Genomic DNA, 55,370 nt, shown 5'->3' with positions numbered 1-55,370 from the left:
TAAAAAGTCTTATGATTACACGTAAAAGATACAAAAAAAGGAGCAGAAAACTTTTAGCTTCTACTCCTTTTAATTAATAATTATTCTTGAAAAAGAATTTTGAAAAGACTTTTTCAGTGCCCTCGAAATTTCAAAAGAGTTTTTTGTTTTTACTATAATTTTGCCGTTGCTTTTTCTTCCGGATTCGCATCAGCATCGTCCTTTAATAAAACGGCTAATTCTTCCTTACCGATTATTTTTTGAGCTATAATTGTATTATTTCGTGCCAAAAAATAAACATCAAACGTTACTCCTTCTTCTATTAAAGATTTAGAAATCTGATTGTTTTTAATCATTTGCACCAGCAAGTTAGGGAATGAATTGCTATAGGTTAATTTGTTTGATTCGTTTTCTTCTAAACTTGTTTCGATTCTTATCTCGATTTTGTTGCTATTCAAAAATCCTTTGGCGGCTGTAGCAGTAATATTATCTCCTTTTATAAGTGATGCCGAGTTGTTGTAGGTACTTACATGCTCCTGAATTTTTTGCTTTGTATTTTTACAGCTTACAAGCAATAATACAATACAAAAAGCAAATGCGATTTGAGTAATTTTTTTGGTCATAATTTTTTGGTTTTTAGTTAAATAATCTACTCAAACATAATAAAATTCTACTTTAAAACCAATATCAATTTCAAAAATAAAAATTGTAATTATTTGATTACAAGTTGTTTATGTAAGAAGCAATTATAAAAAAGTGTAAGAACACCTAATTACTTTTTTAGAAAAAAGCACCAATACAGCACAAAAAATGCCTCTTTCCAAAATTAAAAAGAGGCATTTTTTATTATGCTTATATCAAAAGGAGCTTTTGATTCTACTTTAGTAAAGCATTCAATTCTTCCTTATTTATTATTTTCTTGGCTAAAACAGTATTATCATTGGCTAAAAAGTAAACATCAAATCGAACTCCTTCTGTAATTAATTCTTTAGAAATCTGATCGTTTTTAATCATTTTCATAAGCAACTTAGGAAATACAACATTAGAGGTCTCTTTATTCACTTCATTTTGCTCTAAGTCTGTTTCAAACCTTAACTCGATTTTATCATCATTTATATACCCTCTTGCCGTAGTAAGTTTTACATTTTCTTCTTTAAAATTGCCTGCCTGACTATTGTAGGTTGTAACATATTCCTGTAGTTTTTGCTTGGTGTTTTTGCAACTTGTCAACAGTAACAACAAAGCAATTGCAAATACTATTCGGCTTAATTTCTTCATCATAATTACTTACTTTTTAATTTTTTTTCTTCGAATAAAATTCTAAAAATTGTCTAAACTTCGACTTTAATAACGACTTTATTCAAGATTCCGTCGGTTATCATCGGCGCATGAACATCTTCGGGAAAGAGGATCACAAACTGATTGCGATGCAACGTAAAAAACATATCTGGTGCATCCTTAAAAAATCGCACATCTTTTTCATCATTATAATCTCCGTTTGGCGTAACACAATTTTTTCTAGGTTTCCAGCCAAAAGTTTCTTTCTCGGTAATACAAAACTGAATGTCTATATTTTTATCATGGCATTCAAAAGTTTCAAGACTTTCTGCTGTCGTTTTTCCCTTTCCATAATAGCCAAAAGCTTTTACACCCTCGGTTTCGTACAAAAGTCCTTCGTCAACAATTTCAAATTTAGTAGTTCGTAAATAATCAAAAGCTTTTTTAAATGAAGGATGTAAAGCTTCATATTTAGCGGCATTTTCCAGTGAGTCGATTATCATAATTGCGATCGTATTTTAATGAGGCGATTGAATTTTTATAATGTGAAATTAATATTTAAATTTTAAATGACTGATATTGGTTGGGGTAATTTAGCAAAATAGGCGTTATTCTGTTCTAAATATGGCTTTAATTTACGTCCCTATTTATAACTTTGGACTTTAAAATATAAAATTAAAGAAATAGAAAATTCTACATGTGAAAAAAACTAAAATCTATTATTTCTTTCTGACCATAGCAGTAATTTTTCTTGGAATTCTTTCGAGAAAAATTGAAATTATACCCTTGTGTTTTGGAGATCTGCTCTATGCCGCGATGATCTATTGTATTGTTCGAATTGTATTTACGCATTCAAAAGCCATTTACGTCATCTTGCTTTCGTTACTGATTTGTTATGGTATCGAGTTTTTGCAATTGTATCAGGCAGAATGGATTGTGAAACTTAGAGAAACACTTTTTGGAAAGTATGTTCTTGGTCAGGGATTTTTATGGAGTGATATTTTTGCTTACACTTTTGGTGGTGCAATTGCTTTTTTTATTGAAAAATTTGTTTTAAAATATAATACTAATCTAAGGATAAGAATTCTAAATTTGTGTTTTATAAAATACACTCCATAACGTCTAAAAATATATAGTATGCAACTTGTTTTTGCTTCAAATAATCATAATAAAATCAAGGAAATTCAAAGTATCCTTAACGGAAGTATCCAAATATTAAGCCTCGAAGACATTGGCTTTCACGAGGAAATTCTTGAAACGGCAGCTACTATCGAAGGAAATGCGATCCTAAAAGCCAATCACGTAACCGAAAAATATGGCTATGATTGTTTTGCAGATGATACTGGGCTCGAAGTTAAAGCATTGAACGGAGAACCTGGTGTTTACTCGGCTCGATATGCTGGCGAGCAACGCAATGCAGATGATAATATGAATAAACTTTTGGATGCATTAACGGATAAAGAAGATAGAAATGCAGAATTTAAAACCGTAATTGCTCTGAATTTAAAAGGTGAGCAGCATCTTTTTACCGGAATTGCAAAAGGAGCCATTACATTTGAAAAAACCGGAAATCATGGTTTTGGTTACGATCCAATTTTTCAGCCTGAAAATTATACGGAAACTTTTGCCGAAATATCATCGGAAATAAAAAATAAAATCAGTCACCGTGCAAAAGCTACACAGCAACTAATTGATTATCTGAACTCCATCAAATAATTGTTTTAAATACAACATTTTAGAAGAAAGAATTTACATTTGAAGACGAAATTTTTTGTCCTTTTATTTCTTTTCTAATCAAAATGATTTCATAAAAAACATAACTTTTTGATAATCAAATCATAACAAATCAATAATTCTTAAAATAGCATTAGTTTATCTGAATAATTAAAAGTAATTTTGCACCCTATTTTAAAATTACATATGAATAAATTTGAACAATTAGGATTGAATGAATCGTTACTGAAGGCGATTTTAGATCTAGGATTTGAGAATCCGTCAGAAGTACAGGAGAAAGCGATTCCCCTATTATTGGAAAAAGACACAGATATGGTTGCGTTGGCTCAGACAGGGACAGGGAAAACGGCAGCTTTCGGTTTTCCGCTAATTCAAAAAATTGATGCTAACAACAAGAATACACAAGCATTAGTTTTATCGCCAACACGAGAACTTTGTTTACAGATTACCAACGAACTTAAAAACTACTCAAAATACGAGAAAGGTATTAATGTAGTAGCAGTTTACGGCGGGGCTAGTATTACAGAGCAAGCTAGAGACATTAAGAGAGGAGCACAAATTATTGTAGCTACTCCGGGAAGAATGCAAGACATGATCAATAGAGGTTTAGTAAACATTAAAAATATAGATTACTGTATTTTGGATGAGGCTGATGAGATGTTGAACATGGGATTCTATGAAGACATCGTATCTATTTTATCCGATACTCCAGATCAAAAAAGTACATGGTTGTTCTCTGCAACTATGCCAGCAGAGGTTGCAAGAATTGCAAAACAATTTATGAGTGACCCTGTAGAAATTACTGTAGGAGCTAAAAACTCTGGTTCTGCGACCGTTTCTCACGAGTTTTATTTGGTAAATGCACGTGATCGTTACGAAGCTTTAAAACGTTTAGCCGATGCAAATCCGGATATTTTTTCTGTGGTTTTCTGTCGTACTAAAAGAGACACACAAGCTGTAGCTGAAAAATTAATTGAAGATGGATACAGCGCTGCTGCATTGCACGGAGATTTATCTCAGGCACAACGTGATGGTGTAATGAAATCTTTCCGTGGAAGACAAATTCAGATGCTTGTTGCTACTGACGTAGCTGCACGTGGTATTGACGTTGATAATATTACTCACGTAGTAAATTACCAACTTCCTGACGAAATCGAAACGTACAATCACCGTTCTGGACGTACTGGTAGAGCCGGGAAATTAGGAACTTCTATTGTAATTGTTACAAAAAGTGAGTTGCGTAAAATCTCTTCTATCGAAAGAATCATCAAACAAAAGTTTGAAGAAAAAACGATTCCGTCTGGTATCGAAATTTGCGAAATTCAGTTATTGCACTTAGCAACTAAAATTAAAGATACAGAAGTAGATCACGAAATTGATAACTACCTTCCGGCAATCAACAATGTTCTTGAAGATTTATCTAAAGAAGAACTGATTAAGAAAATGGTATCTGTAGAATTTAACCGCTTTATTGCTTATTACAAGAAAAACAGAGATATTTCTTCTCAGGCTTCTGGTGAAAGACGTGAAAGAGGTGATTCTGAGCCAAGAGAATCAAACAATGGCGGAGCAGTTCGTTATTTTGTAAATATTGGTTCAAGAGACAACTTCGACTGGATGTCGCTTAAAGATTATTTGAAAGAAACATTAGATTTAGGTCGTGATGATGTTTTCAAGGTAGATGTAAAAGAAGGTTTCTCTTTCTTTAACACTGATCCTGAGCACACAGATAAAGTGATGGAAGTATTAAACAACGTACAACTTGAAGGACGTCGTATTAATGTAGAAATCTCTAAAAATGATGGTGGCGGAAGACGTGACCATAACGGACGCAGCGGCGGAGGTCGTACTTCTGGCGGTCCAAGACGTGAAGGAAGCTTTGCTCCAAGACGTGAAGGTTCTGGCGGTGGATTTAGAAGCGATAGAAATTCTGCTCCTAGAGAAGGTGGTTTTAGAAGCGACAGAAACTCATCTGCTCCAAAAAGAGAAGGTGGTTCTGACCGAGCTCCACGTCGTTCAGACAGCTTTGGTGATGCACCAAGACCAAGAAGACCAAGAAGAGATTAATTCTCTTTGTTAATTTTCTGATAATTATATTAGAAGACTGCAAAATATTTAATCACGATTTATTACTTTTAGAGCTTTAAATCAGGATATGAAATATTTTGCAGTTTTCTTTTTTTTAGTACTATCAACTATCGGTTTTTCGCAAGAAATTGACTCTAACATTCCTCATAGAGTTTCTGGTTATATTATCAACGATAATACGAAGCAGCCACTTTCGAGCGTAAATGTCATCAATACCAATAAAGTTCGTGGCGCAACTTCGGATGCAAAAGGGTACTTTGAAATTGATGTGCAAGCCAATGACACACTGCATTTTTCTATCTTAGGATTTCAATCTTTACGAATTCGTGTTACCAATGACTGGATAAAAAATAAAGTTACCCGAATTCAGCTTACAGAAAAAGCAATTGCACTTGAAGAAGTCGTTATTGCACCTTTTAACCTTACTGGTTACCTCGAAATTGATTCAAAATTAATACCAACCAAAGAAAATTACCGTTACAGCATTTCCGGCCTTACTCAGGGTTATGAAGCAGGAGAATACGCTCCAAATGCTTTTGGAAAAGTATTAGGTTCTATTTTTAATCCCGCAGACAAATTATATAGTTTCTTTGGAAAAAATGGTCGGGAACTCAAGAAATTAAAAGAAATGAAAAAAGACGATACGGTTCGTAATCTATTAGAAACCAAATACGACCGCGAAACTGTAGCAGTTCTTTTAGGTATTACCAAAGAAGAAATACCCGAAATAATGCAACGTTGTAACTACTCTGATTCATTTATACAAACAGCAAACGATTTGCAGATTATGGATGCGATAAGCGCCTGTTATGAGCAATATAAAGTACTGAAAAGAAATTAATCGTCATTAAAAAAACACAAATTACATCCTCAATTTTATAATTGGGGATTTTTTATGCATTTTTAAGAAGTAAAAATCACTACATTTACTTGTAAATAAATACAATATCAAAATTTAAATTATATGGCAAAGAGTCAGGATGCTAAGAAAACGGTTAAAAAAGAACCTTTAAAAACGGCAAAAGAAAAAAAAGAAGAGAAAAGAGAAAAGAAAAACAGTCCTAAAAGAGACTAATAATTAGTGATCAGTTTTGCTGTGTACGCTGAAAAAAGTGGCCAGTAATCAGTTTTTCAGTAATTAGTTTTTAAATTGCAATCAAAAAAAGTCTTCAGTGTTCAGATTTTTAGGTATCAGATTTACTGAATACTAAAAAACGGAACACTGAACACTATAACTACTTAACTGGAATATTTGAAAGAATTTCTAATACAAATTTCCAATATTTTTGAGCAGATGAGATACTTGCTCTTTCGTCAGGCGAATGCGCTCCGTGAATAGTTGGACCGAAAGAAATCATATCCATATCCGGATAATTGGTTCCTAAAATCCCACATTCTAAACCAGCATGACAAGCTACTACTTTTGCTTTTTCACCATTTTGTTTTTCATAAATCCCGGTTAAAACATCCAGAATTTCAGAATTTACGTTTGGAGTCCAACCTGGATAAGAACCTGAAAGTTCTACCTCACAACCCACTAATTCAAAGGCAGAACGCAGTGAATTTGCCAAATCAAATTTGGAGGTTTCTACCGAAGAACGTGTCAAACAGCCAATTAAAATTTCGCCATCTTTTACAATTACTCTGGCAATATTATTTGAAGTTTCTACTAAGTTGTCCATATCGGCACTCATTCTATAAACACCATTCTGAGCAGCGTAAATTGCTCTAATAATACCTTCCTGAACTCCTAAGTCCATTACTTTTTCAGGAGTCTCACATTTTACGATTTCAATAGATAAATTAGGCTCCGTTGTTTTATATTCCAACTTAATATCGTTGATGATTTCCTGCATATCAAAAATATATGCTTCATCAAACATTTCCGAAATGACCACTTTTGCAACACTTTCTCTCGGAATAGCATTGCGCAAACTTCCTCCGTTTATTTCTGCTACCTGCAAACCAAAATTTTCAAAAGCATCAAACAATAGACGGTTCATTATTTTATTGGCATTCCCTAATCCTTTATGAATATCCATTCCAGAATGACCACCATTTAAACCTTTTACCGTTATAATATGCCCCACAGAACCTTCGGGAGTTTCTTCTTCGTGATACGTTCTTGTGGCGGTCACATCAATTCCTCCTGCACATCCTATATCAATTTCGTCATCTTCTTCGGTATCCAAATTCAATAAAATCTGACCTTGTAAAATTCCGCCTTTTAGATTCAAAGCACCCGTCATTCCTGTCTCTTCATCAATCGTAAATAAGGCTTCTATAGCAGGATGCGGAATATCTTTACTTTCTAAAATAGCCATAATTGTCGCCACTCCCAGCCCATTATCAGCTCCTAAAGTTGTACCACGAGCACGAACCCAGTCACCATCAACATACATATCAATTCCCTGAGTGTCAAAATCAAAAACAGTATCTGCATTTTTTTGATGTACCATATCAAGATGCCCCTGCAACACAATTGCTTTACGGTTTTCCATTCCCGGAGTTGCTGGTTTTCGTATGATTACATTTCGAATTTCATCTTCAAAAGTTTCTAAACCTAAGCTACTTCCAAAGTTTTTCATAAATTCGATCACGCGCTCCTCTTTTTTCGACGGACGCGGAACAGCATTCAAATCTGCAAATTTATTCCACAGGGCTTTAGGCTCCAGATTTCTTATTTCTTGGCTCATTATTTTTTGTTTGTAGTTTAACAATTATGAGTTTCAAAGTTACAAAGTTTAAATTCTATTTCGATACTATTTAAGATTGATTTATATTTACGTATCCAAAATTTATACTGTGAAATCAAAATACATTCTGCCTGTTTTTTTCGTTGTACAGATTATCATTTTAAAGATACTTCCTTTCTTTCCAGAATTCATAGAACGCTTTTACAGTAACGGATTGTATTTAAAAATTTCACACTTTTCCAGAATTGTTTTAGGGGGAATTCCGTTTTCTGTCGGGGATTGTATCTATTTTATTGTAATTATCCTTTTGATCAGATGGTTTTGGAAAAATCGAAAAACATGGAAACTAAATTGGAAAGACAATCTATTAAAAGCATTAAGCTTTCTTTCGGTACTTTACTTTCTCTTCCATTTTCTTTGGGCATACAATTATTACAGAGAGCCTTTATTCAAAAAAATGAAAATTGAAAAAGAATATTCAGATGCTGAATTACTTCTTTTTACCAAAAAATTAATCGCTAAAACGAATGAAATTCAATCGAAAATCACCAAAAATGATAGCTCTAAAGTAGTTTTTCCATACTCACAAGAACAAGCCTTTAAAATTAATTTAAATGGCTATGAGCATCTTGCCAAAGAACATCCTTCTTTTGAATACCAAAAATTAAGCATCAAAAAATCGCTTTTTAGTTTACCGTTGACTTACATGGGATTTGGCGGTTATCTGAATCCTTTTACCAATGAAGCTCAGGTGAATGATTTGCTGCCTATGTATAATTTCCCTACTACCAGCTCTCATGAAATGGCTCATCAAATGGGTTATGCAAGCGAAAGTGAATGCAATTTTATTGGCGTTTTAGCCTCTGTAAAAAATGATAATTTGTACTATCAATATTCAGGATATAGTTTTGCTTTGCGTTATTGCCTTGGAATTTGGCAGTTTAAAAATGAAAAGATTTTTAAACAGTTAAAAAAACAAACAAATATCGGAATTTTAAAAAATTATCAGGAAAGCAAGGATTTCTGGAAAAAATATGAAACGCTAATCGAAACCGGTTTTGCCGTGTTTTATGATAATTTCCTTAAAACAAACAATCAAAAAGACGGAATGGACAGTTATAGTAAATTTGTAGATTTAATGGTGAATTACTACAAAACACGAAAGTTATAAAAAACTACACTTAGCTCATTTTATATTTATAATTTGAGAATTTTGTTAAATTTAGAGTAAAAAACAAAACCTACTGTAACAAAATTGATTTCAGTACTACTAATACATTATGAGCGATAATCTAGAACAGTCATTTGTTGCGCAATTGCAGGCAAATCAGAATATAATCCACAAGATTTGTAGGTTATATACTGCCGGTGAAGATGCTCACAAAGACCTATTTCAGGAGATCACGATTCAGTTATGGAAAGCGTATCCTAAATTTAGAGGTGACAGTAAATTTTCGACCTGGACCTATCGTGTTGCTTTAAATACTGCCATCACCTTATACCGAAAAACCAAACGTACCGTTTCTACGGTAGAATACGAAAGTCACCAGCACTTTGTAAAAGATGTTGACTACAATTATGAAGAAGAAGAACAAATAAAACTAATGTACAAAGCTGTTTATCAACTAAATGATATCGAAAAAGCATTGGTTTTTATGTATTTAGAAGACAAAGATTATCAAGAAATAGCTGAAACCCTTGGAATTAGTGAAGTGAATGCACGTGTGAAAATGAACAGAATAAAAGGGAAACTAAAAAAAATATTAAATCCTTAAAAATTATTATGAAAGAACTGGATTTACTAAAAAAAGACTGGAAAAAGAACTCGGATTCTTTTGCGCAAATTTCTGAAAAAGAAATCTATAGCATGATTCATAAAAAATCATCATCAACTGTAAAATGGATTTTAATTATCAGTATTCTGGAGATTTTATTTTGGACAGCGTCCAACTTCTTCTTGAGTACAGATGATTTGCTTATTAAAATTAAGCATGCAGAAATGATCTTCTATCTCGATATTTTAACCTACTTCAATTTTGCTGTGGTTCTAATATTTGTTTATTTTTTCTATAAAAATTACACCACCATTTCTGCCATAAAATCGACTCAACTATTGATGAGCAGTATTTTAAGAACACGAAAAACAGTACAATATTATGTTTGGTACAATTTAGGAATGGCTGTTCTAAGCGCAATCATAAGCTTTTTTATTGCCTTTGTTTACAATCCTGACATGCTGTCTTTAAGAGAAAAACTGGCTGCCGACGGAAAAGCTATGATGCTTACAGGAATTATTTTAATCCTTGTAATACTTGCTTTTTTAGGTATCTTTTGGTGTTTTTACAGATTGCTTTACGGAACGCTTTTACGCAAGTTATACGTCAATTATAAGGAATTGAAGAAAATTGATTTTTAATAAAAACACCAAGCAATAGCAAGGTTAAAAGTTTTTTTAGGCTGAAGTTGAAGTTTAATTCGCAAAAAAACTACTAAACAAAAAACGTGAACCTGAAACTTTTTCAAGTCTAAAATCTAAACTCAAAAATCTAAAATACCTAGTATTCCCAGCGTCTCAGTTTGTTTAACTCTTCTTGTATTTTGATTTCTTCAGCTGGAATAACCTTCAAAAAAGATGGATGCTGCTCAATAGCAAACTCTACTTTTTCGACAATTTCGTCAATAGTATCATTATCATAATCAATATCAAGAGGCTCTTTTATGATGAACGATTGCAGAATACCTTTCTTTTTCATTCGCAATCCCTTTTTATCAAACGAGCGACGAAAACCGTCAATCACAATCGGAATCACGATGGGTCTGTGTTGCTTAATGATATGAGCCGTTCCTTTACGAACCGGCTTAAATGATTTTGTAGTGCCTTGCGGAAAAGTAATGACCCAACCATCTTCCAAAGCAATTTTAATATTTTCGGTATCGTTAGGATTTACATCACGTTTTTCTGTAACATCTACACCTTTTGCACGCCACGTTCTCTCGACTGTTATTGCGCCCACGTACGCCAAAATTCTGGGCAATAAACCAGCCTGCATGGTTTCTTTAGCGGCTACATAATACAAATTCATTTTGGGTTGCCACAAATAACCAATGTTTTTTATGTTGTCTTCACGCCCGCTTAAACTTGCATTAAAAACATGAAACATCGATACAACATCGGCAAAATAAGTCTGATGATTAGAGATAAACAAAACATTGGTATCAGGCAAAGACTTGATAATTTCAGATCCTTCGATTTGCAACTCGTTAAAACCTCTATATCTTTTATGCGTAATGGCGCCCAAAATACGGATCAACCATTTTTTGATGAATAATATATGTCCAAAAGGATTTCGTTTAATCAATCCCATAGTTATTGTATTTTTTGTCGTATCGCAAACATACAAAAATTATTCTTTTAGCCATAGCTTTAAACAATTTCGAGGTATTTTTGTTAATCTAATGAATACCAAATTGTTAAATTTATGGTTTCACCACTTTTCTTCAAAAGTTACTTTTAAAACCTCCCGCAATTCGCTCAACATCATGGCGGTAGCTCCCCAAACAATATGATTTTGAATATTAAATGCCGGAACCAAAGCATTATTTGCATAAGAAGTTGACAATGTGGCATCGATGATAATTTCATCATTCAAAAAAACTTCCAAAGGCAATTCGATTATATCTGCCACCTCTTTTATATCAGGATAAAACAAAAGTTCTTCTTTTGAAATTCCTAAAAAAGGATACACCAAAAAATTACTTGGCGGAATATACATGGGAGTAAAATGCTTAATTACCTCAATTTTTTCGGGAGAAACACCAACTTCTTCGTGTGTTTCTCTCAATGCTGTTTCTTCGTAATTGGCATCAAAAGTCTCGTATTTACCGCCCGGAAAAGCGATTTGCGAAGAATGTACGCCGTTATAAGCGTTACGGACAATTAAAACCAAATGTGTTTTTTCGTTTTTTGGATAAAGTAGCATCATTACAGCTGCAATCCTCGGATCTTTTTCTTTTAAATTGATGTTCTTCAAGGCATCCATTCTTTCTGAAGGAGCCATTTTTAAGTGTGCTAACTCCGCTGGCAGTTCAACTGGAATTAAATTAGGAACAAATTGCAAAAAGTCTTGAAAATCCATAATCAAAGTTTATTTTTGTACTTTCAAATAAAATATAAATATAGTCCAGAAAACGCGGTTCTACAAGTTTTCTAAAACTAAAGCCATAAAAATGTACAGCAAAGAAGAATCACAAAAATTAAAAAGAGAATTTTGGGTGGCTTTCGCCGAAAAATATCCACGAAAATGGGTGCTTTATGATACTAAAATTAAAGATTTCTCTTTCAAATTTTTTATTGACAACAAAAAAGCACAAGTTTTTATTGATATCGAACCTCGTAACGACGAAAAACGATTTGCTTACTACGAAAAAATAGAAGCCTTAAAAAATATCCTCGAAGAAGAATTTATAAAAGATTTGGTTTTCGAAAAAAATTACACACTCGAAAGTGGCAAAACCATTAGCCGTATCTGGATTGAAAAACAAGGTGTTGGTTTTAGCAATCGCAATAATTGGGACATTATTTTTGATTTCTTTTTTGAAAAAATGAATGCTTTAGAACTGTTTTATCTGGAGTACGATGAGTTTATTAAAGATATTTGATAGCGAAGCTTATGAAATATAAAAAAACCTAACAAATTTTGAAAACTTGTTAGGTTTTTACAATGAATTATAAAACAATAAAACATTCTATCTATCGCCTTATACACCTAATCTCTCACACAATAACATTAGAATAAAGACAGTAGAAATTATATAATAACCATTCCAACCTTCCTTTTTTCTTTGATCAACTGATGTTTTTTTATAATATTTATACCAAGAACAACTATTAAGTATAAATAAAATTAGATACAAACTGATAGTAACATAATCATTCCATTTCATAAAAACACTTCAAAAAAATTAAATACATACTACTTCATAATCAAAATTTTCGAAGTAATAGCGTTAAGATAAAAATAGAAGAAATCATGTAGTAGTTACTCCATCCTTCTTTTTTTCTCTGGTCTTCAGAAGTATTGTTACGGTATTTATACCAAGAATAACCATTGAATAGTAATGCTATTACATAAAGCCCGATGGTAATATTATTCCAAATCATATATTTTGATTTTGATTAATCATTAAAATAAAAAAAAAATTATAAAAATAAATTCAATTAAAAATCACATCTACACCGTAGAAATATTATAAACAATGATACGTTCGTCGTAATTGATGTAAAGTTGTTTGCGATAGTCTTGTTTTTTTCGGGTGATGATTGAAAGCTTACATTCGTTGCCCTCATTGTCTTTGCAAAGAAACGAATAAACAACATCGGTATCATTTTCTTCGCGTTCTACATATTCTACAATATTATACAGCTGGATTTCTTGAGAGTAAATCACAATTCTGTGTTTATTGGTGTCTAAAATAACAGCAAGATTGGTAAGGTCCAACGAAGACCAGTCGCCCCATTTTCCTCTTTCATTTTTTTCTAAAACACTAAAACCAGAAGTCCTAAACTGATACGATTGGCTATAGGACTTTTGAAATCCTACAACGAGAAAAAACAATATAATGATGGTGCGAATACTCTTCATAGCTTATCAAATGGGCGATTAGAACTCAAATTTAGCCTTTTCCTGGCAAGCAGCTTCAAAATCGTCCATCATTTCTCGAATTATTTTTTCGACAGGTAAAATCTCATGAATCAATCCGGCAATTTGACCTATTTCGAGTTCGCCTTCCTCCAAATCTCCTTCAAACATTCCTTTTTTGGCTCGCGCTCTTCCTAAAAGCTCTATTAACTCTTCTTTTGAAGATTTTTTTTCATATAAAGCCTGCACATCCTGATAAAATTTATTTTTAATCAGTCGCACTGGCGCTAATTCCTTCAGCGTAAGCTGTGTATCACCTTCCTGTACGCCAATAATCGCTTGCTTAAAATTCTCATGAGCCGAAGATTCTACCGAAGCCGCAAAGCGACTCCCAACCTGCACGCCATCGGCTCCCAAAATCATCGTGGCCAACATACCTCTGCCTGTAGCAATTCCACCAGCTGCAATTATAGGAATATGAATTTTCTCTTTCACCATCGGAATCAATGTTAAAGTTGTTGTTTCGTCGCGTCCGTTATGACCACCGGCTTCAAAACCTTCTGCAACAATAGCATCGACGCCAGCTTCCTGAGCTTTTAAGGCAAAAACGCTGCTACTCACCACATGCACTACTATAATTCCTTTTTCTTTTAAAAATGAAGTCCACGTTTTAGGATTTCCTGCCGAAGTAAAAACGATTTTCACACCTTCTTCGATCACGATATTCATGATTTCTTCGATGTTTGGATAGAGCATCGGAATGTTAACACCAAAAGGCCGATCTGTTGCCTGTTTGCATTTCTGAATGTGTTCCCGCAATACTTCTGGGTACATAGAACCAGCGCCTATAAGCCCTAGACCACCAGCATTACTAACTGCAGAAGCCAATTTGTAACCGCTGTTCCAGATCATTCCACCCTGAATAATTGGGTATTTTATATTAAAAAGTTGTGTGATTTTATTCATTTAAAAAAACTATTATTGTTTGATTATCTTGCCTGTTTTATGCAATCCATTGGTATCAAAAGTATAAAAATACAACCCGCTATTTAAGGTTTCTAAGGAAAGAATTGGGTTTTGACTGGTAATTTGTTTTTCGATCATTTTTTGCCCTAAAATAGAGTAAATTACAACTGAAGCAGTATTATTTTTGTTCGAAAAAGAAAAAGAAACCTCCGTTTTTGCAGGATTTGGAGAGACTAAAAAAGTTTCATTTTTTACATCAGTATAATTTTCTACTCCTAGAGATGCTCCAAAATTTGGAATTCCGTAGCCAAAATTAATATTTGGAGTCGCATATTTATCAGAAGACTGGAAAACCATTTGCCTGATTTCCTGATTGGTTTTAGTTGGAAAAGCTTGCCATAAACAAGCAATCATTCCGGCCATAATAGGGCACGAAAATGATGTCCCGTTGGCTGTTCCGATATTTCCAGCAGCATCCGAAACTGTGGCGGCAGTACCCTGCGCCATGACATCGGGTTTTATGCGACCATCAAAACTAGGGCCAACTGAGCTGAAACCTGATTTTGCCTTTGTTGCCGTAACCGACCCCACCGCAATAACCGACACAGCATCAGCCGGCGCGCCAATATGAGGCTCCGTCATTAAACCTTCGTTCCCTGCAGAAGCCACCACTATAATTCCTTTACTAAAAGCAAGTTCGGCTCCAAGCGAAATAAAATTGGTCGTACCATTCATATCGCTGTACGTATGATTATGATTTGGATTTGTAAATTGAAGAAAATATCCTAATGAAGTAGTTATAATATCTACGCCGAGGCTATCTGCTTTTTCGGCCGCCTCTACCCAAAGGGACTCTTCTATTGGACTTTCAATAGCATCATTTTCTGTTCTAAACAAGTAATAAGAAGCATCGGGAGCAGTACCTATTAACGCATTTTCTTTGTAGCCACCCATCGTCGAAAGTACTAAAGTTCCGTGGCTGCCACCGCTATAAAAATTAGTATTTCTAGCAACATAATCATAACCGCCCAAAATCAGGTTATTATCTCGTAAGCGCTGAAAAGGCTGAGCAGTATTGACACCCGGAAAACCAGCATCTAAAACAGCAATCACCTTTCCTGAACCTGTATAATTTTGCTGATGCAATACTTGTCCGTTAAGCATCTGGATTTGATTGGCAGCATTTCCATAAGCATAATCAACTTTGGTTTCCAGATTATTTTTGATTGTTGTAATATTATTGGTAAATGCTTTTTTTGAAGTAGGATTTAATGTTCGATCTGCAAAAACTACTTTATCCACAAAAGTGAAATTTTTTAATGCTAAAATAGCAGCTTGAGTTCCTCTGATATGAAGGGCATTCAACCATTTTGACTGTGCTAAAATAGTTATTCCCGCACTCGATTTTATTTGAGTAATATATGATTTTTCAACAGGAACATCTGTTAGATTTAAAGCTATATTTTGATTTATCCTTCTGGTTAAAGAACGCTGAGACAGCATTTGTGAAGGATTTGACAAATACGTCTGAGAGCTAGGTTTGGCATTAAAATATACCCAAGCATCTTCCTGCGAAAACGCCGTAGCCGTAATTAGAAAAAGAAAAAAAACGTAAAAACACTTCATGATTTACTTTTTTTAAAGGTTGAACCTCCGTAAAAAAGTATAAAGCTAAGAAATTACTCCCGAACCAACTAATTCAGTATCAAAATACCAAGCTACAAATTGTCCTTCAGTAATGGCAGACTGTGGTTCATCAAAATGTACATACATTCCGTCCTCAAACTGGTGTAAAGTAGCTTTTTGCAAAGGCTGACGGTAACGAATTCTGGCCATTACCTGCATTGTTTCACCTACTTTTAATGCCAAATCGGTACGAATCCAGTGTATTTCAGATTTTTCAATAAATAAAGCTTTTTTAAACAATCCGGGGTGCTCACTTGTCAAACCTGTGTAAATAGTATTGGTTTCGACACTGGTAGCAATAATAAAGAGCGGATCTGTTGTTCCACCTACATTTAAGCCCTTGCGTTGTCCTATCGTAAAATAATGAGCACCTTGATGTTTCCCCACTACTTTACCCATTGTAAGAAGATAATTTCGCTTTTTCGCTTCCCATTTCAGATCTTCTTCTACTGATAAATTAGCAGGTTTTTCGATGGTATAAATAGGGTCGTTTTTATCGATCTGAACAATTTTGCCCTCTTTAGGCTGTAATTTTTGTTGCAAAAATTCTGGTAAACGCACTTTTCCGATAAAGCACAAACCTTGTGAGTCTTTCTTTTCGGCCGTTACCAAGTCCATTGCAGCAGCAATTTCCCGAACTTCTGGTTTTGTCAAAGCTCCGATTGGAAATAATGATTTTGCCAATTGTTCCTGCGATAATTGGCATAAAAAATACGATTGATCTTTGTTATTATCAGCTCCGGCTATTAATTGATACACAGGTTTTCCGTCTACTTCAATTTCGTTTTTTTGACAATAATGTCCCGTAGCAACATAATCGGCACCAAGACTTAGAGCGATTTTCATAAAAACATCAAATTTGATTTCGCGATTACAAAGAACATCAGGATTTGGAGTTCTCCCCTTTTCATATTCACTGAACATGTAATCAACGATTTTTTCTTTGTATTCTTCACTCAAATCGACAGTTTGAAACGGAATTCCGAGTTTTTCGGCCACCAACAATGCATCATTACTGTCTTCTAGCCAAGGACATTCATTAGAAATAGTAACAGAGTCATCGTGCCAATTTTTCATAAATAGGCCAATAACTTCATATCCCTGCTGCTGCAACAAATAAGCCGCAACACTAGAATCTACACCACCAGAAAGTCCAACAACTACACGTTTCATTTTAAATCCTTTATATTTTTACAAGGGTGCAAAGGTACGCCATATTTTAGAAATTTGTAATGGTTTCAATTAGTTTATACAATTCCAGAGTAGATAAAACTTATAATCAGATGTGCCTATTTTACATTGAATGTCAAGATTATTCCATCTTTGGTTTCGAATCGGCTTTGTAGCTGCTTTTTGGATCACTCATATTCACTTCTTTAACGAGTTTTCCCTTTTCGAAAAATTGCCACATCCCTGCCTTCTTTCCATTCAAAAATTTTCCTTTAGAAGCTGCTACTCCATCTGAATCATAAAAAGTAGCGTCGCCATTGTATTCATTATTTTTATAAGTACTTTGCTCCAGTAATATTCCGTTTTGCCCGTATTTTTTATAAATTCCTTCTTTCAAGCCCTTTATGTAAGGCATTTCTTCGGCAATTTTTGAATTGGGATAAAAAACGGTTCTCACACCTTCTAATTTTCCGCTTTTGTATTTTTCTAGCGTCATTAAAACTTTTGAGCCTTTATGGTAATATTTCCATTCGCCCTCACGAGCTTTGCCTATTTCTTTGCCTTCACTGACTTTGTTTTTATTCTGATCGAAAAAAGTAGTGTAAGAACTACCGTCATTGGCAGAAAAGTCTCGTGTTGCGACAATATCACCTTTTTTGGTATCATCAAAAAATTTAAAAACCCCCGTTTCCTTACCATGACTAAAAGTTCCTTCGTAACGAGGTCGCTGTGATAACTCGTATTTCCCTTTCCACAAGCCGTCTTTTTTCCCGTCAGCGTCTAACTTATTAAACTCTTGTGAAAAACCTAGTGAACTAATTAAAAGCAAAATCAAAAAACTTCTCATACTCTTTTTCTTTATATAACAACAAATAAACTGTTTTAGTATTACAAAAATAACATCTAATTTGAATGATTATTAAAATTTTAATACAAACAATAGTTTTATTATTTTTTGTTTAATAAAATTAATAAAAATCAAAACACTTAAAATCAAAAAAGTAGTAATATTCATCAGTAAAATAACGTATTTATATAAAATTTAACACATTAAACAAAAATAAATAAAATATTAAAATTTAATGTCGTTTAACGAAAACGTAAAAATATTAAACATAAAATTCTACATTAGCGGAACAAACAAAAAAAATATATTATGAAAACAATCAAAATTAAATTATTTGCTTTATTAGCTTTATGTACATTTTTAACGATTTCATGCAATAATGATGACGATAACGCATCACAAGAACCACAAACTATTGCTGCGATTGCAAAATCTAACCCCAATTTGAGCTCTTTAGTAGCGGCTTTAAAAAAAGCAGAGCTAGAAACTACTTTAAACAGTTCTGGAACTTACACGGTTTTTGCCCCAACAAATGCCGCTTTTTCAGCTTTTTTAACAGCAAATGGTTATGCCAATCTTGATGCAGTTCCTACTGCCGCATTAAAAGAGGTTTTATTGAACCATGTACTTGTTACAAAAGTCAAATCGGCTGATATTGCTACTGGCTACGTAAAAACTCTTGCCAAAGGAAGCGCTTCAACATCTAACACTATAAGTATGTACATCGAAAAAGGAGCTGCAGTAACTATAAATGGGGGGAAAACTAATGGCGGTGCAGTAGTGACAACAGCAGACATTGAAGCTTCAAACGGTGTAATACATGTGGTTGATGGCGTAATTGGACTTCCTACAATTGTAAATCATGCTATTGCTAATAAAAATTTTACAACGCTTGTGGCTGCCCTAACCTACAATCCTGCGTCGGGATTTGCAGGAGTTTTATCAGGAACTGTAAGCTCACCATTTACTGTTTTCGCACCAACAAATACAGCGTTTACAAGCTTTTTGACCGAAACTGGATATTCTGGTTTAGCTGCAATTCCTGCTAATATTTTAGAGACTACACTAAAATACCATGTCGTGACGGGTGCCAATGTTCAATCGACGGCATTGACAAACGGACAAGTTGTGACTACTTTTGCAAGTCAAAACTTTACGATAGGATTAACTGGCGGAGCAAAAATTACAGATGCCAGCGACAGGGTTAGTAATATTGTGGTAGTCGATGTACAATGTTCAAATGGAATTATCCACGCAATTGATAAAGTTTTATTACCAGAATTTTAATGACACAAAAAAACCGCTGTTAGTTCAACAGCGGTTTTCTTTTTTTATTCACAAAAGATAATTATTTCTTTTTCTTAGCAACTTCTTGTTGCTCCATTACTTCCTGAAGACGTTGTTGAAACTTACTTTGTTTTTTTGGCTCTTTTAATTTGTTTTCCTGAATTTGAGCGTGAATTTTATCTGTATCAACAATATAATTCTTAATGACAAACATAATTCCGATTGTAATTAAGTTCGAAATAAAGTTATACAAACTCAAACCTGCACCATAACTATTGAAGAAAATTAACATCATTAATGGTGAAACATAAATCATGATTTTCATCATTTTTGCCATATCCGGCATCCCTTCTTGCTGAGGCGCCGCCATTTGTTGGTCACCAGAAGTCATTTTCATATAAAAGAAAATTGCAACTGCTGCCAAAATCGGAAACAAACTGATATGATCTCCATATAACGGAATATTGAATGGTAATTTTACAACTGAATCAAAAGAAGATAAATCTTCTGCCCAAAGAAAGCCTTTTTGTCTTAACTCAAAAGCCGATGGAAAGAACTGGAACGATGCATACATAAAAGGAAGCTGAATAAGAGCCGGAATACATCCTGCCATTGGGTTTACCCCTGCTTTATTGTACAATTTCATTGTTTCTTGCTGCTTCTTCATTGGGTCTTTTTTGAATTTTTCGCCCAATTCTGTGATTTCGGGACGCAAAACTTTCATTTTAGCCTGAGACAAGAACGATTTATATGTAATTGGCGACATTGCCAATTTGATAATAATAGTAAAAATGATAATCGCAATTCCGTAAGCAATAAAAGAACTTAAAAATCCAAATAACGGAATAAAAATCAATCGGTTAATCCATCCGAAAATTCCCCAACCTAATGGAATAATTTTTTCAAAGTTTTTATCGTAAGATTTTAATACTTTGTAATCAGCTGGTCCAAAATACCAGTTCATTTTATAATCGATTTCTCCGTTAGAAAAAGCTAAAGGAACATTACTTCTGAATTGTTTTGTAAAAGTAGTATCGATTTTCTCATCATTAACCAAATCAATAGATTCTAATTTAGAATTTGAAAAAGGTTTGTCTGTCAATAAAATAGAAGTAAAAAAGTGCTGTTTATATGCAATAAAACTAACTTTTTCGATAGTTTCTTCTTCATGTTTACCTAATCCAGCATAGTTAATTTTTCCATCTTCATGCTCATAATAAATCTCAGCAAAACGCTTTTCGATAGAAATACTTTTTTCGTTTCTATAAGTTTTCAAATCCCACTGTAAATCTAATGGTTTGGAAGCATTTAAAACTTTATTCAAACCTTGAGAACGGATATCAAAACCAACTAAGTACTCATTTGGTTTTAAAACGTATTTGTATTCAAGGAACTCGTTTGGTCCTGCTTTTAAACGCATGGTCAAAATTTGATCTGCTCCGTTTTTAATCAAAGTAGGCTCAAAAAACAAATTTTTTGAATTTAACGTTCTGTTGTCCGTAGTCAGTAACTGAATATTTAAATTCGAATTATTATCTTTTATTAATTCTACTAATTGTCCGGAATTTTTCTCAAACCTTTTGAATTCTTTTAAGGTAGCTTCGACTATATAACCGCCTTTGTTTGCGATTTTAAGTTTTATCTTTTCATTTTCGATAATTGTAAAAGCTTCTTTTGCAGAAGGAAGTGTAGCAGAATAAGCAAAACCACCCAAAGTTTTTTGCAACTGTGCCAATTGAAGCGTATCTCCAGGAGCTACAGCAGCAACAGGTAAAACATCGCTTTTTGTTGTTGTTATTTTTGCTTGCGCTTCTTTTGCAACTAATTCTTTCTTGGCTTTTTCAGCAGCAATTTCTTTATCAGAAGGCTGATTTTGGTACATAATCCAAATTAAAAGTCCAAATATCAATACAAAACCAATGATTGAATTAAAGTCAAATTTTTTTTCTTCCATTATATTTAAAAAAGGTTACTCGTTTAAGGATATTGGTCTTGAGTTTTGCTCAAAAGTTACATCCTTTTAGAATATTAATTATTATTTTTTATGAGCAATTACAGCAGCAGCTACAAAGTTTACAAAAATAGGATGCGGATTTGCAACCGTACTTTTGTATTCAGGATGGTATTGTACCCCTATAAAAAACGGATGATTTTCCAGCTCTACAATCTCTACCAAACCTGTATCAGGATTTACTCCCGAAGATTTTAGACCTGCTTTTTCTAATTCATTAGCATACTTATTATTGTACTCATAACGATGACGGTGACGTTCTGAAATTGTCGTTTGTCCGTAAATTTTATGTGCAAGTGTGTTGGGTTTTATATCACATTTCCACGCACCAAGACGCATCGTTCCGCCTTTATCGGTAATTGTTTTTTGTTCTTCCATCAAATCCACCACCGGATAAGGAGTGTTTTCGTTCATTTCTGTAGAATTCGCTTCAGCGTGACCTAAAATATTTCTGGAATATTCGATAACCGACATTTGCATTCCCAAACAAATTCCGAAAAACGGAATATTATTTTCACGTGCATAACGTACCGCTTCAATTTTTCCTTCTATACCTCTTTCTCCAAAACCTGGCGCTACCAAAACACCGTCTAAAACACTTAATTTCTCCTCAACATTATCACTATTGATATGTTCTGAATGAATCGAAATTACATTTACTTTAGTTTCATTTGCCGCACCAGCATGAATAAATGCTTCTAAAATAGATTTGTAACAATCCTGCATTTCTACATATTTCCCAATCAAACCAATATTAACAGTTTGTTTTGGATTTTTTAGTCTGCGTAAAAAAGTATTCCAGTTTTTTAAGTCTGGAGCTGCTTTTTTAGGCAAATCTAATTTCTTTAGTGCCACCACATCTAATCCTTCTTCAAGCATTAAATTTGGAACTTCATATATAGTCGAAGCATCGATAGACTGAATCACGGCTTCTCTTTTTACGTTGCAAAATAACGCTAATTTATTACGTAATTCAGGGGACAATTCATGTTCTGTTCTGCACACCAAAATATCTGCTTTGATACCGCTTTCCATCAGGGTTTTTACCGAGTGTTGCGTAGGTTTTGTTTTCAACTCACCCGCAGCAGCCAAATAAGGCACTAAAGTCAGGTGAATAACGATTCCGTTGTTCTCTCCCAACTCCCAAACCAACTGACGAACAGACTCAATATAAGGCAATGACTCAATATCACCAACAGTTCCGCCAATTTCTGTAATTACAATATCATAATCGCCAGATTTTCCCAGCAACTGCATTCTATCCTTGATTTCGTTTGTAATATGAGGCACAACCTGAACCGTTTTTCCAAGGAATTCCCCTCTTCTCTCTTTCTCAATAACCGATAAATATACTCTTCCTGTGGTAACGTTATTCGCCTGAGAAGTAGGAACATTAAGAAAACGCTCATAATGACCTAAATCTAAATCTGTTTCTGCACCATCATCGGTAACGTAACATTCTCCGTGCTCATATGGATTAAGAGTTCCCGGATCTACATTTATGTACGGATCAAATTTCTGAATAGTTGTACGATATCCTCTTCCTTGTAACAATTTTGCCAAAGATGCTGCGATAATTCCTTTTCCTAAAGAAGAAGTCACACCGCCTGTAACAAAAATATATTTTGTTTGATTCATTCTGTTGTTGTTTGTATTGTAGTTGTGTAAAAAACTTGGCAAAAGTACAAATTTAATTAGATAATTTATCAATTAGAGAATGAGATAATTTGCAAATTTTTAAATAGAACGATTACATGTTTCCGTAATCAATAATTTTAACTTTTAATTCGACTTTTTTTTGAAAAATCTATAGATTAAATTAACTTTTCGAAGTTGAAAGATCAACCTTTAACGGTATCTTTTACCATCTTCAGAGAAACACTTTTCCTTTTTTCCGCCTCTATTGACTTTATTTTTTCAATCATATCATCTTTACGATGTACATGTTCTACAGCCATAAAACCAATCAAAACCAACAACCTTACTAATATGAATGCCGTTACAGAAATACACACCATCAATCCGGCTTTTGGTGTTGAAGTAGAAACATTTAGTTTTTTTGCCTGTGAGAAGCCAATTGTTCCAAAAATTATGGATAGAAATCCGAGCGGTATAGCAACTATAGAACAATAAGGAATGAAAAAGAAACAAATTGCGGATATTCCTAACGCCAAAGACACAATGCCTTTTCTTTCAGCTTTATTAGAAGATTGTAAATTATTTTTTATAAAAATTTTACAAGAAGTATTTTACAAAAATATATAAAAGTCATGGTAATCTCATTAACAATAAAAACTTTTCTTTACTTTATCGGCTTTGGATATTGCTTTTTTATATTTCGAATTAATTCTTCTAATCCGTTTAGTTTTAGCTCGTAGATGAGCTGCAATTGTTGTCCTAATTCGCCTTTTGGAAAACCTTTATTGTGATACCAAACTATATAATATTCGGGCAAATCGATTAAAAATCGTCCTTCATATTTCCCGAAGGGCATTTTGGTATGGGCTAATTTTATGAGAAGTTTTTTGTCTTGTTCCATTTTTTGAATAAAAAAAGAAGCAAGAACAAAGAATATAGACTCATTCTTTGTTCTTGCTTCTAACGGTACAAAGCTATTATTATTTTTATTCTTTTGCCAGAGATTTAAAAGATTTTCACAGATAAAAAACTTTGAACTTTTAAAAAAACTTAGGACCTCAGTATCTCAGAACCTTAGCTCCTTTTTAGTAATGCCATCTCACAAAAGCTTCCATTGCGGCATACGTTGCTAGACCTAATTGTTGATACAAAGCTGCTGTTTCTGCATTTCTGTCTTCGGCTCTTTGCCAAAATTCTCTTGCATCAGTTCCCTGAAAAACAACGCCATCTTTTTGAGATTGGTGTTTGAAAATTCCGTGACGTTTTGCCAAAACCTGATCTGGGCTCATTGGTACCGCCATTTCTACTTCGTCTATACCCCATTCCTGCCAAGCGCCTCGGTACAACCATAACCAACAATCATTCATAAATGATTTTGGTTTTAAAGCTTTTACAGCTTCAAAAATAGCATCCAGACACACTTTATGCGTTCCGTGTGGATCTGCCAAATCACCTGCTGCGTAGATTTGATGCGGTTTTATTTTTTCGATTAAATCCATCGTCAGCTGAATATCCTCTTGCCCGATTGGTTTTTTTTCTATTGTACCTGTTTCATAAAAAGGCAATTCCATAAAATGAATCTGATCATCTGTAAGACCCACAAAATGACTTGTAGCTCTCGCCTCTCCTTTTCTAATCAATCCTTTAATGTAGCGCACTTCAGGAATATCAATTTCGCTATTCTTTTTATTGGTTAAAAAAGTTACCGCTTTTTGATAAATATTCTCAGCAGCCTCACTTTTGATTCCGAATTTTTCGTTGTAATCAATTACAAACCTCGCAAAACGCAACGCTTCATCATCCGCAACAGCAATATTTCCTGAAGTTTGATAAGCAACATGCACTTCATGTCCTTGTTCCTGCAAACGCATAAAAGTCCCCCCCATACTGATAATGTCATCATCAGGATGCGGGCTAAAAATCAGCACTCTTTTTCTGGCTGGTTCTGCTCTTTCGGGACGATTTGAATCGTCTGCATTTGGTTTTCCGCCCGGCCAGCCCGTGATGGTATTTTGTAATTTATTGAATATTTTAATATTGATATCATACGCCGGCCCCGAATCTGCTAGCAAATCGCTCATTCCGTTTTCGATGTAATCGGCATCGGTAAGCATTAAAATTGGTTTTTTAAGATCTAGTGCCAATCCTAAAACTGCTTTTCGAATTAATTTATCTGTCCAGATAACTTTTTCTACCAACCAAGGTCTATTGATTCTTGTAAGTTTTGAAGACGCTTCTTTATCCAAAACAAAAATTGCATTGTTGTGCTCTTGCAAAAACGACGCAGGAATTTGGTTGGTTACTTCATCTTCTACCGATTTTTTGATGATATTGGCTTTTCCCTCTCCCCAAGCCATCAAAATAACCTGTTTGGCCTCCATGATTTTCTTTACTCCAAGTGTAATGGCAGTTCTTGGCGTGTTGCTCAAACCAGAAAAATCTTTACTCGCCGCAACTCTCGTAATGTGATCCAGGGCAACTAAACGTGTTTTGGAGTTTTGCAACGACCCCGATTCATTAAAACCAATGTGTCCATTGCCTCCAATTCCTAAAATTTGCAAATCGATTCCGCCCAGCGCTTCAATTTTGGCTTCATAATCATGGCAGTAATCTGCAATTTGTTCTTTGGTCAAAAGTCCGTCGGGAACATGATAATTTTCAGGTAAAATATCGACGTGATCAAACAAAAGTTCCTTCATAAAACGAACATAACTGTTGATAGAATTGGGTTCCATCGGATAATATTCATCCAAATTAAAACTGATTACGTTTTTAAAACTCAAGCCTTCTTCCTTATGCAAGCGCACCAACTCTGCGTACAATCCTTTTGGAGAAGAACCCGTTGCAAGACCTAAAATGCAAGGACTGTTTACTTTTTGTTTCGCTTGAATGAGAGTTGCAATTTCCTGAGCAACTGCTTTTGACGCCTCATTTGAATTTTCAAAAACAACCGTATTGATGTTTTCGAATCGTTTTTCGAATCCTGTTGCTTTGTCGATTTTACTTTTTAACATGATATTTTTTTTTTTAAATTCCTTTTATTATCTACTCCATAGCCTGTATTTATGCCCCTTAACTGCATAAAAAAGTATCATTATATAAGATGGCAATAACATTAAATACCCTATTTGATTGCCGCTTTTTGCAGTTTTTTGCATATTATTTGCAAGATTAGCGGCATTTATATTTTCTGTTATCATTCCGTACAGCAAAGGAAAAATAGCACCGCCAATAATTCCCATGATCAAAATGGCACTTGCAATTTTAGTATATCCGCCCAAATCCTGAAGTGCCATTGGCCAAATTGCAGGCCAGCACAATGCATTTGCCAAACCAAGAAAGGCAACAAAAAGAATAACAACAGGCAAGTTTGGAATTCCCGGTAACTGAATCGTTATTGTTGGAGAAATCAAAACAATTGCCACTACTAAAATTATTCCCAAAAACCCTGATGCTTTTAAAGCAGCTACCTGCGAAAGGTGTTTTGGAATTAATGTTATACCTATTACATATCCAACCACCATTGCCGACATGGTAAAAGAGGTTAATTTTAAATAAAAATTACCATCCTCTCCATACACTCCAAGCTGTTTTCCGAAACCTCCAATAGAATCCCCCGCCAGTACCTCGGCAGCCAAATACAGCATTAAAGTTATGACACCTAATACGAGTTGCGGGTATTTAAATGCATTGCTGATTTGCTTAAAAATACTCAAATGTGTTACCTTATTCTCTTCATCCAGATCAATTTCAGGAAGTGGTGACAGCTTCACAAAAAGAGCTAAAACAATAATAATCAATCCCATATAAAGATAGGGTCTTTGCAATTGTAAAGCAAGAGAATTTAAGGCATTTGATTTTGAAACCGAATCTAACATCGCTATTTTGTCTGCGGTAAACTCCTGCATATTAGACAAAACCAATGCCGTTAGTACAATTGGAGCGACAAATCCTGCCAATTTATTGGCAATGCCCAAAACACTAATTCTTGCTGCAGCACTTTCTCTCCGACCAATAACAACGACATAAGGATTTGCAGCTGTTTGCAAAATTGCCAAACCTGTTCCCATTACAAACAAAGCAATTAAAAACAATAAAAAGGTTCTGCTTTCGGCGGCTGGATAAAATGTAAAAGCACCGGCAGCAATGATTAATAATCCTAAAGAGATTCCATTTTTGTATCCTACTTTTTCTATGACCCAAGAAGATGGAATCGCCATAACAAAATATGCAATATAAAAAGCAAAAGTTACAAAGTAAGCCTGAGAAGCCGTTAACTCGCAAGCCATTTCGAAAAAAGGAATCAGAGGCCCGTTAAGCCAAGTAACAAATCCGAGGATAAAAAATAATACCGTCAGGATTATCATAGGCATAATCGTATTGCTTTTTTCTACCACTAAAGAGCTTTGAGTGTTTGAAATCATATCGTTTGAGATTAGTAATACATTAGTTGTTTTTTGAATCTAAAATAGTACCATCATTTTTAATTTTGCAAATATTTTTCAAATATATGCGTTTTTTTTGCAAAACAAAAACAATGTGTCAATTATTTTTCTTTTCTAAATTAGAAATCAAGATTTTGAATGTTTTTAAATTTGCCAATCTAAGACCGGATAATGTTTTTTGAGATATTCTTTTACATCAGCAATATCTTCTTTGGCAGTCAAATCCGGGACATGCTCTGAAAAAGGAATTCCTACGATACTATTTGGAAATTCTTTCAGAGCATTTAAAAGTACCGTTGGCAATTCTTTTTCATCTCTTTCAGGATGTACGGGGCAATTTTTTAAGAAAGAATATACCATAGCACCATTAAATTTAAAAGCATTCATACTTACTCTTATCTTACCTTCTACATCTTTATAATGTTCCAAATCATCTACCAAAGGCTTTTCTAAAATATCTAATAAACGGTTGCTTTCATCTAATTTAGCAATGGCAAAACGCGAAATTCTTTCAGATGAAAAATGTAAAGCATCACGATCATAACTTATAAATGCATTTGGGCTTTCGGTACGACGAAGCGCATATAACGCTTCGGCAGAATACAGATTATCACTATTGCAAACTGTGTATTCATCGGCGTTAAGCTCCGGAAACTGTTTAACCGCATGCCACAAAGCATCTGCTGTGCCAAATGGTTTTACTCGACCCTCTGGAATATATTGTGTTGCAAAAGAAATATTTAGCCCATTAAAATTATTATTGGTATTTTGGTTTCCGTAAAATTCTTTAAACAAATCACCTTGTTCGCCAATGATGATATAAATTTTTTCGTAACCCGCTTTTTTAGCATTCAATAAAAGATAATCTAATAAAGGTCTTCCTTGCGCACCAACGCCAATTAAGCCTTTACTTCTTTCGTTTGCCTGTACAATTTCTTCTGCTGTCAAATTTTTGGCAACTGATTCTTTCTTCATTCGCGACGATGCCCCACCCGCCAGAATAACTAATTTTTTATGCATTTTGTTTATTTTTTTTTAAAATTATACTATTTTAACTATTCTTGACAATTCTTACTCCCGGATCTACACACACTGGATAGGCGGCTGCCGCACCAGCTTCTAAAATGGCTTGAATAACCAAGTTTTCTTTATCGGGATCAGCAATTACAACGATACTGCCGCCGCCGCCGGAACCAACAATTTTTGCACCGTAAGCTCCTGCTCTTAGAGCTGCATCGATCATAGCATCGATTCTTGGAACTGTGATTTTTAACAAATCGCGTAAAACTTCATGATGTCGATTCATTAATTCACCAATTTTTCGGAGATTTAAAACGGGTTTTTCAAACTCTTTCAGCGCTTTTTTGGTGTAATCATAATTCATAATTGCTGCTTCGAAATACGGAATTAAGCGATCTGGCAAAGAATTTCGATACAAATCCAAGTCTTCGATGTTAGCCGTATTCAAATCAAAATTGGGGAACTCTTGTTTGATACAATCAATAGCTATAAGCGCATTTCCTTTTAGCTCTCCAATTAACCCGATGGTTTCTTTAGGAATCCCGGAAACTCCTGTAATCAAACCTTTTAATTCGGTACCGATGATTTTATACGAAAAAGGATTTTGGGTATTTATATAGACAATATTTCCGACTCCTATGCTAAAATGATCCATCATTCCACCTGGTTCTCCGTGTTCTAAAACCTCAGAAGCATAACCTATTTGCGCAATAAATTCGGGCGTAACGGGGTCATCTACTCCAAAAGCAGTGATAAGAAATTTTATCCACGCCATTAATAATGCTGATGAACTTGAAGTGCCCGAATTTATTGGGATATCTCCTGAAACAGTAATTGTGTAACCAACCGTAGGAATGCAGCCATGCCTGCGTAAAACACGCAAAGCCGATGCAAAATAATCTCGTGGTTCTAATTCTGTAAAAGTTTCGTTGATATTAATTTCCCTAATTTCATTAATATCCACCATATTAAGAACAAAAGTATTACTCTCGTTTTCTTCCGCAATCAATTGTATATTTCGATTTATAGCACAGGCTATAACAGGCAATCCCAAGTAATCTTGATGATCTCCAAAGAGACAGGTTCGACCGGGAGCTAATGATATTATTTTCTTCATTAAAAAAGCAGATTAAACCAATGTAATTGAATGAATTAGATTGATTTTAGATTAAAAATTGATTTTGGATTTTGGTTTTAATTCTACGAAACTAGCTAATAATTTTTGATAAAACAAACAAAATAAACAAAATGTGCTCGAACACACTTTACAAATGTTCTCGAGCACACTTTAACTGTACGAAAAAATATAAGGATACTAAATTCGATCAAAGTTGTTATATTTGCGTATATGGATAAAAAGTACACAATAAAGGATATTGCCAAACTTGCAGGAGTTTCAAAAGGAACTGTAGATCGTGTTTTGCACAATAGAGGAAAAGTTTCCCCTACGGCACTTGATAAAATAAATGAAGTACTTAAAGTAATTGATTACCAACCCAATCTTATTGCACGAAACCTCAAAAACAATAAAGTTTACCACATTTGTGTTTTATTGCCAGATCCTGAATTTGACCCCTATTGGCTTCCGTGTATCAATGGAATTGATGATGCCAAAAAAGAATTTAAAGCTTATAATGTGAATATTGAAACACATTTTTTTAATCCCGAAAGCAAAAAATCTTTTGTAAATACCAACCAAACTGTTATTGCGCAAGCTCCAGACGCCGTTTTGCTGGCTCCTCTATTTCATAAAGAAACATTGGAAGTCATGAAACAATATGAGGAATTGAATATTATTGTCAATACTTTTAATAATCAAGTCGAATCGGATGTCATAAAAAGTTTTGTGGGTCAGGATTTGCACAAAAGTGGCCGAGTTGCTGCAAGTTTAATGAGTTTAATTGTTTCCGAAGGGCAAATTGCTATTATTCATATCGATGAAAGTGTGAAAAACGCTGTTCACATGCAGGAAAAAGAAAAAGGTTTTAGGAATTATTTTGAAGAAAAAAACAATCCTAATTTTACTATCAACACGTTAAAATTAAAATTCTCTAATATTGAGGCAAAACTGGAAGCTTTCCTTATTGAAAACACCAATTTAAAAGGAATTTTTATCACTACCTCAAAAGCATATCAAATTGCCTCGCTGCTTCCTGAAGAAAAGTGCAAAAAAATTGCATTGATTGGTTATGATTTGATACACAAAAATATTACCCATCTCAATAAGGGTTCAATTCATTTTTTAATTCATCAAAATCAGAAAAGACAAGTTTATTTAGGAGTTGCAACTTTAGTCGAACACTTTTTGTACGGCAAAGAAATCCCTCAAACGATAGTATTGCCAATTGATATTATTAATGCTGAAAATGCCTCTTTTTACATTTCATAATTTTATTTCATCAAAATAAATCTGCCAAAAGAAGAGGCAATATGAAAATTAGGATCAGCCGTCTGCGGATCGACCCAAGTAATCCATGTTGGTTTATATTGCAAATCAGTTATTGTATTGAATTTCGCTCTAAAAACACCAACTTCGAGAGTATCATTTTTGATGAGATCCAAGGCTTTCAGCGACTTTAGACTTATCTCGCCTTCTACGCTAAAAGAAGTAGTATCGTTTGAAGATCGTACTTGTAAATCTGTTTTAGGCCATTTCCATACTACATCAAAATTTCTATTAGGAAAAGCCTTAAAATCCATTATTCTTGCAGCGGAATCCATTTCTAAACAATAATAGGGATTGATATCCTGGTTTGTCCTAAAAAATAATTCTACCCGATCTGATTTGCTAATACTTTTAAAACTTTCGTCTGTCGTGTCAATGTAAACATCGGTATCAAAAACAGTAAATTTAAAAAAAAGGGTTTCTAAATTCCAAAGTGCTCTAAATTCAATTTTAGAAATCTCAGCTTTCTCCCACGGTGAACAAAAATCTGTCAAAAAATTTGCTTTTTTCCAAAACGCTTCATCAAAATAAGGTATTTTTTTTTCTATAAAATTCACCTGATATTCTTTTAAAATTTGACTCATTAATTTTTAATTTTCATTAGAATTAAAACACAAAAAAACTGTTTCTTCCTTTTCAAATCTGAAACAAAACGACTCTTAGTTTCTACCTTTTTTTGCTTTGCTAAGATACTACAAAACTGTAAAGAAAAAACACCTGCTTTTTGAGAAACATTTTACAAGAAAAAGGGCAAGTATTTTTCACAATTGAGCTTTAAAATTCATCTCTAAAAAATTAAGTTATTGTTAAAATTAAAGATTAGTAATTACATAATTATCAAAATAACACCATAGTAACTATTATAATTCAATAAAAAATATTTTTACTGAAAAAAATGCTTTCTGAACGATTATTCATTAATCATTTTATTTTAGAAAAAAAGTATCAATTTAGGTTTAAAAAAACGTTTTACTTAATTTTATGTGCTCGAGAACATAAATTTAGTGTGTTCGAGCACATTTTTCCTGTTTTTTCTTGTTTAATAAAAATATAATCGATAGTTTCGTCCAATAATAAATTTTAGGAGCTAAAAAAACACCTCTTTTTTAATCATTTTACCATCAAACATTTTTATTTAAAAAGACACAATTTCATCCTTTTTTTTATTGAAAAACACAACGACAAAACCAATTTATTAACCTAAACCATCTCAACTACATGAAACTATTATCCAAAAAAAAACCAAGAAATTTGCGGCTAATTAAAGGTCCTGGAAAAGCAATCAAATTGATCACTTTATCGGTATTATCGATGGCTTTTCAAGTAGCAAATGCAACAAGTCTCAAAGAAATAAGAACGCATGAAACGACCTCCTTTGTACAAAAAATAGTAAAAGGAAAAGTAATTGACGAAAAAGGAGTACCGATTCCCGGTGTCAATGTTACTGTAAAAGGCACGGCAACTGGAGTACAAACAGATATGGATGGCAGTTTTGCCCTAGAAGTTCCCAATACAGGTTCTATATTAATTTTTTCGTTCTTAGGAATGCAAGAACAAGAAGTGACTGCTGGAAATAGTACCTTGATTATTACCATGAAGGAGGAAGGAAAACTTATGGACGAAGTAATTGTGGTAGGTTACAGCAAAGTAAAAAAAGAAAGCTTGACCGGTTCTTTGCAAACTTTAAACAATAAAAAACTACTGGATGTAACGACTCCAACCGTCGAAAATTTATTGGCAGGAAAAGCAACTGGTGTATTTGTAAGCACAAGTGGTGGGCAGCCTGGCGGTGCTTCTAAAGTAGTAATTAGAGGCCGAAGCACCGTAAATGGCAGCACCGATCCTCTTTGGGTAGTAGATGGTGTGATCGTGGGAAACAGTTCTCCGAGCATGAATCCTGCAGATATCGAAAATTTAACGGTACTGAAAGATGCGGCTTCGACAGCTGTTTATGGTTCTCAGGGTGCCAACGGTGTTATTGTGGTTACGACAAAAAGCGGGAAACAAGGCAAAGCCGTGATCAATTTTTCGGCAAAAACGGCTATGGCAACCCTAAACTCAGGGAATTTTAAAATTATGAACGGAGAAGAATTATATGATTTATATGACTCATTTTCGAACAAGCAAGATTTTGAAAATGTTTGGTGGTGGAATCCAGATTTACGCAATAAAAACTACAATTGGTGGGACAATGCTACACAAACCGGCATTGCCAAAGATTATAACTTATCTATTAGCGGCGGTGGAGAAAACTTTAAAAGTTATGTTTCGGTGGGAGTTTATGACGAAACAGGTGCTATAAAAGGCTATGATTATAAAAAATATAACGGTCTCATGAAATTTGAGTACAAGCCCAACAGCTGGCTAACAATAAGACCTCAGGTAAATTTAACAAAAGAAAAAGTATATGACCAACAACATTCTGTAGGCGCTTTGTACGGAAATATGCCTTGGGATAGCCCTTACTTACCCGACGGAACTTTAGTAGGAAACGCACCAAACCCAACTTGGGTAAATACGACCGGATCTAACTACTTGTATGACTTGCAATGGAATTTTTATGAATCTGAAGATTACAACGTGCGCTCAAATCTTGATTTTGATGTCAAACTTACGAAATGGCTGACTTTTGCATCTGTGAACAATTATATTTTTGGCAATGCCAATTCTACCTCCTATTCTGATCCGAGATCTTCTTCTGGTTTGGCTGTAAAAGGTAGAATTGAAGATAATTTTAGCACATTTAACCGATTTTATACCAATCAATTATTAAAATTCAATACCTCATTTGGTAAACATGAAATAAATGCGATTGCAGGTTATGAGTGGAATGAATACAGCTCTAAATCAAGTCGTGCGGTTGCCACTGGTATTCCACCAGGAATTATCGTAACTGATCCTGCTGCAATTCCAGAAAAAGTAGGAGGAAATCGCTCAGAATGGGCGGTACAATCCTTACTATCAAACATCAATTATTCGTATGACAATCGCTATTTGGCACAACTTTCGTTTCGTCGTGATGGTGCTTCCAATTTTGGAAAAAATGCGCAATATGGTAATTTCTTTTCGATAAGCGGTGGTTGGAACATTCATAACGAAGATTTTTTTAAAGCAGATTGGGTTACTAATTTAAAACTAAGAGCCAGTTATGGTTCTGTGGGTAATCGACCAAATAGTTTGTACGGACACTTACCACTGTATTCTTTCTCTGAAAGTTATGATGCAAATCCGGGAGCTCTAATCTCGCAATTAGGAAATCCCGATCTGAGCTGGGAAAAAACATATACCGCAGGCGTAGGTCTGGATGTAAGTTTCTTTGACAGAGTAAACATAACATTTGATTATTATGACAAAAATACTTCTGATTTACTATATAGGGTTCCGCTTCCCGGAGTCATTGGGGTCACAAGCATTTGGAGAAATGTAGGTGCAGTAAATAATCGAGGTTTTGAAGCCTCTATTGCTGTAGATATTATAAAAAATGAAAACCTAAAATGGTCTGTTGATGCCAATATTGGCGTAAACAAAAACAAAGTAACTAGTCTTTATGGAGACCGTCAGGAAATCATTGTTGGAGACGGCAGTGGTGTGGCTGGTTCTGCTTCAAAACTACTAAAACCAGGTTACGATGTAGATAGCTGGTATTTAACAGAATGGGCTGGAGTTGACCCTGAAAACGGTAAGCCACAATGGTTTACTACTGATGCTGCAGGAGAACGTGTAAAAACATACAGTTATGGTGAAGCCTCAAAATTTAGAAAAGTAATTGGTTCTTACACTCCTGATTTCTTTGGAGGGTTCTCGACTACTTTAAATTATAAAAACTTTGATTTTGCTGCTATTTTTAGTTATTCTGTTGGAGGTGAAATTTACAACTACGCTAGAGCTGAATTTGATTCGGATGGTGCTTACACTGACAGAAACCAAATGAATTTGCATAGCGGTTGGAGTCGTTGGGAAAAACCGGGTGATATCGCAACGCATCCTGAAGCAATTTACAACAATCCAAGCAACTCCAACAAATCTTCTTCTCGCTTCTTAGAAACCGGAACGTACTTAAAAATGAGAAGTGTTTCTTTTGGTTACACTCTGCCAATTAAAACATTAAATATCAATAGTTTAAGATTATTTGTGGCTGGAGAAAATTTATTTACAATTTCGCATTTCTCTGGTGTAACACCAGAACTTTCACCTAATTACGATAGCGGAACTGGTCAATACGTAATTTCTGGTGTTGCAACTCAAATGTACCCTCAGACCAGTAGAATTACACTTGGACTCAATCTAACTCTTTAAAAAACAAAATCATGAAAAAGATATTATTATTAAGTATCGCAATTAGTTTCCTGTCTTCTTGTGAGTTAGACAGAGAACCTTTTGGCTCCTACACACAAGACAAAATACAACAAGACAAAGAAGCCTCTATAGAAGTTTTATTAAACGGATGTTATGCCCAACTAAAAGGTTGGTCTGATGTTATGCACCGTGTCGGAGAATATCCTGGGGACAACATTATGATTAGAGGAACTTCTACTGACTCTTTCTACTCTTTTATCTCCTACCAACATATTCCTGATAACGGAAGATTATCTACTTTTTGGAATAACGGTTACAAAATCATTTCGCAATCAAGCGATTTGATAAAAATAATTCCGGAAGGCGAAAGTCCCGCTGTTGACCAACAGTTAGGAGAAGCCTATTATTTAAGAGGCATGATCTATTTTTACTTATGCCGTACCTACGGAAGACCTTATGCACAGTCACCTGACACCAATTTAGGTGTGCCAATTGTAAATGGTTTACCTGCTGATTTAAGCAATCTTGCCTTACCTGACCGTTCTACTGTAAAAGACACGTATGCTCAGGCTATCAGCGATCTAAAAAAAGCCGAAGCCTTAATGACTGTAAACAAATCTGCCGTTTATGCCACCAAACAAGCCGCACAAGCAATGCTTTCGAGAGTGTATTTGTACATGAGCGGTACGTATGAAAATCCAAATCAAGAATTTGCAACACTATCTATAGAATATGCCAATAAAGTGATCGCCAGCGGAAGATATAATTTGCTAAATCGAGCTAACTTTATGAAATACAATACGTATGCACCTGATGCTGGAGAACAAACCGAAACTATTTTTGCCATAAAAAGAATTGCCTCAGAATATTCAGGATTTGACCATTATTATGGAATTGGCGGAATGTACGCTAACATTCAGGGACAAGGTTGGGGCGAAATGTATGCCAGCGGAGAATATCTTGATTTGCTTCGAAAAGCAGGATTGAAAAAAGATGCGCGTTGGGCCTTTATTGATCCGCAATATACCGAAGATGCCTCGGGAAACAAAACTGAAGCTTTTCGTTTTGTGGTGGATGTAAAAAATAGTTCTGGCGTGCAAACTGGGTACAATTATATTCAACAGCCATTAAAAACCAATACAAATGGTTCGTATTATATCACTATTGGAACCACCGACTATAATCTTACTACGGTAAATGCCGCCGAAAATCAATATTCTATTGTCTATGAAGGCACAACTTACACGGGTGAAAAAGATTACATGATGCTCTTAAATCGTGTATATCCAATGTTTTACATTACAAAATGCTCTTTACAGAATAATGATTCGCACTTGCACTCACCGATCATTTCCAGATTGGCAGAAATGTATTTGAATATGGCCGAAGCATACGCTAAAAAAGGAGACTATAATAATGCTTTAACTAATCTTAATATTATCAGGGAGAGAGCGATTGTAGGAGGAGGTTATACTTCTTTAAATAGTACAAATGCGGTACAACGTATTGACGAAGAACGCCAGTTGGAATTAGCATTTGAAGCGCATCGTGGTTATGATGTGTACAGAAACGGACAAACGATGACACGCCATTATCCTGGACCTCATTTACCTATGAATGATGTTCCTGCCACGAGCCCACGTGTGATACAATACATTCCGCAGTCTGAGATTAATGCCTACCCAGGTACTCTAACGCAGAATCCATAGTTTTTAGTTTTTATTGTTTTTTGATAATATAGCCTCTCTAAACTAGTACATTAGGGAGGTTGTATTAAAAAAAAAGAAGAAGTCATGTAAACCAATAAATCAAAAAGATGAAAAATAAATTTTACTTAGTTTTAACTTCAATGTTATTATCCTTTTCTTGCGCCGACAGCAACGATATTACTATACAAGAAATCGCTATTGAAAATCCAAAAACCAAAATTTCGCTACCTTTAGCAGGAAATGCTTACAGTTCTAAACATCTGGAAAGTACAACAATTACAGATAACGGCATCGAAAACTGGAGTGATGCCAGTGAGTATTTTACGGCCTACTTTAGAATTTATAAAGCAGGTACTTTTCAGATTACTGTTGAAGAGCCTATCGAAGTTTATGGTACATCCGAACTTGAATTTTCCATTAATGGAGAATCTAAAAAGATAAAAATAGATGCTAATTCAAAAAAAACGATTACAGCTGGCAGTTGGAAAATCGCTCAGGAAGGATATGTAGCAGTCAAAATAAAAGGAATTAGTAAAACCGAAAATCGTTTTCCGTCTATTAGTCGTTTCACAATTAGTAGTCCTGATTATGATGGCAAAATTGCTTATGTACCTAATAATAAAGGTGATTTTTTTCATTGGGGACGCAGAGGTCCTTCGGTTCATTTGAATTACCAAGTGCCTGAAAATACCAATGCTGAATGGTATTATAACGAAATTAAGGTTCCTGAAAACGAAGATAAAATTGGTTCTTACTTCATGGCAAATGGTTTCGGCGAAGGATATTTTGGAATACAGGTAAATTCTGCCACCGAAAGAAGGGTTCTTTTTTCTATTTGGAGTCCTTTTGAAACTGATGATCCGACTACTATTCCGGATTCTCATAAAATTAAATTGTTAAAGAAAGGCGAAAATGTTATTACAGGCGAATTTGGAAACGAAGGATCTGGCGGACAAAGCTATCTCAAATACAATTGGAAAGCAGGAAATACCTATAAATTTTTACTTCGCGGAATTCCACAAGCGAACAACACGACAACTTACACAGCCTATTTTTTTGCACCAGAACTCAATAAATGGTTATTAATTGCTAGCTTTAGTCGTCCTGAAACAAATACCTATTTAAAAAGATTTCATTCTTTTTTAGAAAATTTTATTCCTGAACAAGGAGATTTATCGCGCAAAGTTTTGTTTAATAATCAATGGATTTGTAACGAAAAAGGTGTTTGGACAGAAATCAATTCGGTTCATTTTACAACTGATAATACAGGAGAAAAAGGATACAGAATGGACTTTGCAGGCGGACTTGATAATGGCTCTTTTTATTTGAAAGACGGAGGTTTCTTCGATAATTATACCACTCCAAGTACAACTTTTACAAGACCTTTAAACAATAAAAAACCAGAAATAAATTTCAGTACTTTGCCATAATTTTCAAATAAAAAAAAGAATAAAAAACATATTTTACCGATAGTCAGTACTTTGATTATCAATATTTCAAATAAAATTAATTCAATTATGAAAACTAGTATTTTAAAATTCATGTTAGTCACTTGTCTTTTGTTTGGATGGACAATTGTATCTGCACAAATAATAAAAACCAAAGCGCCAGCTCGTGCAAAAGGTCAGCAAGATGTTTTACGTCTTGCTACTGCTCCGTTACCTACTGTCCGTGTGGCTTTTATTGGACTTGGAATGCGCGGTCCCGGAGCAGTCGAAAGAATGACGCATATTCCTGGTGTAGAAATTGTAGCTCTTTGCGATATGTTGGAAAAAAACACACAATCGGCTAACGAAATTTTAACCAAACAAGGGTTTCCAAAAGCGCAGGAATTTTTTGGAGACGAAAATGCCTGGAGAAAAGTGACTGCTTTACCCAATGTAGATTTAGTTTACGTAGCCACCGACTGGAAGCATCACGCAATTATTGGCGTGCAAGCAATGAAAGACGGCAAACATGTGGCTATCGAAGTACCTGGAGCAATGACTATGAAGGAAATTTGGGAACTAATTGATACTTCAGAAAAAACTCGTAAACATTGCATGCAATTAGAAAACTGTGTCTACGATTTTTTTGAATTGACTACTTTAAACATGGCGCAACAAGGCTTATTTGGAGAAATCCTTCACGCAGAAGGCTCTTATATTCATGGGCTTCAACCGTTTTGGGGAGAATACTGGAACAACTGGAGAATGGATTACAACATCAAACATCGTGGTGATATCTATGCTACGCACGGGATGGGACCAGCCTGCCAAGCTTTGAACATTCATCGTGGCGATAAAATGAATTTCTTAGTTTCTATGGATACTAAAGCAGTAGGAAATCCAGCTTACATTAAAGAAAAATCAGGACTAGAAATTAAAGATTTTAAAAATGGAGATCACACAATGACGATGATTCGTACCGAAAACGGAAAAACAATCCAGATTCAGCATGATGTAACATCACCCCGACCATATAGCAGAATGTATCAGTTGAGCGGCACAAAAGGTTTTGCCAACAAATACCCACTTGAAGGTTATGCTTTAGACGGAAAAGAATTGGGAGATGATGTCAAACCAAATCATGAGAAATTAAGTGCACACTCTTTTGTTCCTGAGGAAGTAAAAAAAGCATTGATGGAAAAATACAAACATCCAATTGTAAAAAATATTGAAGAAAAAGCCAAAAAAGTGGGCGGTCACGGCGGAATGGATTTTGTAATGGATTATCGTTTGATCTATTGCCTTCAAAAAGGACTTCCGTTAGACATGGATGTCTATGATTTGGCCGAATGGTCTTGTTTAGGCCCTTTGACAGAAATCTCTCTTGATAATAATTCTGCTCCGGTAGAAATTCCCGATTTTACACGTGGTGCCTGGAATAAATTAAAAAAATTAGAATTTTCAGAATAAATATTTTGGTTAGTATTTAATGCAATAAGGGTACCTTCAAAAAGTACCCTTATTTTTTGTAAATATGTTTTTTATAAAATTAATTCCAATTAAAACTAATTCGTTTTTCGATTTCTGGATGCAAACTTAAAAATACAGGACAAGTCATTGCAGCTCTTTCTAAGATTGTTTTGTTCTTTTCGTCTTCTGTGCCTTTCATATCAAAAACAATTTCGATAGCTCCAATTCTTCTTGGTTCGGCATTCATAATTTTGGTTACTTCTGCAGTAGAATCTGCAATATTGATGTTTAAATCGCGAGCTTTAATTCCCATAATTGTCATCATACAACTTGCCAAAGCGTTTGCTACAGTATCCGTTGGAGAAAAAGCTTCTCCTTTTCCGTTATTATCTAATGGCGCATCAGAAATAATTTCGCTTCCCGATTGCACATGAATTGATTTCGTTCTTAAATCCCCTAAATAGGTTACTTTTGATGTCATATTAATTGGCTGCTTTTAATGTTAAATCGGTGTCGTAATACAAAATATAGACTCCTTTATTGGCGTGCCCGCCGTCTTCTTTTTTATAATATTGAAATTTATTATCTACTTGTTCTGTAGTCATTAAATCGGCTGTTTCCTGATACGTTTTTCCTTGCATCAAACGCATCATCGCATCAAAAGTCACATCAAAACCTCTGGTTGCAAAAGTATTGGGATTGACCTTATTTTTTAATCTGTATTGTTTTTCAAAAATTAAAACAGTCTGATCATCACTTTCTCTGCTTACAGAAGGATACATTAATTTTAACTTAATCAAATTCTCAAAATTAATCTCATCGGTATCAAGAGTAGTATTAGGTTCTAAAATCACCAATTGTACCTCACATGTTTTTTGCGCATCCAACATTGCTTTGATAGTTGTTTTTACCATCGCAGTGTTACCTGTTTCCATTACCACATAATTTATTCTGTTAGGCAATAATAGACTTTTTAATTGCGCCACATCAAGACCGCCTGTTTCATTCAAAGATGCAAAAACTACTCCTTTTTGATTCTCTTTGATATAACTGATAACCGACTCTTTTTTCTTATCCACAACGGCTACAATGTTTCCGTTTTTAGAACGCATATAGTCAAAAACAGCATTACGAACCACATCATTTGTTGGAACCGATTGATACAAATTATCGATCGGATTGGCTTTGTCTTTCGATAATGGTGAAATAACAGGCACGTTGTACATCTTCAATAAATTAGCCACATCCTCTGCATTACTTTGATAAAAAGGCCCTATCACAGCATTAGCATTTTGTAATTTGTTTTTTGCAATCAGACCAGAAATATTCGAGCTGCTTTTGGTTTCCTGCGAATCATAAATATCAACATCGATTGGTAATTTTAAGGTTTTGGCCGAATCTATTGCCATCATAGCACCTGAATAAAAATCAAGTGTCATATTCAAAAATTTATCGTTTTTTATTCGATTTGCGGCACTTACCGTATCATTTTGCATTTTTGCCAAATTGAAAGGCAGTAACAAGACCAACTTTTTACGATCGTTTTGTCCTCTTGGTTTGGTCAATTCAACCACTTCAGGATTAACGGAAATCGTTTCCGATTTTACTTTTTCCACTATTTTTATAGAACCATTATTTTCTCCAGCTTTTTCTTCCACCAAATCGGGAGTTGATTGTTGCGGCTCAATAATTGGAGCTGGTGCAACATATCCTGTTGGAACTTTTAAAACCATTCCCTCTTTTAGTCCTTCAGCAAGAGCAGGATTTAAAACCGCTAATTCTTCTTGAGACAGATGAAAAGTTCGTGATAAACTATATAATGTTTCCTTTGGTTTTACCTGATACTGCATGTAGGAAGTTGCTTTGTTGCTTTCTGCCGGTTTTGCAACATTTGTAGTGACAGTAGCCGATTCCGTTTTAGGAGCTTTTCCTTTTATAGTCAGTCGAAAACCGATGGGCAAATTCGAAACAATTTCAGGATTGCGTTTTTCCAGTTCTTCGATAGTAATTCCGTATTGTTTCGCAATCGAAAACTTAGTTTCTTTTGCTACCACATCGTGATATACATATTTTCCTGAGCCCGAACTGGTCTTTACAGGGGCAACTGAATTCTGTTTTGTGTTTTTATTAGACGGTATAATGAGTTCCTGTCCTATTTGCAATCCGTCTGAAACTAAAAATGGATTAGCTGCTTTTAGGGCTTCATCTGTAACATCATACTTTTTCTCAATACCAAAAAGTGTTTCTTTTGGCAATACTTTATGTGTTACTTTACCTTTTACATTTTTTTCAACTAAATTTCCTTTAGCATTCGCTTTTTTTGCTCCCACACTCGGAATCAACAATACAGTATTAGGTTTTACTCCGTTTCTTGCATCTGGATTTAACTCATAAATGTCAAAAGGCGTAACCTTAAATTTTACCGCAATCTGATTTATCGTTTCTCCACCTGAAACAGTATATTTTATGACTTTTTCTTGCGAAAACACAAAACTGCTGGTAAAAAAAACAAGAGATAATAATGTCGAATAATATTTCATAATAGGGGTTAAAACAATTTAATTTCTAATTTAAAAAACAAGGTAACATTTTTTATGCCAATCAGGTAAAACTTGCTTATTTTTTTCTTTTTTTAATTATTGCCTAAGGTCAATTTCGGCCTTCACAATAACAATATTCTGATACAATTCTTTGTCTTCTTCTTGCTTGCATTTATACAAAACCTCCTCCATATTTTTGTATTTTTCTGAATATACATAATACGAGAGACTGTTGATATTAAAGAAAAAACTAGCATTAAAATCTCCTGAATCTATTAGTTTCATGATCAATTTGTCCCTTGGAATCGACTCTGTAAAGGTACCTAAAACCAAATAATAGCCATTAGGAATTTCTTTAAGATTATCATAAACTTCGATACTTACATTTTTCTCGTTTTTAAGAGGATTTTGTTTCAGTTCTAACTGCATTTCTTCTTTCGAAATTGCCTTTGAAACCTTATCTCCGTTAACTCTCCGTTCTTTTTCGATGGCATCATTCTGATATTTTTTAAGTTTTACCAAAGCCAGTTTATCATCAAAATTACGAGCTTCCATACTGTAAAAAGTAGCTTTGCTAATATGCCGTTTTACCTCTATTTTTTTCTGAGTATCTAAAGAATCTATCTTCGAAATTAACAGCTGATTTTGCGCATCACCTTTTTCCTGCTCTATTTTATACTGTTTTATATCCTCTAATGAAAGACGTTGCTGCAAGGATTCTGTCGTATTTTTTTTGGAGCTTTCGCGAATTTTTTTCTTGTATTCCTGATTTTCTTCAACTGCAATTCGCTCTACTTTGTTCATCAAACCAGCGTATGCTTTCCTGTTTTCTGCCAGTTCTTTTTTTAATTGAGAGGACAATTCGCTGGTTTTACCGATGCTTTCGTTCGAAAGTTTTTCTAGTCTTTTAGATTCGTCAACATTCAAAACATCCATTCTTTTCAATTCTGCCAAATCGTCATTCATCGTATTTACTAATGAATCTAATTTGGACATTAAAACATCCTGTACATTTTTGTTCGCTTCAAGAACCAGACGTAATTTTTCAACAGAATTTTCTTTTGAAGCATTCATTTCATTCAAATTAACATTCAAATCGTTAATCTTTATAATCTTCTGATTCATTTCTTTCTGAACGATCAATCTGTCTTTCAGATCTTCCAATTCAACCGTTTTGGCTTTTGTTTTTTCAACTACAACTTGCTTTTCGGCCAAAGCCAACATCAGTTCTTCGTTGTCATTCGCTGGCTTAATTTCTTTTACATTAATCGCCAATTGATTTCCCTCGACCAAACCATTCACAATTTCAGGGTTTTGATTTTCGAGTTTTTCAATCGAAATGCCATATTTTTTTGCAATAGAATATTTTGTTTCTTTTGGTTCTACCACATGAAAAATAGTCTCCTGATTTATAACGCGAACTCTCCCGTCTATGGTTTTTCTTTTATTCGGAATAACAATTGCCTGACCAATCTGCAATCCATTTTGAAGTATTTCTTTGTTTAAATTTTCTAAATCTTGCACCGAAACATTGTATTCTCGAGCAATACTAAACAACGATTCTTTGGGCAAAACTTGGTGTATTCCTTTTGAGGAAATAGCGACTTCGGTTCTTGGAACATTCAATATCTTTTGCGGAATACTTAATTCCTGACCGATTTGCAAACCGTCGCTAAGAATCTCGAGATTAGCATTTTGAAGAGCTTCAACTGTTACGTGATATTGTTTTGAGATTCCGAACAACGTTTCTTTGGCTGCAACAACATGCGTTGTTTGTTGGTTTTGAAGTGTTTTTGGTTCGGGGTGAACAGGAATCTTAATGATTTGGTTGTCTTGGATTCCGCTTTGAGATCCCGGGTTGAATTTGTAAATTTCATCAATCGAAACCTTATATTTTTGGGCAATAAAATAAGCAGTTTCTCCTTTTTCAATTTTGTGTTCGATAAACGACTCTTGGGCAGAGGATTTGTTAAAAATTAAAAGAAATACAAATAAAATCGTTAATTTTTCTTTCATAAATAGTAGGTTTTAAACAATTAAGGCGTTACAAATGTAACGCCTTAATTGCAAAAATAGTACTATTCCCACTCAATTGTTGCTGGTGGTTTTGAACTTATATCGTAAACCACACGATTCACGCCTTTTACCTTATTAATAATATCGTTTGACACTTTCATCAAGAAATCGTAAGGCAAATGAACCCAATCAGCGGTCATACCGTCTGTCGATTCAACAGCTCTAAGCGCTACAACTTTCTCATACGTACGCTCATCGCCCATCACTCCTACACTGTTTACAGGAAGCAAAATTGCTCCAGCCTGCCAAACTTTATCGTACAATCCCCAAGATTTTAATCCATCAATAAAAACAGCATCAACATCTTGCAGAATCTGAACTTTCTCCGGAGTAATATCCCCCAAAATCCTGATTGATAATCCTGGCCCCGGAAAAGGATGTCTTCCTAATAATTCGGGATCTATTCCTAAAGTAGCGCCAACTCTTCGAACTTCGTCTTTAAACAACATTCTAAGTGGCTCCACAATTTTTAATTTCATATAATCCGGCAATCCACCTACATTATGATGCGATTTGATCGTTGCCGATGGCCCTTTTACAGAAACCGACTCAATTACATCTGGGTAAATAGTTCCTTGCGCCAACCATTTTACATCTTCAATCAGGTGTGATTCGTCATCAAAAACTTCTATAAAAACACGTCCGATCGTTTTACGTTTGGTTTCAGGATCACTGATTCCGGCCAATTCGCCAAGAAAACGATCTCCCGCATCTACTCCTTTTACATTCAATCCCATCCCTTTGTATTGATCTAATACATTTTGGAACTCATTTTTGCGAAGTAAACCATTATTTACAAAAATGCAATATAAATTTTTACCAATCGCCTGATGTAATAAAACGGCAGCTACAGTAGAATCTACTCCTCCGGACAATCCTAAAACGACTTTATCATCTCCTAATTTTTCTTTTAATTCTGCTACCATTTCTTCAACGAAAGCATTTGGAGTAAAGTTTTGAGGCACTTCGGCAATATTTACCAAAAAGTTCTCCAGCATTTTTGATCCATCCGTAGAATGAAAAACTTCAGGGTGATATTGAATAGCATAAGTCGTTTCACCTTCAATTTTATAAGCCGCAAATTCTACATCATGCGTGCTCGCTAATTTTACGGCATTTGTTGGTAAAGCTTTAATACTATCACTATGGCTCATCCAAACTTGGCTGTTTTCTGAAACTCCGTTAAAGAAAACTTCATTCTCCTTAATATAAGACAAATTAGCTCTACCATATTCTCTGGTGTTTGAAGCCGCAACTTCGCCACCGCTAAAATGGGCCAAATATTGTGCTCCGTAACAAACCGCTAACATGGGTAGTTTGCCTCGAATTTGAGATAAATCAGGATGTGGAGCATCTTCTGCGCGAACAGAAAATGGGCTTCCTCCTAAAATAACTGCTTTATAAGATGATAGATCACTAGGAAAGTGATTGTATGGGAAAATTTCGCAGAATATATTTAATTCGCGAACTCTACGCGCAATAAGTTGTGTATATTGCGATCCGAAATCTAAAATAAGTACGTTGTGTTGCATGCGCAAAAATACTTTTTATATTCGAATTTGAAAAATGGAATTTTGATTTTTTTTTCTAAAAAAGGTTCTGAGGTTCTAAGTTGCTAAGATTCTCAGTTTTGATATCTTGAAAAAAGAAAAAAACTTAGTTACTTAGCAACTTAGAAACTTCGTCTTTTTACAAAAACCGAATCTCTAAAAAAAACGTATTTTAAAAAAAATAAATTTATGAAATCAAAACTTATAGCCTTTGCGGTTTTTGCATCTGTATTTTTAAATTCTTGTAATACAGTTGATGATTTATTGAGCTTCAATATCTCGAACGATACTACAATTGAAATAAAAAGTACTTCACCGATCAATCTGCCAACTGAAATCGTAACTCCAGATGTTACGACCAACTCTTCTGCCGAATTTGAAAATAATAAAACAAGAGCGAGTCTGGTAAAAGATGTTAAACTCAAAACATTAAAACTCAGCATTACCGATCCTGAAGGAAAATCATTTTCTTTCCTAAAAGAAATTCATTTATACATTTCAACAAATGCAAATGATGAGATTGAATTGGCCTATCAAACCAATATTTCTTCAACTTCAAATACTATCGACCTGATTTGTACCAGCGAAAGACTAGATCAATATATCAAGGCCGACAAATATACCATTAGAACCAAAGTGACCCTTAAAGAAACACTTACACAAAATGTAAAAGTAAAAGCCAATATGAATTTTAGAGTGACTGCCGATCCATTTTAATATCAGGTACAAAGGCTCAAAGTTACAAAGGTTCAAGGGTTTTAAAAGTGTAAAAACTTTGTGCCTTTGAACCTTTCTTAATTTAATAACCTCTTTTAAAAAACCTACTCTTTCGTCACAATAATTGATGCTTTAAATCCTGCAGCAAGATTGTCCCAATAGTCATTGGTAATCAATGTGCCTTTATCATCAAAAACTTGTATTTCGGCTGTATTTCCTCCTAAAGTACCAATATTTAACGCCTCAAAATCAAGTTTATTAAATCCCATAGCGAGATCAATTTTTACCTGTTTAAAATTACTATCCAGAAATAACTGATCCAGAATTACTCTGTCATTTGATGAAATTTTGACTAAATCACCATCAATTGCACCAAAATCTCTGAATTTAACGATAAAATATGCTGAATTAGTTTTGAAATCACCCAGAGAAATATTCTTTTTGACTAACTCTCCACGCCCCTCTTTCAAACCTGCAGCTCTAAGAGCCTTATCCAAATCTTTCTCCATTTTTGGAATATAACGATCACCGGGATTTGCAAAATCTGTTTCGGTAGACATGGTAAAAGTACTTTTCTTCTCTCCTATCTGATATTTAGATTTAGGCGTAATGCTTGTGTTTTCAAAAACGTTAGGTGTTTTGATAGCAGGCATATCCAGATTATCCTCGGTTTTTTTAGCTTCCGGAGGAGGTATTTTTTTAGGTTTTGAACTAAACTTAGGAGCCGGTATAGCTTTAAAGCCCGAGTTGAACTCTGATTGAGCTGTAACTGTGGCAAAGGCAAAAAATAATATTAAAAAAAAGATGTGCTTCATTGAAAAAAGTTTATCGAATCGGCTTATATAATTTTAAAAAATGATCGTATAGCAAAGCAAAAATAGCATAATTTAATTACTCACTTCAACTTTAAGACTTTTATAACAATATATTAGGCTAATTTTTGCAAACAAAAAACCTGCCAAAACAGATCATTTTTCTAAAAAATAAATTCTTTAAAAAAAACAGCTCAATTTAAAAGCAGTATCAATTATAATTTATTCATCTATCTGAAAAGAAAACACATCTTTTTGATAATTAACAACTTATTCTTAACTTCACTATTTTAGTTTATCTTTATTAAAAAATAAGCAAAATGGATTATATTGACTATTATAAAACATTAGAAATCACAAAAGCGGCAACGGAAGCTGAAATCAAAAAAGCGTATCGAAAACTGGCCCGAAAATACCATCCTGATTTAAATCCGAACGATAAAGAAGCGGAAAAAAAATTCAAGGAAATAAACGAAGCCAATGAAGTTTTGAGCAATGCTGAGAATCGTAAAAAATACGACAAGTACGGAAAAGACTGGAAACATGCTGACGAATTTGAAAAAGCAGGTTACAATCCAAATCAACAACAACAATCAAGACAACAGCAAAATAATCAAAATTATAGTGACTTTGGCGGAGGCGATTTTTCCGGAAATGATTTTTCTGATTTTTTTAACTCTATGTACGGAGAAGCCGGTAGTGGCCGTGGTCAATCAAAATATAGAGGTCAGGATTTTAATGCCGAATTACAGCTCGATTTGGCCACAGCTTATAACACTACGAAGCAAAATTTAACCGTCAATGGAAAGAATATTCGAATCACTATTCCGGCTGGTGTAGAAAATGGTCAAATTATAAAAATCACAGGACATGGCGGACCGGGAGCCAATGGGGGGCCGAATGGTGACTTGTATATAACTTTTGTTATTGAAAATAATTCTGATTTTAAAAGAGAAGGGAACAACCTGTATGCCGATGTAAACCTCGATTTATATACCGCCATTTTGGGAGGCGAAATTTATGTGAATACTTTTGATGGAAAAGTAAAAATAAAAGTCCCGGAAGAAACTCAAGCCGAAACAAAAGTCAAATTGAAAGGAAAAGGGTTTCCGATTTATAAAAAAGACAATCAGTTTGGGGATTTATACATTACCTATAAATTAAAAACTCCAACAAAATTATCTCTAAAAGAAAAAGAATTATTCGAAGAACTAGCTAAATTAAGACATCATGAGCAGTAAAAACTTAATTCAAATCAACCAATTTTGCCTGTATCACGAAATTGATGATACTTTTATAGCAGAGTTGCACAACTATGGTCTGATTAACATTATTTTTCAGGAAGAAGAGCAATATTTACATCCCGAACAATTACCAACGGTAGAAAAAATGATTCGGCTTCATTACGATCTTAAAATTAATTTGGAAGGAATTGATGCCATCGCACATTTATTGAACAAAATTGAAACTTTGCAACAAAATCTTACGAACACTCAAAATAAACTTCGCCTTTTTGAACATCATTTTAAAGAATAAAACGATTTAAAATATCACAAAAAAGCAATATTTAGCAATTGATTTTATACAAATTCAACTCTTTTTAATAAGTATATTTTATAAATTGCAACCCAATTAAACAACTACAATTTGTTTGGTTATTTTGAAAAAAAACTCAAAAAAAAATACAAATGAAACGAGAAAACATCTTAACAGGCTCTCCATGGGAAGACAAAATGGGATATTGTCGTGCGGTAAGAATTGGTAATATCATAGAAGTTTCGGGCACTGTGGCAATTGTTGATGGCGAAAAAGTAAAAGCCGATGATGCCTATGCGCAGACTTACAATATTTTGGAACGTGTAGAAAAAGTGCTGGAAGATTTAAATGTTGGAATGAAAGATGTAATTCGAACCCGCATTTTCACCACTGATATTACCACTTTTGAAGACGTTGCAAAAGCACATTCTGCATTTTTTAAAGAAATAAAACCAACAACGGGGTTTTATGAAATCAGTAAATTGGTTGCTCCCGAATATTTGGTTGAAATTGAATTTACAGCTGTTATCCAGTAAATTATTCTTGCTGATCATTTGTTCTGATCATTTTTTCACAACAGACGAACGATTAAAATGATTTATAATTTCTGCTTTTAAAATATTAAAATTCATGAAAATTCGTGAAATTCGCAGCTAAAAAACTTCAAATTATTAATGACTTTTCAAAACCCAAAACAAATACTTTTTACAACTTTCAAATGGATTCTAATTTGTGCTTTGATAGGCATTTTTTCAGGTTCTGCATCCGCTTTTTTCTTAATTTCACTAGAATGGGTGACTCAATTTAGAATTCAGCATGACTGGATTATTTGGCTTTTGCCCATCGGAGGATTATTGGTCGGTCTTAGTTACCATTATTGGGGCGCATCGGTTGTAAAAGGTAATAATTTATTGCTAGAAGAATACGAAAAGCCACAAAAAGTCATTCCTTTTAGAATGGCTCCTCTGGTACTTTTAGGCACTTTAATCACTCATTTATTTGGAGGTTCTGCGGGTCGCGAAGGTACGGCTGTACAAATGGGTGGCGCGATTGCTGATCAATTCACGAAGCTTTTTAATTTGAATAATTCCGAGCGAAAAATTCTAATTATTCTTGGAATCAGCGCTGGTTTTGCATCGGTTTTTGGAACGCCTTTAGCGGGTGCTATTTTTGCTTTGGAAGTTTTATACTTTAGTAAAATCAATTTAAAAAGTATGATTTTATCGTTTTTAGTGGCGTATGCGGCCTATTTTACGGTCGAATTTTGGCATATTAAACATACTCATTATCACATTCCTGAAGTGCCTGAAATTACTTTTACTAATTTACTTTATACCGTAATTATTGGTGCTCTATCAGGGTTGGCTGCGTTGCTTTTTTCCAGAACAACTCATTTTTGGGGTTCACTTTTTTCAAAAAAAATCAAATATCCGCCGTTTCGTCCTTTTGTTGGCGGGATAGTTTTAGCCATTGCTATTGCCGGTTTCGGATTTTCTAAATTTTCGGGTTTAGGAGTTCCTGTTATTGTTGCTTCTTTTTCGAGTCCAAATCCGTGGTATGATTTTTTACTTAAAATTTTATTTACGGGATTTACTTTAGGTGCCGGTTTTAAAGGCGGCGAAGTAACTCCTCTCTTTTTTGTTGGAGCCACCTTAGGAAGTGCGCTGTCACTTATTATACCTTTACCCATAGCACTTTTGGCAGGAATGGGTTTTGTTGCTGTGTTTTCGGGTGCTACCCACACGCCTATTGCGTGCACGATCATGGGATTGGAATTATTTGGAATACAACCCGGAATTTTTATTGCGATTGCGTGTACAATTGCGTATTTCTCGTCAGGTTCTGTAGGAATTTATAAATCACAAATTGTAAAAGGTGCCAAATATAAATTGTATCAAAAATGGCTCTAGCCTAATCGAAAATCTATTTTTTTGATGGTATCATTAGTATTTGATAAAATCAAAAAAGCTCAATAAAAAAGAGCAAAAAAACAACAAAAACACCGACTAAAAACTCACAATTTATAAAAGTGTGTTAATCTATAAAATGATTTCAACATTACATTAAAAAAATGTAAATTCGCACACTATGAAAATACAAGATATTCAGGCGATAAAATTGCTGCTCGCAAGTCCAAAAAAAATCGCCATCATTCCGCACAGAGGTCCAGATGGCGATGCCATGGGCTCTACGCTGGCATTATACCACTTTTTACTAAAAAACAATCACCAGCCTACCGTGATTGCACCCAATGATTTTCCTGATTTTCTGGCTTGGTTACCGGGCTCAGAAACGGTAAGAATATTTGAAAAAGACACCGAAAATTGTACTACTATATTACAAGAATCAGAGCTCATTTTTACGCTTGACTTCAATGCTTTACATCGTGTAGGCGAAATGGAACATACTTTGGCTAAGCTAACTGCTCCGTTTATCATGATTGATCATCATCAAAAACCTGATGATTATGCGGCTTATACGTATTCAGATACCTCTTTTGGTTCGACTTGTGAAATGATTTATAATTTCATTCTATTTTTAGATAAAAAAGAAGATCTTGACAAAACCATTGCAACCTGTATTTACACCGGAATACTGACCGATTCCGGATCTTTTCGTTTTCCAAAAACAACAGGAAACACACATCGAATTGTGGCAGAATTAATTGATTTAGGTGCTGAAAACACTGAGATCCCTGTTTTATTATTCGATAATAGTTCGTACAGCCGTCTTCAATTATTAGGGCGCGCTTTGCAGAATATGAAAGTCTTCGAAGAACATAAAACTTCTTATACTTCGCTTACGCAAAACGAATTAGATTCTTTTAATTATGTAAAAGGAGATACCGAAGGAATCGTAAATTACGGATTAAGTATAAAAGGCATTATTTTTACTGCTATATTTATAGAAAATAAAGACGAGAAAATAATCAAGATTTCGTTCCGCTCTCAAGATGGGTTTGATGTGAATCAGTTTGCCAGAGATCATTTTAATGGTGGCGGGCATATCAACGCTGCGGGAGGAAAATCTGAGGTTTCTATGGAAGAAACGTTGAAAAAATTTGAAGATTTAGTAACAAAACTAAAAATATAACCAGAAAACACAACTCCGTATGAATTACTTAAAAATAAGTATCTATACCTTGCTTTTTATCGTTTTGCTTGCCAGCTGCAAACATCACGAAGAAGCCAGAAAACCTATATCCAGAGCTTCGGGAAGTTTTATGAAAAAATCGGCTGACAGAAACAAAAAACTGGTTGCAACTGAAGAAGACATCATCAAAAAAATCATTAAAAGCAATCCGAAAGTAAAATATTTTGCTTCTAAAAAAGGATATTGGTACCACTATGAAGAGCGCAATTTAACCGATACTTTAAAACCTAAAAGAGGAGATATCGCCTACTATAATCTGGAAATAAGAGATATAAAAGGCGCCGTGATTTATTCTGAAGCTGACCTTGGCCCGCAAACCTATTATGTAGATAAACAAGACATTATGATGGGATTGCGTGACGGGATCAAACTGATGCACAAAAACGAAATCGTAACGTTTTTATTTCCATCTCACATTGCTTACGGGTATCATGGTGACAATAAAAAAATCGGTACCAACGAATCGTTGATGTGTACTGTTTCGCTTCGTAATTTTGTTTCGGAAGAAGCATCAAAAACAGTTACTTCGGGCACACCAATTACCAAAACAACTGTTGTTAAACCTATTACTGTAACAAAAAAAGACACTTTAAACCCATAAAAAAGTATAAAAAAATGAAAAAAAGTATTCTATTATTGCTATTAGCCGTTACCTCATTTTATTCTTGTAAAGACGAACACAGCAATTTACCTGATGGTTTATATGCTGAAATTGAAACTAATAAAGGAAACATTATTGTTGAATTGGATTATAAAAAAGCACCCGTTACCGTTGCTAATTTTGTAACATTGGCAGAAGGCAAAAATGAATTTGTAACAGATGAAAATATTAAAAGCAAACCCTTTTTTGATGGATTAAAATTTCATAGAGTGATAGAAGATTTTATGATCCAGACAGGGGATCCTTCAGGAACCGGATCGGGAGATACGGGTTATAAATTTAAAGATGAAATATCAGACTTACGATTTGATAAACCGGGTGTTTTGGCTATGGCCAACAATGGTCCAGGAACAAATAGCAGTCAATTTTTTATTACACACGTTGAGACACCTTGGTTAGACGGAAAACATACTATTTTTGGCCATGTAGTCGAAAAAGGACAAGAAGTGGTTAATAAAGTGATTCAAGATGACCAACTGATTGCTGTAAAAATCATTAGAAACGGAGAAGCTGCCAAAAAATTTGATGCTGTAAAAGTATTTCACGATTATTTTTCAGAAATTGAAAAAGAAAAAGGAAAATATGCAGCTGTTCAGAAAGAAAAAGTAGCCTATTATGCTTCTTTACGATCAAAAGCGATCAAAACAACTTCAGGTTTAGAGTATGTAATTACGGAAAAAGGCGCTGGCAAAAAACCTACTAAAGGAGCTCCATTATTCATTCCTTATGCGGGATTTTTGGAAGATGGAACATTATTTGATACCAGCATTGAAAGTGTTGCGAAAACATTCGGAAAATTTGATCAGAAAAAAGCTGAAGCTAAAGCATACCAGCCACTTCCGTTTGAAGCTGGTCGCAAAGACGGCATGATTCCCGGATTTATCGAAGGTATCGAAAAACTTTCTTTTGGTGATAAAGCTGTCATTTTTATCCCTTCGCATTTAGCGTATGGGGAAGCTGGAGCTGGCGGTGTAATTCCACCCAATGCTAATATTATTTTCGAGATTGAATTATTAGAAAAAATGCCGCAACAATAATTATTTTCAATAACTAAATAGTGACTTAAATTGAATCACAATGAAATTTAAAATTTTATTTTTATTTTGCCTGGCGATGTTAAACATTCAGGCGCAAAGCACAAAAAAACCTATTGCAAAACCAAAAGCTAAAACGTCCGTAACTAAAATTGCTCCAAAAGCAGATCCAAAAGTGGATCCAAACGACGGTATTTTTGCTACAATAACAACCACAAAAGGTGATATTGTTTTGTCTTTAGAATATATAAAAGCACCCGTAACGGTAGCTAACTTTGTTTCTTTGGCAGAAGGAAAAAATCCATCTGTAAAAAAGGAAAGCTTAAAAGGAAAACCTTTTTATGATGGATTAAAATTTCATCGCGTCATCAACGATTTTATGATTCAGGGAGGTGATCCTGAAGGAAATGGTTCCGGAGGTCCAGGATATGCTTTTAAAGACGAATTTGTTCCTGAATTAAAATTTGAAAAAGGCGGTATTTTAGCAATGGCTAATTCTGGTCCAGCTACGAACGGAAGTCAATTTTTTATTACTCATAAAGACACACCGTGGCTCAACGGAAAACATACTATTTTTGGTCATGTTGTTACTGGAATGGACATTGTAAACAAAATTGTGCAAGATGATATCATTACAAAAATTACCATTACCCGCAAAGGAGCAGCTGCTAAAAAATTTGACGCCGTAAAAGTATTCTCTGACGAATTTAAAAAAGCAGAAATCAAAGCTGCTTATTTTTCAAAAATTAAAGCAACAGCCACAACTACAGCTTCTGGCTTGAAATATGTTGTCACTCAAAAAGGAACAGGTGTAAAAGCAGCAGAAGGAACAACATTTTATTTTCACTACGCAGGCTATTTTGAAGATGGAAATCTTTTTGACAGCAGTATAGCTAATGTGGCAAGAACCTACGGAAAATACGATGCCAATAGAGATGCGAATAACGGTTATCAGGCATTTCCTTTCGTAGCGGGCAAAAAAGACGGAATGATTCCCGGTTTTATTGAAGCTTTGAATATGATGTCTGACGGAGAAAAAGCAACTTTCTTTCTTCCTTCAGATTTAGCTTACGGAGCAGCGGGTGCCGGAGGTGTAATTCCGCCAAACGCTACTTTGATTTTTGAAATCGAAACCTATAAAACACAACCTGTAGCAAAGAAATAATGTCTAAGGTGAATTCAATAAAAAAAACCGACAAGTGATTGTCGGTTTTTTTTATGTTTTTTGTTTTACTTTTTTGCTGGAAATTTCCAATCAAATTCGTCTTTGTCATTGATGATCGCGCCAATTTCGAATTTTACCACTTCGTCAAATTCAGTTTGAAGAATAAACCAATTTTCTTCGTCAAAATAATTTTCGAAAGTATCAAAAGTCTCCTGAGTGTATTTTGTAAGTCCTTTTGTTGCCAAATCTTTCTTTACATCTGCAATTTTTCTTCCGATTATTTTGAATCCAAAA

At 34.4% G+C, this 55,370-nt stretch carries 51 protein-coding genes (1 of these 51 only partly in view); 25 read left to right on the top strand and 26 right to left on the bottom strand.

The genetic code is table 11. The features are described 5' to 3' along the window. Positions 1-152: 152 nt before the first annotated feature. From J3495_RS10410 to J3495_RS10400, 3 genes are all read right to left on the bottom strand, one after another. Positions 153-602 (bottom strand): hypothetical protein, encoded by a 450-nt coding sequence (locus tag J3495_RS10410; protein WP_210666493.1) that lies wholly within the window; start codon positions 600-602, stop codon positions 153-155. Positions 603-855: 253 nt separating this feature from the next. Next, complete coding sequence (locus J3495_RS10405; RefSeq protein WP_210666492.1) at positions 856-1,260, bottom strand: hypothetical protein; 405 nt, start codon at positions 1,258-1,260, stop codon at positions 856-858. Between the two features lie 50 nt (positions 1,261-1,310). Continuing rightward, a complete protein-coding gene (locus tag J3495_RS10400; RefSeq protein ID WP_210666491.1) occupies positions 1,311-1,760 on the bottom strand; it encodes a YhcH/YjgK/YiaL family protein in 450 nt (149 codons plus the stop codon). 196 nt (positions 1,761-1,956) lie between these two features. Between J3495_RS10400 and J3495_RS10395 the strand changes: the two genes are divergently transcribed. From J3495_RS10395 to J3495_RS10380, 4 genes are all read left to right on the top strand, one after another. Further along, positions 1,957-2,376: a ribosomal maturation YjgA family protein gene (locus J3495_RS10395; protein ID WP_210666490.1), complete on the top strand. Its 420-nt coding sequence runs from the start codon at positions 1,957-1,959 to the stop codon at positions 2,374-2,376. An 18-nt stretch (positions 2,377-2,394) separates the two neighbouring features. Then, entirely contained in the window at positions 2,395-2,973 is a 579-nt protein-coding gene (locus J3495_RS10390; RefSeq protein ID WP_210666489.1) for a non-canonical purine NTP diphosphatase, read from the top strand. Positions 2,974-3,177: 204 nt separating this feature from the next. Beyond that, the gene (locus J3495_RS10385; RefSeq protein WP_210666488.1) at positions 3,178-5,058 is read left to right on the top strand and encodes a DEAD/DEAH box helicase; all 1,881 of its coding nucleotides are present in this window, start codon (positions 3,178-3,180) and stop codon (positions 5,056-5,058) included. Positions 5,059-5,146: 88 nt separating this feature from the next. Then, the gene (locus tag J3495_RS10380) at positions 5,147-5,920 is read left to right on the top strand and encodes a carboxypeptidase-like regulatory domain-containing protein (RefSeq protein ID WP_210666487.1); all 774 of its coding nucleotides are present in this window, start codon (positions 5,147-5,149) and stop codon (positions 5,918-5,920) included. 394 nt (positions 5,921-6,314) lie between these two features. Here J3495_RS10380 and J3495_RS10375 read toward each other — a convergent pair whose 3' ends face one another. Then, entirely contained in the window at positions 6,315-7,775 is a 1,461-nt protein-coding gene (locus tag J3495_RS10375) for an aminoacyl-histidine dipeptidase (RefSeq protein WP_210666486.1), read from the bottom strand. Between the two features lie 109 nt (positions 7,776-7,884). Between J3495_RS10375 and J3495_RS10370 the strand changes: the two genes are divergently transcribed. From J3495_RS10370 to J3495_RS10360, 3 genes are all read left to right on the top strand, one after another. Further along, positions 7,885-8,946: a DUF3810 domain-containing protein gene (locus J3495_RS10370; protein WP_210666485.1), complete on the top strand. Its 1,062-nt coding sequence runs from the start codon at positions 7,885-7,887 to the stop codon at positions 8,944-8,946. Between the two features lie 109 nt (positions 8,947-9,055). Next, positions 9,056-9,550: an RNA polymerase sigma factor gene (locus J3495_RS10365; protein ID WP_089352673.1), complete on the top strand. Its 495-nt coding sequence runs from the start codon at positions 9,056-9,058 to the stop codon at positions 9,548-9,550. An 8-nt stretch (positions 9,551-9,558) separates the two neighbouring features. Beyond that, positions 9,559-10,191, top strand: a complete 633-nt coding sequence (locus J3495_RS10360; RefSeq protein ID WP_210666484.1) for a hypothetical protein — start codon at positions 9,559-9,561, stop codon at positions 10,189-10,191. 139 nt (positions 10,192-10,330) lie between these two features. On the opposite strand, the gene J3495_RS10355 is transcribed toward J3495_RS10360, so the two are convergent. Both J3495_RS10355 and J3495_RS10350 read right to left on the bottom strand, forming a co-directional pair. Further along, complete coding sequence (locus J3495_RS10355) at positions 10,331-11,140, bottom strand: lysophospholipid acyltransferase family protein (RefSeq protein ID WP_210666483.1); 810 nt, start codon at positions 11,138-11,140, stop codon at positions 10,331-10,333. A gap of 120 nt (positions 11,141-11,260) precedes the next feature. Then, a complete protein-coding gene (locus J3495_RS10350) occupies positions 11,261-11,911 on the bottom strand; it encodes an NUDIX hydrolase (RefSeq protein ID WP_210666482.1) in 651 nt (216 codons plus the stop codon). A gap of 91 nt (positions 11,912-12,002) precedes the next feature. Here J3495_RS10350 and J3495_RS10345 point away from each other — a divergent pair, with 91 nt between their 5' ends. Continuing rightward, on the top strand, positions 12,003-12,434 hold the full coding sequence (locus J3495_RS10345) for a DUF4268 domain-containing protein (protein ID WP_210666481.1): 432 nt from the start codon (positions 12,003-12,005) through the stop codon (positions 12,432-12,434). A 325-nt stretch (positions 12,435-12,759) separates the two neighbouring features. On the opposite strand, the gene J3495_RS10340 is transcribed toward J3495_RS10345, so the two are convergent. The 6 genes from J3495_RS10340 to J3495_RS10315 all read right to left on the bottom strand — a co-directional run bounded on the left by J3495_RS10340 (position 12,760) and on the right by J3495_RS10315 (position 18,083). Further along, a complete protein-coding gene (locus tag J3495_RS10340) occupies positions 12,760-12,936 on the bottom strand; it encodes a hypothetical protein (protein WP_210666480.1) in 177 nt (58 codons plus the stop codon). Between the two features lie 70 nt (positions 12,937-13,006). Next, positions 13,007-13,417 carry a hypothetical protein gene (locus J3495_RS10335; protein WP_210666479.1) on the bottom strand — a complete coding sequence of 137 codons (411 nt, stop codon included), beginning with the start codon at positions 13,415-13,417 and terminating at the stop codon, positions 13,007-13,009. A gap of 18 nt (positions 13,418-13,435) precedes the next feature. After that, the gene (locus J3495_RS10330) at positions 13,436-14,380 is read right to left on the bottom strand and encodes an NAD(P)H-dependent flavin oxidoreductase (protein ID WP_210666478.1); all 945 of its coding nucleotides are present in this window, start codon (positions 14,378-14,380) and stop codon (positions 13,436-13,438) included. Between the two features lie 12 nt (positions 14,381-14,392). Continuing rightward, complete coding sequence (locus J3495_RS10325) at positions 14,393-16,006, bottom strand: S8 family serine peptidase (RefSeq protein ID WP_210666477.1); 1,614 nt, start codon at positions 16,004-16,006, stop codon at positions 14,393-14,395. A gap of 45 nt (positions 16,007-16,051) precedes the next feature. Further along, the gene (gene mnmA / locus J3495_RS10320; RefSeq protein WP_210666476.1) at positions 16,052-17,239 is read right to left on the bottom strand and encodes a tRNA 2-thiouridine(34) synthase MnmA; all 1,188 of its coding nucleotides are present in this window, start codon (positions 17,237-17,239) and stop codon (positions 16,052-16,054) included. A gap of 139 nt (positions 17,240-17,378) precedes the next feature. Continuing rightward, positions 17,379-18,083 (bottom strand): toxin-antitoxin system YwqK family antitoxin, encoded by a 705-nt coding sequence (locus J3495_RS10315; protein ID WP_210666475.1) that lies wholly within the window; start codon positions 18,081-18,083, stop codon positions 17,379-17,381. A gap of 309 nt (positions 18,084-18,392) precedes the next feature. Between J3495_RS10315 and J3495_RS10310 the strand changes: the two genes are divergently transcribed. Beyond that, the gene (locus J3495_RS10310) at positions 18,393-19,370 is read left to right on the top strand and encodes a fasciclin domain-containing protein (protein WP_210666474.1); all 978 of its coding nucleotides are present in this window, start codon (positions 18,393-18,395) and stop codon (positions 19,368-19,370) included. Between the two features lie 61 nt (positions 19,371-19,431). Here J3495_RS10310 and yidC read toward each other — a convergent pair whose 3' ends face one another. Then, the gene (gene yidC, locus J3495_RS10305; protein ID WP_210666473.1) at positions 19,432-21,324 is read right to left on the bottom strand and encodes a membrane protein insertase YidC; all 1,893 of its coding nucleotides are present in this window, start codon (positions 21,322-21,324) and stop codon (positions 19,432-19,434) included. 81 nt (positions 21,325-21,405) lie between these two features. After that, positions 21,406-23,019 (bottom strand): CTP synthase, encoded by a 1,614-nt coding sequence (locus J3495_RS10300; RefSeq protein WP_210666472.1) that lies wholly within the window; start codon positions 23,017-23,019, stop codon positions 21,406-21,408. 351 nt (positions 23,020-23,370) lie between these two features. Between J3495_RS10300 and J3495_RS10295 the strand changes: the two genes are divergently transcribed. Together J3495_RS10295 and J3495_RS19310 are read left to right on the top strand one after the other, a co-directional pair. Further along, positions 23,371-23,514, top strand: a complete 144-nt coding sequence (locus J3495_RS10295; protein ID WP_210666471.1) for a hypothetical protein — start codon at positions 23,371-23,373, stop codon at positions 23,512-23,514. A gap of 3 nt (positions 23,515-23,517) precedes the next feature. Beyond that, on the top strand, positions 23,518-23,646 hold the full coding sequence (locus tag J3495_RS19310; protein ID WP_262898261.1) for a hypothetical protein: 129 nt from the start codon (positions 23,518-23,520) through the stop codon (positions 23,644-23,646). Between the two features lie 37 nt (positions 23,647-23,683). On the opposite strand, the gene J3495_RS10290 is transcribed toward J3495_RS19310, so the two are convergent. From J3495_RS10290 to J3495_RS10270, 5 genes are all read right to left on the bottom strand, one after another. Further along, the gene (locus tag J3495_RS10290; protein ID WP_210666470.1) at positions 23,684-23,920 is read right to left on the bottom strand and encodes a DUF3820 family protein; all 237 of its coding nucleotides are present in this window, start codon (positions 23,918-23,920) and stop codon (positions 23,684-23,686) included. A gap of 184 nt (positions 23,921-24,104) precedes the next feature. Continuing rightward, complete coding sequence (nagB, locus tag J3495_RS10285) at positions 24,105-26,033, bottom strand: glucosamine-6-phosphate deaminase (protein WP_210666469.1); 1,929 nt, start codon at positions 26,031-26,033, stop codon at positions 24,105-24,107. Between the two features lie 27 nt (positions 26,034-26,060). Then, entirely contained in the window at positions 26,061-27,443 is a 1,383-nt protein-coding gene (locus tag J3495_RS10280) for a sugar MFS transporter (RefSeq protein ID WP_236025442.1), read from the bottom strand. A gap of 165 nt (positions 27,444-27,608) precedes the next feature. Then, on the bottom strand, positions 27,609-28,484 hold the full coding sequence (locus J3495_RS10275) for a sugar phosphate nucleotidyltransferase (RefSeq protein ID WP_210666468.1): 876 nt from the start codon (positions 28,482-28,484) through the stop codon (positions 27,609-27,611). Between the two features lie 31 nt (positions 28,485-28,515). Further along, positions 28,516-29,601 (bottom strand): mevalonate kinase family protein, encoded by a 1,086-nt coding sequence (locus tag J3495_RS10270; RefSeq protein ID WP_210666467.1) that lies wholly within the window; start codon positions 29,599-29,601, stop codon positions 28,516-28,518. 231 nt (positions 29,602-29,832) lie between these two features. Between J3495_RS10270 and J3495_RS10265 the strand changes: the two genes are divergently transcribed. After that, positions 29,833-30,873, top strand: coding sequence for a LacI family DNA-binding transcriptional regulator (locus tag J3495_RS10265; RefSeq protein WP_210666466.1), 1,041 nt, complete (start codon positions 29,833-29,835; stop codon positions 30,871-30,873). 2 nt (positions 30,874-30,875) lie between these two features. Here the strand turns inward: J3495_RS10265 and J3495_RS10260 are convergent, their stop codons facing one another. Then, positions 30,876-31,514: a carbohydrate-binding family 9-like protein gene (locus J3495_RS10260; RefSeq protein WP_210666465.1), complete on the bottom strand. Its 639-nt coding sequence runs from the start codon at positions 31,512-31,514 to the stop codon at positions 30,876-30,878. Positions 31,515-32,148: 634 nt separating this feature from the next. Between J3495_RS10260 and J3495_RS10255 the strand changes: the two genes are divergently transcribed. The 4 genes from J3495_RS10255 to J3495_RS10240 all read left to right on the top strand — a co-directional run bounded on the left by J3495_RS10255 (position 32,149) and on the right by J3495_RS10240 (position 39,832). After that, positions 32,149-35,226, top strand: a complete 3,078-nt coding sequence (locus tag J3495_RS10255; protein WP_210666464.1) for a SusC/RagA family TonB-linked outer membrane protein — start codon at positions 32,149-32,151, stop codon at positions 35,224-35,226. Positions 35,227-35,237: 11 nt separating this feature from the next. Continuing rightward, a complete protein-coding gene (locus J3495_RS10250) occupies positions 35,238-36,935 on the top strand; it encodes a RagB/SusD family nutrient uptake outer membrane protein (protein WP_210666463.1) in 1,698 nt (565 codons plus the stop codon). A 107-nt stretch (positions 36,936-37,042) separates the two neighbouring features. After that, entirely contained in the window at positions 37,043-38,365 is a 1,323-nt protein-coding gene (locus J3495_RS10245) for a DUF3472 domain-containing protein (RefSeq protein WP_210666462.1), read from the top strand. Positions 38,366-38,476: 111 nt separating this feature from the next. Next, on the top strand, positions 38,477-39,832 hold the full coding sequence (locus J3495_RS10240; RefSeq protein ID WP_394369567.1) for a Gfo/Idh/MocA family protein: 1,356 nt from the start codon (positions 38,477-38,479) through the stop codon (positions 39,830-39,832). A gap of 79 nt (positions 39,833-39,911) precedes the next feature. Here the strand turns inward: J3495_RS10240 and J3495_RS10235 are convergent, their stop codons facing one another. The 4 genes from J3495_RS10235 to guaA form a co-directional block, all read right to left on the bottom strand. Then, a complete protein-coding gene (locus J3495_RS10235) occupies positions 39,912-40,313 on the bottom strand; it encodes an OsmC family protein (RefSeq protein WP_210666460.1) in 402 nt (133 codons plus the stop codon). Between the two features lies 1 nt (position 40,314). Beyond that, positions 40,315-42,372 (bottom strand): LysM peptidoglycan-binding domain-containing protein, encoded by a 2,058-nt coding sequence (locus tag J3495_RS10230; protein WP_210666459.1) that lies wholly within the window; start codon positions 42,370-42,372, stop codon positions 40,315-40,317. A 96-nt stretch (positions 42,373-42,468) separates the two neighbouring features. Continuing rightward, the gene (locus tag J3495_RS10225) at positions 42,469-44,388 is read right to left on the bottom strand and encodes a lytic transglycosylase (RefSeq protein WP_210666458.1); all 1,920 of its coding nucleotides are present in this window, start codon (positions 44,386-44,388) and stop codon (positions 42,469-42,471) included. 62 nt (positions 44,389-44,450) lie between these two features. Further along, positions 44,451-45,980: a glutamine-hydrolyzing GMP synthase gene (gene guaA, locus J3495_RS10220; RefSeq protein ID WP_210666457.1), complete on the bottom strand. Its 1,530-nt coding sequence runs from the start codon at positions 45,978-45,980 to the stop codon at positions 44,451-44,453. 207 nt (positions 45,981-46,187) lie between these two features. On the opposite strand from guaA, the gene J3495_RS10215 reads away from it, so the two are divergent. Beyond that, positions 46,188-46,715, top strand: coding sequence for a hypothetical protein (locus tag J3495_RS10215; RefSeq protein WP_210666456.1), 528 nt, complete (start codon positions 46,188-46,190; stop codon positions 46,713-46,715). 104 nt (positions 46,716-46,819) lie between these two features. Here the strand turns inward: J3495_RS10215 and J3495_RS10210 are convergent, their stop codons facing one another. Then, complete coding sequence (locus J3495_RS10210; RefSeq protein ID WP_210666455.1) at positions 46,820-47,530, bottom strand: hypothetical protein; 711 nt, start codon at positions 47,528-47,530, stop codon at positions 46,820-46,822. Positions 47,531-47,847: 317 nt separating this feature from the next. On the opposite strand from J3495_RS10210, the gene J3495_RS10205 reads away from it, so the two are divergent. The 8 genes from J3495_RS10205 (at position 47,848) to J3495_RS10170 (ending at position 55,076) form a co-directional block, all read left to right on the top strand. Next, entirely contained in the window at positions 47,848-48,768 is a 921-nt protein-coding gene (locus tag J3495_RS10205; RefSeq protein ID WP_210666454.1) for a DnaJ C-terminal domain-containing protein, read from the top strand. Continuing rightward, entirely contained in the window at positions 48,758-49,063 is a 306-nt protein-coding gene (locus tag J3495_RS10200) for a chaperone modulator CbpM (RefSeq protein ID WP_210666453.1), read from the top strand. The genes J3495_RS10205 and J3495_RS10200 overlap by 11 nt, the downstream gene beginning before the upstream one ends. Before the next feature lie 152 nt (positions 49,064-49,215). Continuing rightward, entirely contained in the window at positions 49,216-49,599 is a 384-nt protein-coding gene (locus J3495_RS10195; RefSeq protein WP_210666452.1) for a RidA family protein, read from the top strand. 138 nt (positions 49,600-49,737) lie between these two features. Then, positions 49,738-50,973, top strand: a complete 1,236-nt coding sequence (locus J3495_RS10190) for a voltage-gated chloride channel family protein (protein ID WP_210666451.1) — start codon at positions 49,738-49,740, stop codon at positions 50,971-50,973. 178 nt (positions 50,974-51,151) lie between these two features. Next, positions 51,152-52,156, top strand: a complete 1,005-nt coding sequence (locus J3495_RS10185) for a DHH family phosphoesterase (RefSeq protein ID WP_210666450.1) — start codon at positions 51,152-51,154, stop codon at positions 52,154-52,156. A 19-nt stretch (positions 52,157-52,175) separates the two neighbouring features. Further along, the gene (gene gldI / locus J3495_RS10180) at positions 52,176-52,817 is read left to right on the top strand and encodes a gliding motility-associated peptidyl-prolyl isomerase GldI (RefSeq protein WP_210666449.1); all 642 of its coding nucleotides are present in this window, start codon (positions 52,176-52,178) and stop codon (positions 52,815-52,817) included. Between the two features lie 14 nt (positions 52,818-52,831). Next, positions 52,832-53,914, top strand: coding sequence for a peptidylprolyl isomerase (locus J3495_RS10175; protein ID WP_210666448.1), 1,083 nt, complete (start codon positions 52,832-52,834; stop codon positions 53,912-53,914). Positions 53,915-53,954: 40 nt separating this feature from the next. Beyond that, the gene (locus J3495_RS10170) at positions 53,955-55,076 is read left to right on the top strand and encodes a peptidylprolyl isomerase (RefSeq protein ID WP_210666447.1); all 1,122 of its coding nucleotides are present in this window, start codon (positions 53,955-53,957) and stop codon (positions 55,074-55,076) included. Positions 55,077-55,141: 65 nt separating this feature from the next. Here J3495_RS10170 and J3495_RS10165 read toward each other — a convergent pair whose 3' ends face one another. Further along, positions 55,142-55,370 carry the 3' portion of a hypothetical protein gene (locus J3495_RS10165; protein ID WP_210666446.1) on the bottom strand. It continues 215 nt past the right edge of the window, so 229 of the gene's 444 nt are visible here — the last part of the coding sequence; the start codon falls outside the window, past its right edge; its stop codon occupies positions 55,142-55,144.

It is taken from the genome of Flavobacterium geliluteum, from assembly GCF_017948595.1.
GTDB lineage: Bacteria > Bacteroidota > Bacteroidia > Flavobacteriales > Flavobacteriaceae > Flavobacterium > Flavobacterium flavipigmentatum.
Note: the sequence above shows the minus strand (reverse complement) of the source record. Positions and strands in the feature narration are given on the sequence as shown.

Coding starts and splice junctions, on each gene's coding strand:
- J3495_RS10400 (WP_210666491.1), bottom strand. CDS start 1,760: ATGATAATCGACTCACTGGAAAATGCCGCTAAATATGAAGCTTTACAT.
- J3495_RS10340 (WP_210666480.1), bottom strand. CDS start 12,936: ATGATTTGGAATAATATTACCATCGGGCTTTATGTAATAGCATTACTA.
- J3495_RS10190 (WP_210666451.1), top strand. CDS start 49,738: ATGACTTTTCAAAACCCAAAACAAATACTTTTTACAACTTTCAAATGG.
- J3495_RS10230 (WP_210666459.1), bottom strand. CDS start 42,372: ATGAAATATTATTCGACATTATTATCTCTTGTTTTTTTTACCAGCAGT.
- J3495_RS10205 (WP_210666454.1), top strand. CDS start 47,848: ATGGATTATATTGACTATTATAAAACATTAGAAATCACAAAAGCGGCA.
- J3495_RS10280 (WP_236025442.1), bottom strand. CDS start 27,443: ATGATTTCAAACACTCAAAGCTCTTTAGTGGTAGAAAAAAGCAATACG.
- mnmA (WP_210666476.1), bottom strand. CDS start 17,239: ATGAAACGTGTAGTTGTTGGACTTTCTGGTGGTGTAGATTCTAGTGTT.
- J3495_RS10295 (WP_210666471.1), top strand. CDS start 23,371: ATGAATGCCGTTACAGAAATACACACCATCAATCCGGCTTTTGGTGTT.
- J3495_RS10200 (WP_210666453.1), top strand. CDS start 48,758: ATGAGCAGTAAAAACTTAATTCAAATCAACCAATTTTGCCTGTATCAC.
- J3495_RS10270 (WP_210666467.1), bottom strand. CDS start 29,601: ATGAAGAAAATAATATCATTAGCTCCCGGTCGAACCTGTCTCTTTGGA.
- guaA (WP_210666457.1), bottom strand. CDS start 45,980: ATGCAACACAACGTACTTATTTTAGATTTCGGATCGCAATATACACAA.
- J3495_RS10170 (WP_210666447.1), top strand. CDS start 53,955: ATGAAATTTAAAATTTTATTTTTATTTTGCCTGGCGATGTTAAACATT.
- J3495_RS10215 (WP_210666456.1), top strand. CDS start 46,188: ATGAAATCAAAACTTATAGCCTTTGCGGTTTTTGCATCTGTATTTTTA.
- J3495_RS10175 (WP_210666448.1), top strand. CDS start 52,832: ATGAAAAAAAGTATTCTATTATTGCTATTAGCCGTTACCTCATTTTAT.
- J3495_RS10390 (WP_210666489.1), top strand. CDS start 2,395: ATGCAACTTGTTTTTGCTTCAAATAATCATAATAAAATCAAGGAAATT.
- J3495_RS19310 (WP_262898261.1), top strand. CDS start 23,518: ATGAAAAAGAAACAAATTGCGGATATTCCTAACGCCAAAGACACAATG.
- J3495_RS10300 (WP_210666472.1), bottom strand. CDS start 23,019: ATGAATCAAACAAAATATATTTTTGTTACAGGCGGTGTGACTTCTTCT.
- J3495_RS10375 (WP_210666486.1), bottom strand. CDS start 7,775: ATGAGCCAAGAAATAAGAAATCTGGAGCCTAAAGCCCTGTGGAATAAA.
- J3495_RS10380 (WP_210666487.1), top strand. CDS start 5,147: ATGAAATATTTTGCAGTTTTCTTTTTTTTAGTACTATCAACTATCGGT.
- gldI (WP_210666449.1), top strand. CDS start 52,176: ATGAATTACTTAAAAATAAGTATCTATACCTTGCTTTTTATCGTTTTG.
- J3495_RS10365 (WP_089352673.1), top strand. CDS start 9,056: ATGAGCGATAATCTAGAACAGTCATTTGTTGCGCAATTGCAGGCAAAT.
- J3495_RS10225 (WP_210666458.1), bottom strand. CDS start 44,388: ATGAAAGAAAAATTAACGATTTTATTTGTATTTCTTTTAATTTTTAAC.
- J3495_RS10410 (WP_210666493.1), bottom strand. CDS start 602: ATGACCAAAAAAATTACTCAAATCGCATTTGCTTTTTGTATTGTATTA.
- J3495_RS10275 (WP_210666468.1), bottom strand. CDS start 28,484: ATGCATAAAAAATTAGTTATTCTGGCGGGTGGGGCATCGTCGCGAATG.
- J3495_RS10405 (WP_210666492.1), bottom strand. CDS start 1,260: ATGATGAAGAAATTAAGCCGAATAGTATTTGCAATTGCTTTGTTGTTA.
- J3495_RS10260 (WP_210666465.1), bottom strand. CDS start 31,514: ATGAGTCAAATTTTAAAAGAATATCAGGTGAATTTTATAGAAAAAAAA.
- nagB (WP_210666469.1), bottom strand. CDS start 26,033: ATGTTAAAAAGTAAAATCGACAAAGCAACAGGATTCGAAAAACGATTC.
- J3495_RS10210 (WP_210666455.1), bottom strand. CDS start 47,530: ATGAAGCACATCTTTTTTTTAATATTATTTTTTGCCTTTGCCACAGTT.
- J3495_RS10330 (WP_210666478.1), bottom strand. CDS start 14,380: ATGAATAAAATCACACAACTTTTTAATATAAAATACCCAATTATTCAG.
- yidC (WP_210666473.1), bottom strand. CDS start 21,324: ATGGAAGAAAAAAAATTTGACTTTAATTCAATCATTGGTTTTGTATTG.
- J3495_RS10310 (WP_210666474.1), top strand. CDS start 18,393: ATGAAAACAATCAAAATTAAATTATTTGCTTTATTAGCTTTATGTACA.
- J3495_RS10315 (WP_210666475.1), bottom strand. CDS start 18,083: ATGAGAAGTTTTTTGATTTTGCTTTTAATTAGTTCACTAGGTTTTTCA.
- J3495_RS10360 (WP_210666484.1), top strand. CDS start 9,559: ATGAAAGAACTGGATTTACTAAAAAAAGACTGGAAAAAGAACTCGGAT.
- J3495_RS10355 (WP_210666483.1), bottom strand. CDS start 11,140: ATGGGATTGATTAAACGAAATCCTTTTGGACATATATTATTCATCAAA.
- J3495_RS10255 (WP_210666464.1), top strand. CDS start 32,149: ATGAAACTATTATCCAAAAAAAAACCAAGAAATTTGCGGCTAATTAAA.
- J3495_RS10250 (WP_210666463.1), top strand. CDS start 35,238: ATGAAAAAGATATTATTATTAAGTATCGCAATTAGTTTCCTGTCTTCT.
- J3495_RS10350 (WP_210666482.1), bottom strand. CDS start 11,911: ATGGATTTTCAAGACTTTTTGCAATTTGTTCCTAATTTAATTCCAGTT.
- J3495_RS10335 (WP_210666479.1), bottom strand. CDS start 13,417: ATGAAGAGTATTCGCACCATCATTATATTGTTTTTTCTCGTTGTAGGA.
- J3495_RS10385 (WP_210666488.1), top strand. CDS start 3,178: ATGAATAAATTTGAACAATTAGGATTGAATGAATCGTTACTGAAGGCG.
- J3495_RS10240 (WP_394369567.1), top strand. CDS start 38,477: ATGTTAGTCACTTGTCTTTTGTTTGGATGGACAATTGTATCTGCACAA.
- J3495_RS10245 (WP_210666462.1), top strand. CDS start 37,043: ATGAAAAATAAATTTTACTTAGTTTTAACTTCAATGTTATTATCCTTT.
- J3495_RS10325 (WP_210666477.1), bottom strand. CDS start 16,006: ATGAAGTGTTTTTACGTTTTTTTTCTTTTTCTAATTACGGCTACGGCG.
- J3495_RS10185 (WP_210666450.1), top strand. CDS start 51,152: ATGAAAATACAAGATATTCAGGCGATAAAATTGCTGCTCGCAAGTCCA.
- J3495_RS10265 (WP_210666466.1), top strand. CDS start 29,833: ATGGATAAAAAGTACACAATAAAGGATATTGCCAAACTTGCAGGAGTT.
- J3495_RS10195 (WP_210666452.1), top strand. CDS start 49,216: ATGAAACGAGAAAACATCTTAACAGGCTCTCCATGGGAAGACAAAATG.
- J3495_RS10235 (WP_210666460.1), bottom strand. CDS start 40,313: ATGACATCAAAAGTAACCTATTTAGGGGATTTAAGAACGAAATCAATT.
- J3495_RS10290 (WP_210666470.1), bottom strand. CDS start 23,920: ATGGAACAAGACAAAAAACTTCTCATAAAATTAGCCCATACCAAAATG.
- J3495_RS10345 (WP_210666481.1), top strand. CDS start 12,003: ATGTACAGCAAAGAAGAATCACAAAAATTAAAAAGAGAATTTTGGGTG.